Origin of the sequence: Flavobacterium gelatinilyticum (genome assembly GCF_027111295.1) — a bacterium.
Lineage (GTDB): Bacteria > Bacteroidota > Bacteroidia > Flavobacteriales > Flavobacteriaceae > Flavobacterium > Flavobacterium gelatinilyticum.
On record NZ_CP114287.1, the window covers coordinates 4727836 to 4785506 of the forward strand.

The window sequence follows — 57671 nt, forward strand, 5'->3', positions numbered from 1 at the left end:
CTGTATTTTTCGATTACAGCTTTTAATAAACCTGCTTCATCCGGAATTCCAGGTCCCGGAGAAAGTAATATTTTCTCGAAAGATGCAATTTCATCAATATCAAATTCGTCGTTTCTGTAAACAGTTACTTCGCAGTTTAAATCTTCTAAATAGTGCACTAAATTGTAAGTGAAACTATCGTAATTGTCTATAACTAAAATCTTTTTCATTTCTATTTTTGTTTCAAGTTTCAAGTTTTTTTGGTTTCACGTTCCAACAACTTGACCCGAGCGATAGCGAACTGGCGAAGCAAACCTGAAACGAAGAAAACCTGAAACTAAATTTTCTTATTTTTCTCGAACGTATTTCTCGATAATAACTCGATCTACGCCTAATTTTTCTATTTTTTCTACTCCTTTTTGAATTAATGTGTCGTTTTGCACTTTCACTACAAATTCAAATTTGTTGTTTTCCCAATCACGGTTGTTGAAGAATTCTAAGTTTTCTGTGTAAATACTGTCTTTTAAAGTATATTTTCCTCCTCCGGCGAAATACACCGCTGTTGTCGAATCTTTTCCGTTTTTTAAATCATGATTCAAAAAAGCAAAATGTGTATCATTAATAATCTTAATCATTTTTGTTTTTGAATTGAAAGTGGAAAAAGTGGAATCTTTTTCTATTGTTTCAGCTGATATAAGACGCCAGGTTCCTTCAATCGGGTTGTGCTTTTTTTCAGAATTGCAAGATGTCATCGTAATGATTAAAACTAAAATTGATACTGCTTTTTTCATGGGTTTATAGGTTGGTTGTTAATTGTTTTAGGTTTCAAGTTTCAAGTTTCAGGTTGTTTCACGTTTCAACCAACTTGACCCGAGCGATAGCGAACTGGCGAAGCAAACTTGAAACAAAACAAACTTGAAACTAAATTTGTTCTGCCATTTCCAGCGCGGTATTTAATGCTCTTAATTTGTTATAAACTTCCTGCATTTCACTTTCTTCATCAGAACTTGCTACGATTCCGGCTCCGGCCTGACAATGTAATTGATGATTTTTAGAAAGGAAAGTACGAATCATAATGGCGTGGTTAAAGTTTCCGTCAAAATCCATAACTCCAATGGCACCACCGTAGAAATTACGATTAGTTTTTTCATAGTCTTCGATCAATTGCATCGCTCTGTGTTTTGGAGCGCCGCTTAAAGTTCCGGCTGGGAAAGTATCAGCAACGACCTGCATTGTAGTTGCTTTGTCGTGTAGATGTCCTGTGACTTTTGAAACCAGGTGAATTACGTGAGAGAAAAACTGAACTTCTCTGTATTTTTCTACATTTACATCGTGTCCGTTGCGGCTTAAATCATTTCGGGCTAAATCGACAAGCATGACGTGTTCGCTGTTTTCTTTTTTATCTTCCGAAAGTTCTTTGGCTAAAAGTGCATCACGTTCGTCATTTCCGGTTCTTTTGAAAGTTCCGGCAATTGGGTGAATTTCGGCTTTTCTGTTTTTTACAATAATTTGTGCTTCGGGCGAAGAACCAAATATTTTGAAATCCCCGTAATCAAAAAAGAACAAATACGGAGAAGGATTAATGCTTCTTAAAGCTCTGTAAACATTAAATTCATCTCCTTTAAAGCCTTGTGTAAAACGTCGAGATAATACTAATTGAAATACATCTCCTCTAAAACAATGTTTTTTAGCCAAAGCTACATTGTGTTTGAATTCCTCATCGGTCAGGTTAGAGAAACCTTCGCCTTCTTTGGTGAATTTGTATAAAGCGATATTTCTTGACTGTAGTAATTGTTCAATTTCAGAGATATTGTTTCTTCCATCAACACTGTGGCAGAAAATATAGGCTTCGTTTTTGAAGTGGTTAATGGCAATGATGTTTTGGTAAACTGCATAAAACACATCCGGAATTGAAGTGGCATTGTCTTTTTTTGCAATAGATACCTTCTCGAAATAACGTACAGCATCATAAGAAATGTATCCGAATAGGCCGTTATTGATAAATTTAAAATCGTTTTTTTCCGATTTAAATTGATTTGAAAAATCCTGGATTACTTCTGGAATGTTTGTTGAAGCATCAATTTTAGTTTGTTCCGAAGTTCCGTCAGGAAAAGTTTTTGAGATTACTTCGTTTTCAATTTTAATTGTTGCGATAGGATTACAGCAGATATAAGAAAAACTGTTATCATTTCCGTGATAATCACTACTTTCAAGTAACAAACTATTTGGGAATTTATCTCTTATTTTAAAATAAATACTTACCGGCGTAATGGTGTCTGCCAGAATCTGCTTGTAATGTGTGTTGAGTATAAAAGGTTTCAAAGTGTGTTGTTTTTTAGTTTTTAATATATTTCTCTGCTAAAGTTTTGGCCAAAAAAAAGGGCTTGTCGTGATGACAAGCCCTTTATATTTATAGTTTAACAGTACCATAGGAAGCTTCGTTCACGACGTTTGACGTAAATTCTTCCACCACCAAGTATTGTTCATTAATGTTTTCATATCTGTTTTTGTTGAGACAAATATATAAATGTAATTTGAATTAGAATGCATAAATTTTCAAAAAAAACTTTTCTAAAACTTGAAATTTGTTACATTTTAATTTTAAATATTAGTTTAAAAGCTTAATTACCAATAGCTATAGTATTGTTTGAATTAGCTCTGAAATCTGGAGCTCCTTTAATGTTTGGAGTTACAAATAACTCTGAATTTTTCATTTTTGTGTATGAAATTCCTGAGTTCGGGTTGTAAAAATTCTGAATAGCTGTGTCTGAACTTGATGATTCGCTTGTAATTCCTCCGTTACAATTGTTAACTATAGTGTTTTTAAAACTCATTTTTGATAAGTTTTCATTTCCGCTTCCAATATTTCCTTCTAATAAAACAAAAGGCGAAAAACCAGCAACAATACTATTGCTTAAGTTGAAAAATGTATTTTCTCTTACATAAATAGATTCCCTAACCAATCCCTGATTGTTTTCTTCCAAATTTATTAAAGTGATATTTGAAGCATCAATTTTTGTCATTTTTTTGGTCATATCTGTATTTTGAATTTTATCATACGAATCTACTTCAAAACATCTTGATCCTGAGATATCTGACGAGAATGGATGACGAACAGCAATACTATTAGAAATGTTGATTTGTGCACCTTGTGTAAAATCAAAATCATCATCTGTTGTTCTGTATGATATTAAGTTACTCATATTTAAGTCGCCTCCATAACATTCAAAAGAATCATCATTTGAAAAACTGATTTGTATGTTGTTTAAAACTGTTTTTCTTCCTACTCCGGCTAAAGAAAGTCCATTTAACTCCTTAGAAGCACTTAATTTTCGTCCTGCATATTCAATTCTAACATATTTCAAAATTCCAGAATTGTCTTCAGGGTCTTGACCTCCATAATGATTTAAAGTTGGGTCTAAATCAAAAGGTAAAGTGTGAATGCCTCCTAAAGTATTTATAGGCGCTTTACCTAAAATAATAATGCCTCCCCAGTCGCCCGGCTTTCTATTGTTTTTTTCATTTTCTGATGTAAAAACAATTGGATCGGTTTCAAGACCTTCAGCCATAATTTTTGCTCCGTTTGTAATTACAAGAGTTCCGCAGGTTTTATCGTCACCTCGAATTACTGTTCCTGGTTCTATGGTTAAAGTGGCATTATTTGTAACATACACCACACCAACTAAATGATAAGTATTACGTTTTACTAATCGGGTATCTTTATCGATTGTTCCGGCAATTATGTTGGTTGCTTCATTATATTCATTTACGGCTGGTTTAAAATTGGTCCAGTTGTTCATCCAATTACTGGTGCCAATAATTCCTTTTACCTGTTGCTGGGCGTGTAAAAAAAATGTACTTAAAAGTGTAATAATTGTAACTTGTAATTTTGTTTTCATAACTATAATTTTAATTTCTAGTTTTTGATTTATATTTCCTTCAAAATTATAGGGCGAATGTTAATCAATACGAGGGTACTTGTTATGAAAGGGTTATATTAAAGTTAAGAATGTTATCTTTTTGAAAATTTTCTAAATAAAACAGCCCCGGCAGCAAGTGCTGTCGGGGCTGTTTTTGATGTAGGAATTAGTAAGCCTGAAATTAGAATTTAAGAGTTACAGCTAATTCGAAATCATCGCTGATAGTTTTGTCTCCTAAGTTTTCGAAGAAGTTACCAGAATTGTATTTAATATCGTATTTAGTTCTGTCAACTTTGAATGCAGTTGTAGCAGTGTTTCCGTTTACTGTGATATCAAAAGTTACCGGTTTAGTGATTCCTTTGATAGTTAAATCAGCAGTAACTGTGTAAACATCAGCAGATTTAGCACCAATTGTTTTGAAAACTAATTTAGAAGTTGGGTATTTGTCAGTTCCAAAGAAATCGTCAGCTTTTAAGTGACCGTTTAATTTACCTTGGTATTCTCCAGTTAAATCTGTAGCAGTTAATGAAGTCATATCAACTGTAAAGCTTCCTCCAGTTAATTTTTTTCCTTTGAAAACTACAGCACCTTCTTTAAAGTTTACAGTTCCTGAGTGCTCTCCTGTTACTTTTTTACCTACCCATTTAATAGTAGATGCTTTTACGTCGATTTTTTTAGTTTGTGCGTTTACTGTTAAACCAGCCGCTGCTACGAATAATGCTATTGCAATTGTTTTTAAATTTTTCATGTGTAAAAAAAATAATTTTGATTAATAATAATTATAGAGTGATAAATAATTCTTCTTGAGATTTTCTAACTTTTTTGTAATGCTGAGCGTCGTCCTCATCATGTCTGTATCCTACAGTTGCAATAACTGCAGCATTTAAGCCTAATTTATCGAAACCTAAGATTTCGTTGAAACTTGCTGCATTGAAACCTTCCATTGGTGTAGCATCGATTTTTAATTCAGCAGCAGCTCCTAATAAGTTTCCTAAAGCAATATAAGTTTGTTTTGCCGTCCATGTATTTTTTGCATCAGCCGCAAGACTTGCAATCTGACCTTTCATCATGTCGCTGAATCCGCCAAGAGCTTCTGCAGGAACGCCTCTTGTTTCACTGATATTAGCGATATATTTGTCTACAGAACCAGCGTCCAGATTTACATCATTTGCAAAAATGAACAGGTGAGAAGCATCTGTAATTTGAGTTTGTCCCCAGGCAACAGCTTTTAATTGCTCTCTTAATTCCGGATTTTCAACAATAACTACTTTGTAGGGTTGTAATCCGTAAGAAGAAGCACTTAATCTAACTGCTTCTTTTAAAGTGTTTAAATCTGCATCAGAGATTTTTTTTGTTGCATCAAATCTTTTTGTTGCATATCTCCAATTCTGACTTTCTAAAAATGTGCTCATAGCTTAATTTTTTTGAGTTCGGTATTTTTCTAATAATTTATTTAATAATTCTAATTCTTCCGGGCTTATATTCTCGGCAAATCTGCGTTCGTGCGCATCAATTTTCGGATCTAATTCTTTTAAAACATCCAGCCCTTTTTGTGTAATTAAAACTTCAATTTTTCGACGGTTGTCCGGACAGACATTTCTCGTTACGAATTCTTTCAATAATAATTTGTCTACTAATCGGGTAGTATTGCTCGTTTTAGCCAGCATACGTTCTTGTATGACACACATATTAGCAGGATTTCCTTTTTGTCCTCTTAATATACGCAGCACATTATATTGCTCTCCGGATAAATCATACGGTTTTATTAACTCGTTGAAATGATCCTGAATCACATTTTGTGTGTACATGATATTCAGAATAACTTTTTTCGCATTATCCATCTTAACTGTACTCTTAATAACTTCTTCAATTGTCATAGTCGTAAGTGTATAATTTGTATATACAAATGTATAACTTTTAATATTTGTATATACAAATGTTTTGTTAATTTTTTGTTAATACATGAATTGACATTTATAGCATTATAAAAGTATTGCTTTTACGAAGATTAAAATTAGCGTATTTTTGGTTTTAAATATCTGATATTTTGATATTTAACTTAAAGTTAATCTGGAAGGTTTTTATTTTGCGCTTTTAATTTGAAGTTGTGTTTTTGTAAGATAAATTTTTGAGCACGAATAGGATAGAACTTGATATTTATGCTGTTTTTGAGCTGATTAGGAGAATTTATCTGAATTCTGAAAGAAAAAATCCTTTAGAAATCGCTTTATAATCTGCAATTTCCTTAGTAATCCAATTTTCATCGTGTCCCAATTCTTTTGCAATTACTCTGGCTGTTTTTTCAGAAGCTTCAACTGCTGCTCTGGCATCCAAAAATAATAATCGGACGCGTCTTGCTAAAATATCATCGACAGTTCTGGCCATTTCATTACGAACCGCCCAAACTACTTCGGCCATTGTAAATTCATGATCAGGGTGCAGTTTTTCTTTTAATTCAGGTTCGTTTTCCTGCAATTCGAGTATTTTCGGAATATCAGAACCATATATATACAGGTGATTTTCTCTGTCAGTAGAAGTAGTTGGTTTATTTCCGTGAATAGCTAAATGTTCTGTAATACAAGGTTTATGAAGAAGTTTTCCTTTCGAGATGGCTTTGTCAATTATTTCTTCAGCCATTTTTCTGTACGTTGTCCATTTTCCTCCCGTGATTGTGATTAAGCCAGTTTCTGAAACAATAATTTTATGACTTCTTGAAACTTCTTTGGTACTTTTTCCTTCTTCTTTCGGCGCAGCTAAGGGACGCAATCCTGCAAAAACCGATAGGACATCGGCTCTTGTCGGCTTTTTTGCCAGGAATCGCTGTGCTGTTTCTAAAACGAATTGAATTTCGCTTTCTAATGCAATAGGTTCTAAACTTTGTTTTTTAATTAAAGTATCAGTAGTTCCTACAACAACGCGATTATGCCATGGAACGGCAAATAAAACTCTTCCGTCTTTTGTTTTCGGAATCATTAAAGCATGTTCGCCCGGAAGAAAGGATTTATCAAAAACCAAATGTATTCCCTGACTAGGAACGATATATTTTTTATAAACTTTATCGTTTAATTTCATAATGGCGTTTGTAAAAACTCCTGTTGCATTTATTACAACAGTACCTTTAATATCGTGAATCGTCCCAGTTTCCTGATCGATGGCATGAACGCCGATAATTTGATTTCTATCGTCTTTTAATAAATTGACAACCTTTACATAATTTAAAACACAGGCATCTTTTTCTACAGCAGTCTGAGCCAGATTTATAGCTAAACGAGAATCGTCAAATTGACCATCATGATAAATAACACCATTTACCAATCCGCTTTCTTCGACATTTGGAAGCATTTCGATCGTTTTCTTTTTTGAAAGATATTTAGAACTTCCCAAACTCAGAAAACCGGATAATAAATCGTAAACTTTTAATCCGATAGTATAAATAAAACTGCTGAACCAATTATAATTAGGAATAACAAAAGATTGATTTTTAACTAAGTGCCCGGCATTTTGAGCTAGTAATCCTCTTTCTTTTAAGGCTTCTCTTACCAAGTGTACATTTCCCTGCTCTAAATAACGTACGCCGCCATGAACTAATTTGGTACTTCTGCTTGAAGTTCCTTTGGCAAAATCTACGGCTTCAAATAAAACTGTTTTATAACCGCGGCTTGCAGCATCAACAGCTGTTCCGAGTCCGCTTGCTCCTCCGCCAATTATTATTACATCCCATTTTTCGGTATTTTGTAGTTTAGATAACTGTTCAGAGCGATTCATGCTGGCTTTTAGTATTTATTTTGCGGAAGTGCTGTTAAAAGCAAACTTAATGAAATGAAATTAAAAATTGGTGAAGAAAAGAAATGTGGTTTAATTTTGTTTCAAGTTTCAAGTTTCAGGTTGATTGACATTGAACATATTTAACCGCAAAGCACGCAAGGTTTTTTATAAATAAGACTTTTATAAAACGCAAAGTTCGCAAAGCTTTGTAATTAAAACTTTGCGAACTTTGCGTATGTCTTTGTGTGCTTTGCGGTTAAATCAACCAGAAACTTGAAACAAGCAAAACTTTGAAACAAATTCTTTTAATGAGGAAGTTTATCTTTAATCAAGCCATAAAACCAGGTTCCCGCAATCGCACTTACTAACGTCACAACAATTACAGTTGCTCCGGTACCAATCTGAGCGAAAAGCGGTCCCGGACATGCTCCGGTAATTGCCCATCCGAATCCGAATAATAACCCGCCATAGATTTGTCCTTTGTTGAAAGTCTTTGGCTGAATTTCGATTTTTTCGCCATCCAGAGTTTTAATGTTTAATTTTTTTATCAATTGCACTGATAGTAATCCAACAGCTACAGCGCATCCAATCACACCATACATGTGAAATGATTCAAGGTTGAACATTTCCTGAATACGGAACCAGCTGATAATTTCGGCTTTTACGAATACAATTCCGAAAAAGATACCCACGATTAAATATTTCAGTTTTCCAAATGCAGTTTCTTTTTTCTCGCTTGCGTTGATTCCTTCGCCGTCAATATTTTTATTTTCTAAACTCATTTTTAAAATTTTAAAGTGAAAGAATATAAGGTAAAATCAAAAGTGCCATGACAAAACCGCCAATCATAAAACAGATGGTAGCAACTAACGAAGGCCACTGTAAATTTGATAATCCCATAATCGCGTGCCCGCTCGTACAGCCTCCTGCATAACGGGTTCCAAAACCAACCAGAAAGCCGCCTATAACAATCATAATAAATCCGCGAAGCGTTAATAAACTTTCCCAGGAAAATAATTGTGCAGGAACTAAACCACTATGATCTGTGATTCCGTAAGTGGCTAATTTATCTGAGAGTTCAGGCGCAATTTCTACCGGATTTGGATTTGATAAGAAAGATGCAGCTATGAATCCGCCAAGAAATATTCCTAAAACGAAGAATAAATTCCAGCTTTCTTTTTTCCAGTCGTATTTAAAAAACGAAATATTCGCAGGAATACAAGCCGCACAAATATGACGCAACGAAGAACTAATCCCGAAAGATTTATTCCCAATAATTAATAAAATAGGAACAGTTAATCCAATTAACGGACCTGCAACGTACCAAGGCCAAGGTTCTTTAATGATTTCTAATATACTCATAATTAAAATTAAGTGTTTTGGGTTTTTACCATTAAGACATTAAGTTAATTAAGTTCGAAAGCTTAATTTTTCTTAACCTTCTTTGAAAAGTTTCATTAAGCACAAACACTTAATTAACTTAATGTCTTAATGGTGAAATTTATATTTATGCTTTCAGAACTTTACTTTGGCAAACAAAATCTGATTTTGGAATATTCGTTTTTGAAATCGCTCCAAAACCGCCTTCAACCTCAGAGAAATTTCTGAAACCTCTTGCCTGAAGGATAGAAGCGGCAATCATACTTCTGTAACCTCCTGCGCAATGTAAATAAAAATGTTCATTTGGGTTAATGTCTTTTACCCAGTCATTAATGTAAGCCAGAGGTTTACTGTAAGCATCTTCAATATGTTCTGCTTCGTATTCTGATTCTTTACGAATGTCGATTATTTTATCCTCTTTAATATTTACATCATTTGCAAATTGTTCAGCCGAAATTCGGTTAACAGAATCTGTTTCAAAACCAGCTTTTTCCCACGCTTCGAAACCACCTTCCAAATGTCCGATGATCGTGTCGAAACCTACACGGCTTAAACGCGTTACAGTTTCTTCTTCAAGACCAGCTTCAGTTACCAGTATGATAGGCTGTTTTACATCCCCGATTAAAGTCCCGACCCAAGGAGCGAAATCGCCGTTGATTCCAATATTAATCGACTGCGGAATAAAAGCTTTATAGAAATCACCGCTTTTTCTGGTGTCAAGAATCAAAGCTCCGGTTTCTTCGGCTACCGCTTCAAATTCTTCTGCTTTTATAGCTTTCATGCCGTTGTGCAAAACCGTTTCAAAACTTTCGTACCCTTGTTTGTTCATGGCAACGTTCATGCTGAAATAGGCTGGAGGAGGCAGTAAACCATCAGTAACTTCTTTGATGAATTCTTCTTCGGTCATATTGGCACGCAAAGCATAATTAGTAGCTTTTTGATTCCCAATAGTCGAAACGGTTTCTTTACTCATGTTTTTTCCGCAGGCACTTCCTGCCCCGTGAGCGGGATAAACGATTACGTCATCGGCAAGTGTCATGATCTTATCTCTTAAGGAATGAAATAAAATTCCCGCGAGTTGATCCTGAGTCATTCCGGAAGCTTTTTGAGCCAGATCCGGTCTTCCGACATCGCCAATAAATAAAGTATCTCCGGAGAAAATGGCGTGATCTTTTCCGTTTTCATCAATTAATAAAAAAGTGGCACTTTCCATAGTATGTCCCGGAGTGTGCAGTACTTTAATAGTTACTTTTCCAATTTTGAATTCCTGCCCGTCTTTTGCAGAAATGCAGTCAAATTCGCAGGAGGCATTGGGACCATAAATAATTGGTGCTCCGGTTTCTTTGCTTAAGTCAACATGGCCCGAAACGAAATCGGCATGGAAATGCGTTTCAAAAATATATTTCAGTTTTACCTGATCGCGTTCTAAACGATCCAGATAAGGCTGAATTTCTCTAAGCGGATCAATAATGGCCGCTTCGCCATTTGAAGTGATATAATATGCACCCTGAGCAAGGCATCCGGTGTAAATTTGTTCTATTTTCATGATAGGTATTGTAAAATAATGGGATACAAAGGTAACTTTGTTTTTTAAAAAAATAGGTGACTAATGTTACAGAAATTAGGTTTTTGTGTAAAAAAAATGGTAGTTTATCCATATAAGTAATATAAGTTCACTTAGATTCGGGTCTGCTTATATTTACTTTAATTTAGACAATATGAAGAACTTCTGCTGGTAATTACTTATATCATTTATATGGTAGAAAAAAATCTTTGTAATTTTGCATTTTCCTAAAAAACATCACCATGAATACAGAAGATTTATTGAATCAGATTGCTTTTATAAAAGAAATTGATAAAGTAAAATACATTCAGCGCAAAACCAAACTCTTTAACAGCGACAGATGCGAAAATGATGCCGAACACAGCTGGCATTTGGCTTTAATGGCCATTGTTCTGGCAGAACATTCGAATGAACCGATTGATGTTTTGAAAGTCGTAAAAATGGTTCTGATTCATGATATTGTAGAAATAGATGCAGGTGATGTTTTTATTTATGATACAGCAAAAAATCACTGCAATACCGATGAAGAAAGAATTGCCGCAAATCGAATCTTCGGTTTATTACCAAAAAAACAAGCAGAGGAAATGATTTCAATCTGGGAAGAATTTGAAGCCGGAGAAACCAGCGAAGCCAAATTTGCAAAATCAATGGACAGATTAGAACCTTTATTACAAAATACTTCGAACAACGGCGGTACCTGGAAAGAATTTGGGGTGAAATATGATAAAGTCTACGAAAAGAAAAGTGTCATAAAAGAAGGTTCAAAATCGATATGGAATTACGCTGAAGGTTTGATCAATGAAAGTGTAGAAAAAGGGATTTTAGAGAAATAGTTTTAAACCATATAAGTTATATAAGTAAATATAATTTTTTGTTTTTTTTAATCTTGTCAGATTTGCTCCCGCAAGGTTTTAGAAACCTTGTAGGAAGAATGAACTTATATAACTTATATGGTTTAAAATTTTAAAAAGAAACTTTTGTTTTAAGAGGCAATTCGGGTTGTAATGGTTAAATTTGTGGAACTTCATAAACAAATTACCACTTATGGAAGAAATGCTCTTTTATGACCGAATGCAGTTCGCATTCACCATTACTTTTCATTATCTTTTTCCACAGCTTACAATGGGTCTTTCGCTCATCATTGTGTACTTCAAGTGGAAATATCTCAAAACCAAAGACGAACAATACAACCACGCCACACATTTCTGGATGAAGATTTTTGCCCTCAATTTTGCAATGGGTGTGGTTACGGGAATCCCAATGGAATTTCAGTTTGGAACCAACTGGGCAAAATTCTCCGAATTAACCGGAGGAATCATCGGCCAGACACTCGCAATGGAAGGAATGTTTTCTTTCTTTCTCGAATCTTCTTTTCTTGGTTTATTTTTATTTGGAGAAAAACTTCTTGGACATAAATTACACTTTGTAACCGGATTATTAATCTGTATAGGTTCCTGGGCAAGTGGTTACCTAATTATCGCCACACATTCCTGGATGCAGAATCCTGTTGGTTACGAAATCTTAGAAAACGGAAAATTTGTACTGAATAATTTTCAGGCTCTATTCCTTAATCCGTGGCTTTGGCCTTCTTATCTTCATAATCAGGCTGCTTCTTTGGTAACCAGTTCGTTTGTTGTGGCGGGAATTGGCGCTTTCTATATTTTAAGTAATAAAAATGTTGGTTTTGGGAAATTGTTCCTAAAAACAGGCGTTATCTTCGGATTGATTTCGAGCGTTATTGTAGCTGTTCCAACGGGAGATTTACTGGCGAAAAATGTTGTAAAATACCAGCCCGTAACTTTTGCTGCGATGGAAGGAATTTTTCATACCGAAAAAAGAGGTTCTGAAATTGTCTTAATAGGCCAGCCCGATGTAAAAGACAAAAAACTGGACAATAAAATTGCCGTTCCCAACATCCTGAGTTTTCTTACTTACGGAAACTGGGATCAGGAAATTAAAGGTTTAGACCAGTTCGAAGAAGATCTTCACCCAACTAATATTTCCGGATTGTATTATGCGTATCATATTATGGTAGGACTCGGAACTGTTTTTATAGGTCTGATGGTGATTGCGCTTTTTCAGCTTATCAGAGGAAAATTGTTTCAAACCAAATGGATTTTATGGTCTTTGATGTTCATGATGCCGTTTCCTTACATTGCCAATACAACAGGCTGGTACACGGCCGAATTAGGAAGACAGCCCTGGTTAGTTTATAATTTATTACGAACTTCTGCAGGTGCTTCGCCAACGGTTTCATCAGGAAATACCTTGTTTACATTACTTGGTTTTATTGGTTTGTACCTTTTACTGGGAATGCTGTTTTTGCTTTTGGTTGGAAAAATTATCAATAAAGGACCGCATAATGTGGATCTTTCAACAGAAAAAATATAAGTATGGAATTTTTTTGGTACGTAGTTTTAATGGGAATCCTGGCTGTTTATCTGGTTTTAGACGGTTATGATTTTGGTGCAGGAATTATTCATTTATTTTTTGCCGATACAGAAAAAGATAAAAAAGCAATTACAAACTCAATTGGTCCGTTTTGGGATGCCAATGAAGTCTGGCTGATTGCGGCAGGAGGAGTTTTGTTTTTTGCTTTTCCAACTTTATATGCTTCCTCTTTCAGCGGTTTTTATCTGCCTCTGATTATGATTTTGTGGCTTTTGATTTTCCGCGCCATCGGACTCGAAATGCGTGGACAGATTCACAATCACATGTGGGAAAGTATCTGGGACAAAGCTTTCGGGATTGCGAGTCTGCTTTTGGCGCTTTTCTTCGGAATTGCTTTAGGAAATATTGTTCGCGGTGTCAATCTCGGAATGGTACAAAACGGCGTTTCTACACAGGAAGCGCATTATTTCTTCCTGCCTTTATGGAATCCCACTTTTAGTCCGCAGGCAGATGAACTGGGAATTATCGACTGGTTTACGCTTTTTCTTGGTATTGTGAGTGTTGTCGCGCTTACGATTCACGGAGCGAACTGGATTATTTATAAAACCAATTCGGCTTTAAACCCGAAATTGAAAAATGTAGTTTTTAAACTGAATTTTGTTTTGCTGATTTTGGTCTTTATTTCATTGGGAATTTGGCATTTTATCGAGCCGAAACCATTTCATAATTTTGTAGAAAATCCAATTCTTTGGTTTTTTCCTTTGTTGACTTTTGCTGGGATTGCCGGATTATTTAAAGTCCGTTCTTTCAAAAAAGACGGTCATGGATTTTTGTTTTCGACCTTGTTTCTGGTGGGTGGATTTGCTTCGACAGCCGTTTCTATTTTCCCGAATGTGCTGCCTTCAACCAATAAAGTAAACCCGTCGTTGACGATTTACAATACCGCCGCTCACGAATACGGATTAAATGCCGGCTTGAGCTGGTTTTTTATCGCTTTGTTTCTTGTGATAGTTTATTTTATTATTCAGTATCGCGTTTTTAGCGGAAAAATGGATGATATTGGGTATGGGGAACACTAAAGTTCTAAATTAAATAAATAGCAATGAATGTATTTTTGACGATTAATTTAGATGTAAACGATAAAGTTTTTGATGGTTTTTCCGGTTTTTACAAAGCTAATATTGACAAAATAATTGAAAAATATAATTATGATATGTTTGTGGATGAATATCAACTTAAACTCAAATATTTAGTTGAAGAAATAAAAGTCTTAAATAGAGACGTTCTAATTGGAAATGTTTGTCATAGTTTAGAAGATTTAAAATTGATTATTAGTTTGGCTGATGAAAATCGTTTTGAAATTGAAAAAGTTTTTATTCCTTCAGTCAGCAGGAGAATTCTAACTTTATTAGAAGGGCAAAGAATTTACAGTGAATTAAACAGATGGATTGATTTTTACCCCGGACAAATTGAAGAAGTACATCAAAAGAATGAGGATAATTATTTGGAAATAATAAAATATTTTGAAAATAATAAGACAAGAATAATTGAAATTTAGAATATCAAAAGTATAAAAATCAATTGCCTCCAGTTTTAACTGGAGGTTTTTTGTAGATATGAATTAGGGCTTTAGCTAAATTTTATAATTTTTGGCTAAAGCCTTTTTTTGTATAGATTTGTTTACCTCCAGCTAAAGCCGGAGGCAATTGAAAAAAAATAAAACTGCTTAAATATTTCTATCTATGTTTTTCAAAAAGAGATTGCTGACAGAAACAGAATTTGCTGTAAAATTTGCCAAGAAATTAATTAAAAAAGTAAACGATCTAAAAATCATTTCAATTGAAGAATTACATGTGAAAACTCAATTGAACGGTGTTGAGCATCAGTATTTTTTAAATAATGCTTATTCGGAATATTTGATGGATTCAAAGCTGATTAAAGAAACAATGGAGAAATATTTACAGTCTGCATCTGAAGCATTTAAACCCAAAGAGGCCGTTAATATTGAAAATGTTTTTCCAGTTGTTAAAGACATGAGATTCTTTAATAATTTAAAGGAATTAAAACCAGAATTTGAAACGAAACATATTTATGAGTTTTATAATGAGGAACTTGTGGTTTTTTACGCAGAAGATAAGGAATATTCAATTCAGTATATTTCAAAAGAAGATTTAGCAGCAGTAGATTTTCCTTTAGAAAGTTTAAGAGAAAAGGCTGTTGAAAATCTTCAAAATCATTTAAAACTAGAGCGTCACGGAGAAAATGGATTTTATATGATAACCGCCGGAGGGAATTATGAGTCAAGTTTGATATTGTTGAATATTTGGCATGAAGAAAATTTTCCTGTAAACGGTGATTTTGTTGTTGGAATTCCTGCCAGAGATTTACTGTATGTTACAGGAAGCAGGGATTCTAAAAACCTGCATCAGCTTTATGATTTGATTGAGAAAATGAATGAAACCGGAGATCATCTTGTTTCAGATAAGATTTTTGAAATGAGAAATGGCAAATTTGAAATTCTATGAAAAAAGTAATTTTTATACTATTTCAGATATTTCTAATTAATTTTTTTTTAGGACAAGACATATAAATCAATTGCCTCCAGTTTTAACTGGAGGTTTTTTGTTTGAATTTTAGCCAAAACTTAAAGTTTGGCTAAAACCTTTTTTTATATATATTTGGTTAACTTCAGTTTCAACAGAAGACAATTGATAAAGAGTAAACGGTTTTTAAAATTTCATGTATGTTTTTTAAAAAGAAAAAGAAAAATAAAGACGAAAGGCTGACACAAGAAGAGTTTCTTGAAATGATTAAGGAAAAATTGCCTAAACATGTGAAAGGTCTAAAAGTTTCTTACGCATCTAAATATAGCTTGTCTTTAGATTATGAAAATAATAACTATGTATTTAGTTATCCTAATGAGTATTCAAAGTATTTAGATAACCCTGATTCAACAGATGAAATACTTGAAATTATAAAATCTGATTTTTTTGAGCATATAAAATTTCTTAAAGTAGATATTGAAAAGATCTATCCAGTTATTGAAACTAAGGAATTTGTAAAAGAGAATATTATAGAAGATGTAGAACTTGAGAATGTCGTTTATCATCAGCTTAATGAAGAACTGTTTGTAATTTTTTTCGAAAAACGTGGAGATTCTAAATATCCTATTCAAAAAAGTCATTTGAAAAATTTAGGTTATACGCCTCTTGATTTATTTAACAAAGCATCAGAGAATCTTGCAAATTTACCTGATATCATAAGTCATAACACCAACGGGCTTGTTCAAATTAGTGCCGGTGGAGAATTTGAATCTAGTTTAATAATTTTGAATTTACTGCTTCGACAACAGTACTATTCTGTTCCAGGAGATATTGTTGTCGCACTTCCTACTCGAAATACATTTTTTCTTACAGGAAGTGAAGATTTGAGCAATCTACTAAAACTTCGTGAAATTATAAAAGATTTGAAAAATGAAGGTAATGTACTTATTACAGATAAGTTATTTAGATTAAATGACTACAACAATTTTGTAGTTTTTGATGAAAACAGCAGTAATACAGATGGATTTCTGTCGCAGGATGAATTTGCCGAAATAATTATTAAAAAGCTTATTCAAAAAATTGAGGGTGTAAAAATTGTTTACCATGACAGATTGCATATTGTCACGGAGTATAGAGGCCAAAAAATTAATTATAAGTATTATAAGTGTTATGATGATTATGTAAAACATCCTGAAAAGCTGGAGAGTATTATAAATTCATATTTTAATGTGACTTATGATGCACATATGCATGCAGGAGTTTCTATCGATCCTTCAAAAATATTTCCAATAATCAGAAATAAAGGATTTAGAGAAAAGCTTTCAGAATCTGAGCCAGAATCTGAAAAAATTATTTTTGATAGTTGCAACGAAGAATTATTTGTTTTTTATATAGTCGACAGAGATCACTCAATGTATTTTATAAGAGAAGCAGATATGCTTAATTTGAATTATTCAAAAGAGGAATTAAAAACTATATCCATACAAAATCTAACTGCTGATTGGGATGTAAGTCTCTCTAAGGGCGAAGGCCTTCATTCAATAACTTCGAATGTGAAATATGTTACCAGTTTGATTTTAGTAGATATGTGGGGAAGTGAACTTATAGAAGTAATGGGAGATCCTGTTGTAACAATCGTGAATCCAAAGATGATATATGTTACGGGAAGCAATGATCAGGCTAATTTGTTTAGGATTTATGATTATATACGCACAGTGAAACAAGAAGCATGGCAGCCTGTTATTTCGGATAAATTATTTGTTTATCGAAATCATGCTTTTCATGTTTTTGAATAAGTTCTGATTTTTTTAGTTTCATCCTTGTCAAAGTATAAACTTTGACAAAGATTACTCTACAAGTGAAACTAAATTCAAAATAATTAAAAACTCTACGCAGATTGCGTGAAACTATTCAGGCTAGAACAAAACTTCTTTTGTAATGATGTAAAATCCCATTACGAGAACAAACCAGCCAAAGAGCGGTTTTAGTTTTGTTCCGTCAATTTTTTTAGAAAGCCGGCTTCCTATTATCATTCCCAGGAGTGCCATTCCGGAAACGCCCAGTAAAAAGGTATAATTTATAGGTGTGCCAATGTATAAATCGCCTCCAAAACCTATAGAGGAATTTATGGTAATGATTAATAATGAGGTTCCAACGGCTTGTTTCATGGGCAGTTTTGCGAAAAACAAAAGTGCAGGGATTATTAAAAATCCGCCTCCCGCGCCCAGAAATCCCGTTACGATTCCAACCAGAAAACCTATTAATCCAAGTTGTACATAATTGGTTTGGAAGCCTGTAACTTCGGGCTGGTTTTTTCTGATCATTGATATAGCGGCCGTTATCATTAAGACCGAAAATACGATCATGATTAAAAAATCTTTTGAAACTTTGTAAGATGCCACAGAAAAAAGAGTTGCAGCAATCTGAGGGAAAATAACTTCGCGGATTATCAGAATCGAAACTACAGAAGGCACAGCAAAATACAATGCCGATTTTAATTTTAGATTCCCCATTTTATAATGGCTGTAACTGCCAAATAATGCGGTAAGCCCCACAATAAATAAGGAATAGGAAGTTGCCTGATCCGGATTTACTTTAAATAAATACACCAGAATTGGAATGGTCAATATAGAGCCGCCTCCGCCAATTAATCCCAGCGAAATCCCAATTATGATTGAAGCAAAATAGCCTAAATATTCCATTGCATTTATTTTGCTGCAAAGGTGCTTCAGAAATTAGAATCCCACAGTAACATTTATCACAGAGGAGTTTTTTTGTTTTTTTCGCCGCGACCCGAGTGACAGCGAACAGACGACGCAAGTCGCGAATAAGGATTAAGTATTTTATGCGTGGATTATTTTAACACATAGAAACATAGATATAGAAAAATGAATAAAAGACGTTTCACTTACATAAATGCACATAGCTATTGTAAATAATGAAATATTTATTCTCTCCTCTTTTTGAGAAAATTATAAATCTATGTTTCTATGTGTTTAAATTTATTTGCAAAGTAAAATTCGTAAATTTCTTCCCCTCTTTTGCTATCGCTTGGTTTGCGGCGAAAAAACCTCGCAGTAAAAAATCTGTATTAATTAGTGAAATTCTTGTTTAATAATTCTATCTGGTTTCGGTTGAGTTTTACCAGACCGCGCTGCTCCATTTTTTTGAGTAATCTCGAAACAACTTCTCTCGAAGTATTTAATTCTGTTGCGATTTCCTGATGCGAAAGTTTGACTTCAGAACAGCCGCAGGCATCAGAATGTCTTTTTAAATAAAACTCCAAACGTTCGTCCATAGAACGAAAAGCGATATTATCGACCACTTCCAGAACCTCTTCAAAACGGCTTCGGTAGGTTTCGATTACAAATTCGTACCACGATCTGTGTTCCATCATCCATTTGTCCATTAAATGCAGCGGAATCATCATAACCGAAACATCTTCGACCACCTTTGCCATTATCTGGCTTTTTTCGCTTTTGGCCGTGCAGATCATCGAAATGGCACAGGCTTGTCCCGGCTGCAGGTAATACATTAAAAATTCGCCTCCGTCTTCGCCTTCACGGTAAATCTTGATTTTTCCTCTGGTAATTAAAACCGTGTTTTTAATGTACTGTCCGGTGCGCATTAAGATGGTTCCGGCTTCGAAATCCTGATGCGTTCCGTTTTCTTCGATCGTGGCAATGAGTTCTGTAGAGAAACTCGGGAAGATGGCTTTTAATGAATTTTGCATGGGGGTATATTTAAAAAAAGATACTAAAGTTTTAACCATTAAGATTTTAAGTTTCATTAGTGGTAATGCCTCTTCTTTTTCTTAAATGGCCGGATTTGGTAAATCATGTTTTTTTTGATCTCTTTTTTTATTAAAAAGAAAGTAAAAAACGCAATTGATTGCAAAGATACTAGAATGAATCGGGATTAATTGTCAGAAAACAGGATTTAAGCATTATTTTATGCAAATGAAAAAATCCTATTTTCTATCGATTTTGCAGACTATAATTTTAAAAATAGTAACTAAATTTGTATTTCACTGATTATAATCCTTTCTCTAAAACGTTTTCTGAGAATAATAATCGAAATCGCATTTGGTACGTTTTTTATAAATAGAAACGTCGTAATTTTACAAAAACACATTTAACTATGAATTTATCACAAGAAGATTGGGTTGCTCAGTTACAGGCTGACGAAAATGCAGTTATACTTGATGTAAGAACTGAAGACGAATTTAATGACGGCTATATTGAAAATGCTTTAAACATTGATATCAATAAAGGTCAGGCTTTTATTTACGAAATCGAAGAATTAGATAAAAACAAAAATTATTACGTGTATTGCCGTTCTGGTGCCAGAAGTGCCAAAGCATGTCAGATTATGAATGAGTTAGGTATAGATAATGCCTACAATCTGCTTGGAGGTATACTAGACTGGGAAGGCGAAACCGTACAACCATAAAAATAGAAGAAGAGGCGAAAAAAAGCCTCTTTTTTCATTATAAATGCTATTAATAAACCAACAAATTACCAGATTATGAGTTTAATACCAGAAGAGTTTGAAATTAAAACCCTTATAAATCAAGATACCTACCTTGTAAATGGAGAATTAAAAGAATGGACAGGACAAACAACACCTGTTTTTTCGACTATTTCTTCGACAGAAAAATATACGCCGACATTGTTAGGTTCAATTCCTTTTATGGGAGAAAAAGAAGCGGCCGAAGTGGTAGAAGCGGCTAATGCTGCTTATGATAAAGGACAGGGACTATGGCCTACAATGAAAGTAGCTGACCGCATTAAATGCATGGAAAGTTTCGTTTCGCAAATGAAAGAAACCCGTGAAGAAGTAGTGAAATACTTAATGTGGGAAATTGGAAAAACGTTAGGCGATTCTCAAAAAGAATTTGACAGAACAGTTGAATACATTTACGATACAATTGCGAGTTATAAAGAATTAAACGGACGCAGTTCGCATTTTGAAAAAGTACAGGGAGTAAACGCCATGATTCGCCGCGGACCTCTTGGAGTTGTATTGTGTCTTGGACCTTACAACTATCCATTAAACGAAACTTTTTCATTGTTGATTCCGGCTTTGATTATGGGGAATACCGTAATCTTTAAACCGGCTAAACATGGTGTATTATGCATTTCGCCATTATTGGAAGCATTTAGAAACAGTTTCCCGAAAGGGGTTATCAATATCGTGTACGGAAGAGGACGCGAAGTGGCTTCTCCAATCATGAAATCAGGAAAAATCGATGTTCTGGCTTTAATTGGTAACAGTAAATCTGCGATTGCTTTACAGGATCAGCATCCAAACAAAAACAGATTACGTTTAATTTTAGGTCTTGAAGCTAAAAACCCGGCAATAATACTTCCGGATGCCGATTTGGATTTGGCTATTCAGGAATGCATCACCGGAACATTATCTTTTAACGGACAGCGTTGTACAGCCCTAAAAGTATTATACGTTCATGAATCTATTGCCGAAGAGTTTAATAAAAGATTCTCTGAAAAAGTAGATTCTCTTAAATTTGGAAACCCTTGGGAAGCAGGCGTGGCGTTAACACCGCTTCCTGAAACCGAAAAACCAAATTATATTCAGGGATTAATTGACGATGCCACAAGCAAAGGCGCTAAAATCCTGAACGAAAAAGGAGGCAAACATTCTGAAAATTATATTTTCCCTGCTGTATTATATCCTGTAAACAGCAAAATGCGTGTGTATCACGAAGAACAATTTGGTCCTGTAGTTCCGGTAATTTCTTTTAAAGATATTCAGGAACCACTAGAAGATATGGCAGAATCTAATTATGGACAACAGGTAAGTTTGTTTGGCAAAGATATTAAAACGCTTGCACCGCTTATCGATGCACTTGTAAATCTTGTGTGTCGTGTAAACCTGAACAGCTCTTGCCAGAGAGGACCTGATGCGTTCCCTTTTACAGGACGTAAAGATTCTGCTGTAGGAACATTAAGTATTCCGGATGCTTTACGTTCATTCTCAATCCGTACGTTTGTCGCTTCAAAAGATATTGCTTACAACAATGAAATACTGCAGGAATTGTTGAATAGCAAAGAGTCGAATTTTATCAATACCGACTATATTTTGTAGCATCAAGGTTATATATTAATTGTAGAGGCCGTCTTTTTCTTCTGAATCAGACGGTTTTTCTTTTTTTAAAGGTTCTGAGGCTCTAAGAGACTGAGGTTCTGAGGTTTTTTCTTTACTTTGAAAGGTTGTTAATTTTGCGTGGTGCTTTTCTCTTTTTGATTTTCTGTTAAAAAAATATAATTTTATAACGATTTGTAACATTGTTTTGTAAAGACAGTCTTATACTTATCAATTAAAATTACCAGAACCAAAAAACATCTTATGAAAAAACTTTCACTTCATTTCGCCTTAACTGCTTTTTTGTTTTTGGCCGAAACAAGCTTTGCGCAGGAACTTTATATGCCCAGAAATATTAAAGAGGCTTATGCCAAAGGAACCCGATCGGCAGACGGAAAACCGGGCAAAAACTATTGGCAGAATCATGGTAAATATACAATGGATATCACGGTAGATGCCAAAACCAAAATAGTAAGCGGAACCGAAACAATTATTTACGAAAACAACAGCGATAAAACACTGGAAAATCTGGTAATTCGTTTTGTAAACAATCTTCATAAACCATCTTCGCCAAGAAGCGGGGTAGTAAGTGATGATTTTTTAAGCAGCGGCTTAACCATTACGTCTCTTAAAATTAATGGTGAAACTTATAAAGAAGATGCCAGAAGCTGGGGAACGGTGGGAAATGTAAAGCTAAACAAGGCCATTGCACCCCATTCTAAAACTACAATCAATATCGACTGGAACTATCCTTTGTCTAAAGAAAGCGGCAGAGAAGGGCAGATAGACGAATCTACTTTTTTTGTAGCCTACAGCTATCCGCGTGTTTCGGTTTTGGATGATTATAACGGCTGGGACAGATTACCGCACACAGATCGTCAGGAGTTTTACAACGATTTTAATGATTATGTATATTCGGTTAAAGCACCCAAAAACTATGTAGTTTACGCAACAGGAGATTTCCTGAATCCGGATGAAGTATTACAGCCGGAATTTGCTGCGCGCCTTAAAAGATCTTATGTAACAGATGAAATTCTGCACATAGCAAACGAACAGGAAATGAAAAGCGGTGTTGTAACCAAACAAAACGAATGGAATACATGGAAATTTGAAGCCAAAAATATTCCGGATGTCTGCTTTGGTTTAAGCGATCATTATTTATGGGATGCAAGCAGTGTTTTGGTCGATAAAAAAACAAATCGTCGTGCAAGTGTTCAGGCTGCGTATGATATTAAAGGAACCGATTTTGTAAACTCGGTTAAAAATAATCAGTTTGCTTTGGATTGGTTTTCAAACAACTGGCCCGGAATTCCGTATCCGTATTCTAAAATGACAGCTTTTCAGGGTTTTGCCGATATGGAATATCCAATGATGTGCAACGACTCACAGATGGGCGATCCAAAATTTGCGCAATTGGTTCAGGATCATGAAGTAGCACATACCTATTTTCCGTTTTATATGGGAATAAACGAAACCCGTTATGCGTATATGGATGAAGGCTGGGCAACAACATTCGAATATTTAATTGGAATTGCCGAACACGGAAAAAAAGCCGCAGATGATTTCTACAAGGAATTCAGAGTTAAACATTACATAAACGATTTATCTACCGAAGAAGATCAGCCGATTATTTCAATGTCAACACAGGTTTCAGGACCCGGATACGGCAATAACTCCTACGGGAAAGCATCACTTTCATATCTGGCTTTAAAAGATATGCTGGGCGATGATTTGTTCAAAAAAACGCTTCATTATTATATGGATACCTGGAACGGAAAACACCCAATTCCGTGGGATTATTTCAATTCGATGAATACAGGTTCGGGGAAAAATCTGAACTGGTTTTTCAATAACTGGTTTTTTACAAACAATTACATTGATCTTGCAGTAAAAGAAGTTTCAAAAAACACGGTTTTAATTGAAAATAAAGGAGGTTTTGCCATTCCTTTTGATGTGATCGTGGTTTACGATGATAATTCGACTGACACGCTGCATAAAACGCCTGCGGTTTGGGAAAAAAATCAGAAGAGAACAACTGTTACGATTTCTTCTAAAAAAACAATCAAAAACGTCACGCTTGACGGAGGCATATTTATGGATGCCACACCGGAAAATAATGCGTGGGCAGCCAAATAAAAGTTTTTTTTTCAGGCGATTTCGAAAAATTTTATCAATCCATTTCTAAAATACACATCTATGGCAATCCGCTTACAGAAGATTATAAACAAAACGTTTTTCGTTTTTATTTTGATGATGCAGAGCAACTTTGGCTCTGCCCAGAATAAAAACAAAATAGAAATTGGAACGATTGACAGTATTTCTTCAAAAATACTGCATGAAGACCGCAAAATATGGATTCATCTTCCTAAAAGTGCACAATACAGCGGTTTTGCCAAACAAAAATATCCTGTAGTGTTTTTGCTTGACGGCGACAGTCATTTTAGTTCGGTTGTGGGAATGATTGAAGAACTTAGTGAAGTAAACGGAAATACGATTGTGCCGGAAATGATAGTAGTAGGAATTCCAAATACCAATCGCAATCGTGATTTAACGCCTTCACCTTCTGATGTTGATCTTCCGTTTGTGCCAAAAAATCTCAGTGAACAATCCGGCGGAGGCGAAAAATTTACAGCATTTTTAGAAAAAGAACTTATTCCGTATATCGACAGTAAATACCCCGCAGCGCCTTACAGAACCCTGATCGGGCATTCTTTTGGAGGGTTAACGGTAATGAATATTTTAACAAATCATACTTCGTTGTTTAATTCCTATGTGGCAATCGATCCTAGTATGTGGTGGGATCACGATCGATTTTTGAAAGAAACAACTAAAAAATTAGCGGCCAAAAAGTTTGAGAATGTTTCTTTGTTTTTAGCAGCAGCAAATACCATGGATGCAAATATGGATCTGGTGAATGTTAGAAAAGATACGACTGCTTTTAACAGACATATACGATCAATTTTGAATCTGAATGATTTTTTAAGCCAAAACAAAACGACCAATCTTAATTACGAATATAAATATTATAACGAAGACGATCACGGTTCTGTACCGTTTCCTGCCACGTATGATGCATTGCGATTTATCTTCAAATTCAATAAACTGAAACTTTCGATAACAGAGCAGATGAATTTTAATAAAGACGTTTTTGCAAAAATCGAAAAGCATTTTGACAACGTTTCGAAATATTTAGGCTATAAAGTACACGTGCCGGAAAATACAGTAAATGTTTATGCGTATCAGTCAATGTCTAAAAAAGATATGAATTTTGCCGGATATTTGTTCAAAATCAATGTCAGCAATTATCCGCAGAGTCCAAATGTGTATGATTCCCTGGGCGATTTTTATGAAGCAAGCGGTGATAAAAAAAATGCAATTGCCAATTATCAAAAAACATTAACATTAGATAAAAACTTTCCTGAGACAAAGGGAAAACTGGAAAAACTTTTAAAATAAAAGCACCTTAAAATACCAAGATAACCTGATTGCATTTTCGAATTAAAAAAAACAGCATTAAAAAGACAAAATTATTTTAATTGAATTATCTATAAACCGTCTAAAATAGGCGGTTTTTTTGATATTTTACGGGAAACCGTAAGGTTAATAATATAAAATTGTTAAGTTTGCATATAACACAAAAAAACGCCCCAAAATAATGAGAAATTGTTTAATTCTTATTTTCTTGCTTATATCAGTAAGAAATATTGCACAGGATGACCCTAAAGTCAAGTTTCAAAAAAACAAATACGATCTGGCGGTTTCCTATTTAAAAAAATCTGATTTTGTTAAAGCGCTGGACCAGTTTTCGATAGCGTCAAAAATTAAACCCGAAAATGAAATCGGGCAGGAATCTTTAAAGAAAGTAGATACTTTAAAAGAAATATTGAGAAAAGATATTTTGTCAAAAGTAAACGGAACATGGCTCTTTACTGGAGACAAACCAAGCTGGACCGTAAATGCCGATAACGAATTTAAAAACAAACAGGTTGATAAACTTGTAGAAGTATCAGATAAGCAGCTATTGTTTTATGAGCAGAATCGTAAAACCAAAGAGAAAAAACTCGTTAAGACAGAAGACATCGTGTATTTTAATGCCGACAGATCTGATGCCCTGTATTCGGCCATTATTTTATCAAATGGCATGATCTGGAACTGTACTCTGGATGAAAACGCCAAAACACTCCGAGCCATTAATATTGCTAAACAAAACGAAAACGGAATCGAAAAAATAAGCCAAAGCAACGAGGAAGTTTTTTACACAAGAGCATTATAAGTTAAAAAAAGAAGGAATCTGGATTTGGGTTCCTTTTTTTATGGATAAGGTTTTGGGATAAAGTTTTTCAAAACCTATAATTTTGCATTTCAGATAAGATAAATAAAATGGAAATAAAAGAAATTCAGGCATCCGATACCTGGCAGATCAGACATGATGTAATGTGGCCCGATCAGCCTTTTGAATTTGTACAGCTGGCAGAAGATAATTCCGGACAGCATTACGGCGTTTTTGAAGATGGAAAACTGGTTTCGATTGTTTCCTGTTTTATCAAAGGCAAAGAAATGCAGTTTAGAAAACTCGCGACTTTAGAAACGCATCAGGGCAGAGGAATTGCTTCTTTTCTTTTAGAATATATCTTACACTCTGCCAAAGAAAAAAACCTGGAAAAAGTCTGGTGCAATGCCAGAAGCAGTAAGAAATCTTTCTATGAAAAATTTGGAATGAAAGATACTTTTAAAACCTTTGTAAAAGAGAATCAGGAGTTTACAATTATGGAAATAATTCTCTAGAACTTCAATTTTTTATATAATATTTTGTTCTATAAGTATTTATATTCTTAATTTGATTAAAATAATGATTGTTTTAACACTGAGTTTAATATAATAAAACCCTGAAAACGTTTTCGTTTTATATAACTGTTAAACCTTGTTAAAAATTCTTTTTTTGTTTTGATAGTTTTACTACTTTCGCACCGAAATGAGAAAAATAATCGTATTTCTGGTATTCATGAATTTGCTTCTGCTGGGCGGAGGCCAATATTTAAATGCCAATACTTTAGATTCTCATCATCATAATCTTGCACAGAAACACAGAGTAAAATTCACCAATCAGGACAAAGGAACTTCAATTATTGAAGATGCCGATCTTGATATCGAAGAAGATCTTCTGGGCAGTGATGATATTGATACACTTACGAACAAATTTTTTGCAGCTTCGTACAGTTTGGTAGACACTTTGTATCTGGCACTTTCAGATCAGTCTGCAGCGAATGATTCCACTCGTCTAAAAATTTCTACGCCTTTCTTTGGGCATTCAAATCCTATCTATATTACGCAGCGCGTTTTAAGAATTTGATTTACAAGTATACATCGGTTACCTGAGTTGCGTTCTGCATATTCTGCTGTTGTATATCTTACTGCTTCCGCATATATGAAAATTAAGATCTGACCAAGGCTTACCGGTGCATTTAACATCCAAAGGAATTTTTATTCCAAAGCATTCAATCGCTTAATTTCCAAACTAAATCAATGAAAAAAATCATGTTCGCAGGCTTTATTGCCTTGGTGTGCTTAACGAGCTGTACATCTAAAAAAGAAGAAAAAGAAGAAGTAGAAAAATTTACGGTTACCAATCCCGTTAGAATCGACACTTCATTCACAAAAGAATATGTTTCACAAATAAAATCGGTTCGAAATATCGAACTGCGAGCTCAGGAAAAAGGTTTCCTGCAGAATATTTATGTTGATGAAGGCCAGTTTGTAAAAGCGGGTCAGCTGTTGTTTAAAATTATGCCGAATATGTATCAGGCAGAATTGCTGAAAGCGCAGGCGGAGCAAAAATCAGCAGAAATCGAATTGCAGAATGCCAAATTACTGGCAGATAAAAATATCGTTTCAAAAAACGAATTAAGCGTGGCGCAGGCAAAACTGCAGTCAGCAAAAGCCGAAGTATCACTGGCAAAACTTCATTTATCATTTACAGAAATCCGAGCTCCGTTTGACGGAACTATCGACCGTATTCCACTAAAACTGGGAAGTTTAATCGACGAAGGCGAATTACTGACCAGTCTTTCAGACAACAGCCAGATGTTTGCTTACTTCAACGTTTCGGAACCTGAATATCTTCAGTATGAAACGAATGTAAAAGACCGTGCCGATAATAAAGTGGCATTGGTTTTAGCCGATGGACAAACTTTTAAAGAAAAAGGAAATGTTGAGGTTATCGAAAGTGAATTTAACAACGAAACCGGAAACATCGCCTTCAGAGCCCGATTCCCAAATTCAGGAAAATTATTAAGAAACGGTGAAACAGGACAGGTTCAAATGCTTGTGCCTCTTAAAAATGCAGTGGTAATTCCGCAGAAAGCGACTTACGAAATACAGGACAAAAAATATGTTTTTGTGGTTGGTAAGGACAACAAAGTAAGTTCAAGAGAAATTACAATTACTGGTGAAATTCCTGATTTATATGTGATTAAAAGCGGTGTTTCAGAAAACGACCGAATTTTACTTGAAGGAGTTCAGAAAGTAAAAGAAAACGACAAAATTCAATTCGAATTTGAATCTCCTAAAGAAGTTATGAATCATTTACGCTTAAAGGCAGAATAGTTTTTTTAGTTTCAAGTTTCAAGTTTCACGTTGAGCTGAACCTGAAACACTTTCTAACTTCAATTAATCATTAAAAAATATACAAATGTTTAATAAATTTATACAAAGACCTGTTCTGTCGATTGTTATATCGCTGATAATTGTCTTTTTAGGAGTTTTGTCGGTACTTAATTTACCAATTACACAATTTCCTACCATTTCGCCTCCAATGGTGAATGTAACAGCAGATTATCCTGGTTCTAACGGTGAATTAATGGTTAAGGCGGTTGTAATTCCTTTGGAAAGAGCCTTAAACGGAGTTCCGGGAATGAAATATATGGCTTCTGATGCTGGAAACGATGGAGAAGCAACAATAAAAGTGGTTTTTAATTTGGGGACAGATCCTAATCAGGCCGCCATTAACGTACAGAACCGTGTGGCTTCGGTTACTAATAAACTTCCTCCTTTGGTAATTCGTGAAGGAATTAAAATTACACGAGAAGTACCAAGTATGTTAATGTATGTAAACCTTTACAGTACAGACAAAAATACCGACATGAAGTTTTTATACAACTATGCCGATATAAACGTACTTTCTGAATTAAAAAGGGTAAACGGAATTGGTTCCGGAGATATTCTGGGAACACGTGAATATGCTATGCGTATCTGGCTGAAACCAGATCGTATGCTGGCATATAAAATTTCTGCCGATGAGGTAATGGAAGCATTATCAAGCCAGAGTTTAGAAGCTTCTCCCGGTAAAACAGGAGAAAGTTCTGGTAAACGTTCGCAGGCATTTGAATATGTATTGAAATATTCCGGACGTTTTACAACAAAAGAACAATATGAAAACATCGTTGTAAAATCAAATTCTAACGGAGAACTTTTACGATTAAAAGATATTGCCAAAGTTGAATTTGGAAGTTCGATGTATGATATCTATTCGAATTTGAACGGAAGACCATCAGCTGCAATTGTATTGAAACAATCTTTTGGAAGTAACGCGAATCAGGTAATTGAAGAAGTAAAAGCGAAACTGGAAAAAATCAAACAAAAATTTCCAAAAGGAATGGATTATGAGATTTCGTATGACGTTTCTAAATTCCTTGATGCTTCTATCGAAAAAGTAATTCACACACTGGTTGAAGCCTTTATTCTGGTAGGTCTGGTAGTTTTCCTTTTCCTTGGAGACTGGCGTTCTACGGTTATTCCGGCTATTGCAGTTCCGGTTTCGTTAGTTGGAACCTTTGTATTTATGCAGTTTTTTGATATTTCATTAAACTTAATCACCTTATTTGCTCTTGTATTGGCTATTGGGGTCGTGGTCGATGACGCGATTGTGGTTATCGAAGCCGTCCATGCCAAGATGGAAGAGGAACATCTGTCGCCATTTAAAGCAACTAAAAAAGCAATGCACGAGATTGCGGGGGCAATTATTGCTATTACGTTCCTTATGGCGGCAGTATTTATTCCGGTGGCATTTATGTCAGGTCCTGTTGGGGTTTTCTACAGACAGTTCTCTGTAACTATGGCAACGGCAATTATACTTTCGGGTATTGTGGCATTGACCTTAACACCTGCACTTTGTGCCATGATGCTGAAAAACAATCACGGTCAGCCTAAAAGGAAAACACCTGCAAACCGATTTATTGATGCTTTTAATGATAAGTTCAATTTAGCACAAGGAAAATATCAGAACCTGTTAGGGAAAATTGTTAACAGAAGAGTTGTAACCATAGCGGCGCTTCTTGTATTTTGTGCGGGAACATGGTTGATAAGCAGTAACGTACCATCTGGATTTATCCCGAATGAGGATCAGGGAATGTTCTATGCGGTTATTCAGACGCCGCCTGGATCATCATTAGAAAGAACCAATAATATTGCTGAAAGACTGCAGAAAATTGCAGAAAAAATCGACGGCGTAAAATCAGTTTCTTCACTGGCGGGTTACGAAATTTTGTCTGAAGGTACAGGAGCCAACTCAGGAACCTGTCTGGTTAACCTTAAAGACTGGAGCGACAGAAAACATTCGGTTCTTGAAATTATGAAAGAACTGGAAGAAAAATCCAAAGATATTGCAGGTGCTAATATCGAATTTTTCCAGCCGCCTGCGGTACCGGGATATGGAGCTGCCGGAGGATTTGAGCTTCGATTGTTAGATAAAACAGGTTCAGGAGATTATAAGAGAATGGAACAGGTAAACAACGATTTTGTTGCCGAGCTGAATAAACAGCCTGAATTATCAAATGTATTCAGTTTTTACAGTTCCAGTTTCCCTCAGTACATGATGAAAGTAGATAATGATCTGGCGCAGCAAAAAGGCGTTTCTATCGAAAATGCCATGAATACGCTTTCGACTCTTGTGGGAAGTAACTACGAAATCAGTTTTATTAAATACGGAATCAACTATAAAGTAATCGTTCAGGCTTCTCCCGAATATCGTGCCCAGCCGGATGATATTTTAAAATTGTATGTAAAAAATGACCGCGACGAAATGGTACCGTATTCTGCTTTTATGCGATTAGAAAAAGTGTACGGACTTTCGGAAATTACACGTCATAATATGTACACTTCAACACAAATCAGCGGTTCTCCTGCAGCGGGTTACAGTTCAGGTACAGCGATTAAAGTAATTCAGGAAATAGCGGCAAAAAAACTGCCGAGAGGCTATGATATTGACTGGGCCGGTATTTCTGCCGATGAGGTGGCGCAGGGCAATCAGGCAATCTGGGTATTCCTGATTTGTTTAGGATTTGTTTATCTGGTTTTAGCAGCACAATACGAAAGTTTTATTTTGCCTTTGTCAGTAATTTTCTCTTTGCCGGCAGGTATTTTTGGAGCATTCCTTTTATTGAAAATAGCAGGATTAGAAAACAATATTTATGCTCAGGTTGCCATGGTAATGCTTATTGGACTATTGGGTAAAAATGCCGTGCTGATTGTAGAGTTTGCTATTCAAAGACACGCAGCAGGATTATCTGTTTTACAGGCAGCAATGGAAGGGGCAAAAGCAAGGTTTCGTCCTATTTTGATGACTTCATTTGCCTTTATTGCAGGGTTAATTCCGCTTGTATTTGCAACTGGTCCGGGTAAAATTGGTAACAGAACCATTGGAACCGCGGCGGCCGGAGGTATGCTTATAGGAACCATTTGTGGTGTATTTGTAATTCCGGGCTTGTATTTCATATTTGCTAAAATTGCCGAGAAACACAAACTGGTAAAACATGAAGAAGAGAATCCATTAACAGAAGAAATTGACAACAATCATGTATAAATTCAAACCTTATCAATACAGTATTGCAGCAGCGTTATGTCTTGCCGCGACCGCATGTAAAGCGCCTGTGGCCGAGACAGCAAGCACAAGCGCTCCGGTTCCTGAAGCATTTGGAAATGTAAAATCTCAGGATACGACAAATATATCGGCTTTAAAATGGAAAGACTTTTTTAAAGACCAAAATCTGGTTGAACTGATCGATATTGCCCTGAAAAACAATCAGGAACTAAATATGACTTTGCAGGAAATTGAAATTGCAAAAAATGATATTCGCATTCGTAAGGGAGCTTTACTGCCGTCTGTAGGCGTTCGTGCAGGAGCGGGAGTAGAGAAAGTAGGCCGTTATACAAGTCAGGGTGCCGGTGATGCCACAACCGATATTAAACCGGGAATAAAGACACCGGATCCTTTACCAGATTATACTATTGCTGCTTATGCAAACTGGGAAGTAGATATTTGGAAAAAACTGCGTAATTCTAAAAAAGCAGCCGTAAACCGTTATTTAGCAACAGTTGAAGGTAAAAATTTTGTAATTACAAATTTAATTGCCGAAATCGCTGATTCGTATTATGAATTATTGGCTCTAGATAGTCAGCTTGATATTGTAAAGCAGACTATTGAATTACAAAGTAATGCATTAGAAATTGTAAAAGTTCAAAAACAGGCTGCAAGAGCAACAGAATTAGGAGTTCAGAAATTTCAGGCTGAGGTTTTAACTTCAAAAAGTTTAGAGTTTGATATTCTTCAGAAAATAAAAGAGAACGAAAACAAAATCAACTTTTTGTTAGGGCGTTATCCGCAGGAAATCAAAAGAGGGAAAACCAATTTTACAGACTTGCTTCCGGCAGCTGTAAACTCAGGAATTCCGTCTCAATTGTTAACGAACCGTCCGGATGTAAAACAAGCCGAACTGGAATTGGTTGTAGCAAAACTGGATGTAAAAGTGGCTCGCGCTGAATTTTATCCTTCACTGGATATTTCGGCTGCGTTAGGAGTTCAGGCTTTCAAACCATCGTATTTGTTTACTTTTCCTGAATCGCTTTTGTATTCATTAGCCGGAGATATTGCCGCACCGCTTATTAACAGAAACGCTATTAAAGCTGAGTTTTCGAGTGCCAATGCAAGACAGCTTCAGGCTTTGTACAATTATGATAAAACGATTCTTAATGCCTATTTAGAAGTTTCAACACAGCTTTCTAAAATCGAAAACCTTCAAAAAGGCTACGATTTAAAATCACAGCAGGTTGATGCTTTAAATAAATCTATTGATGTATCGAATGATTTGTTTAAATCGGCAAGAGTAGATTATTTCGAAGTTTTAATGACGCAGAGAGATGCATTAGAAGCAAAACTGGAATTAATCGATACCAAAAAAGAGCAATTAAATGCTGCTGTTCATGTTTACAGAGACCTGGGCGGCGGATGGAAATAATTTTGCCAATTAATTTGTAGAGGGAAAGCCTTTCGGGAGTAAAATTCTGAAAGGCTTTTTATTTTTTTAACCGCTGTGTTCGCAAAGTGTTTTTAAGCTGGACTTTTTATAAACGCAAAGTTCACAAAGCTGTCTGTTGAACAGGCTTTGCGGACTTTATGTAATTCTTTGTAAAATTTGCGGTTAAATCATTAAGATAAAAAATCCTTAAACCACAACCCGGAATTTTTGATGGTTCGTTTCTGGGTTTCAAAATCAACATGAATCAGACCAAATCGGGCGTTGTAACCTTCGGCCCATTCGAAGTTATCGGTAAGGCTCCAGACGAAATATCCTTCGACATTTAAACCGTCTTTTTTCGCTTTTAAGATTTGTTCTAAATGATCCTGAATGTAATGTGTTCGTTTTATATCGTACACTTTTCCGTTTGTAACCGTATCTGGAAAAGCGGCTCCGTTTTCTGTAATAATGATTTTTCTGATTCCCTCATATTCATTGAATTTTTTTAGAACATGATACAGGGCAGGCGGGTAGACTTCCCAGCCCATTTCGGTAGAAATAACATTTCTTTTTACGGCACTTACCAATTCGGCGCCAATGTAGGGAGTCAGAAGAGAATATTTTACAACTTCGCGTGTGTAACACTGCAGACCTATAAAGTCAAAATCGAAGTCGAGATTATTTAAATCATCTTCTAAAATATAGTTGTTTAGTTTTTTAAGAACCGGAAGATCTTTCTGCGGATAACCCAATCCTAAAATAGGTTCGATAAACGTTCGGTTGAGTAAAGTATCGACACGTTTTGCAGCTTCAACATCTTTTGTACTCTCGGTTGCGGGTTCGATATGAGTGCAGGAAAATGTAGTTCCAATATGAGCCTGCGGAATATGTTTACGAATTATTTTGGCTCCTGCAGCAGTTGCAAGCGTAACGTGGTGCATCGCTTTCAAATAATTGGTAATCCCTTTTTTGCCAGGTGCGTGAATGCCTAAAAAATATCCGGCCCCCGTAAATACCGAAGGTTCGTTAATTACCATCCAGTTCTTGACACGATTGCCAAAATGCTGTACGCAGACTTCGACATATTCTTTAAACCAGGAAACCGATTCACGGTTTGTCCAGCCTCCTTTTACTTCCAGTTCATGCGGCAGATCCCAATGATACAAAGTAATCCAGGGTTCGATTCCCGAAGCTAGCAGTGCGTCTATAATTTTATTGTAATAATCGATTCCGGTCTGATTTACAGGATGAACTCCGGTTGGCATAATACGCGGCCAGCTGATAGAAAATCTGAAATTGGGAATGTTTAATTCTCGGATTAGATTAATATCGTCCTGATAACAGTTGTAGAAATCGCAGGCTGTCAGGGCATGATGTCCGTTTTTTATTTTTCCTTTTTGAGATGTAAAAACATCCCAGATAGAAGAACCTTTTCCGTCAGAATCATGAGCACCTTCAATTTGGAAAGCGGCGGTTGATACACCCCACAAGAAATCGTCACCAAATTGGTTTTTGTTTAAAAATGAGCTTTCAATTTTATTCATTCAATAGTACTTTCCTTTATTTTAAACGGTTTATTAGTGTAGGAAAGAAGATTGCATTGCTCTTAAAAAAAGCCATTCTTTGAATGATACCAAAAATTTTAGATTGAAGAATTTCATAACGATTAGTTTTTATTCAAATTAAGAAAACTAATGTGAAATTATTGTAAACTCATTATTATCAAATGATTAAATGTAAAAAATGGGAAGATGTTAATCTTCCCATCTGCAAAGTGTAAGGCCGTAGCCTCTGGCTTGTTTAAGTGATGTTTTTACGACTTCGCTTCGGCAGGAACTAAGTCCGCGGCAGGTTTCTTTAAGATGGTATTTTTTTGATCCTGTCGAACCGCACATATAGACTTTGGTATCCTGCGGTCGAAATGAGGTTAGAAAAACCATAATCAGTACGAGTAAAGTATATTTCATTGCTGTATTTTTTTATTTAACAACCAGATTGTATTGATTTCCTTTTTTATCAAGAGCCTTGAGTTTTCCGTGCGAAACCCATTCGGTATTGATTTCAATTTCGGCAACCGTGTCACCAATTAAAATTCCGGCGCCGTATTTTCCTTCAGTATTAATATTTCCAAAAACCGAATCGCCGCTGCTATTTATTCCTTTTACATCATAATTGTACTTATACTTTCCCGGATTTCCGGTTCTGTATTGGTATTTATAGGTTGTATTTACATGATAGGTCTTGGCTTCTTCGGGTGTAATCGTCTTGCGGTCATCTGCCGTAATTACCGGTTTATAAAGCGAATTGATCTGCGGAACCGGAGGCGGTGCTTCGATATTTCGGCAGGAAATTATAAATAGTAATAAGACTAGAATGGAGTAGTTTTTTGGCATAGACGTTAGATTAATATTTTTAATTAGATAGAAGCGATAAATCTAACCAGAAAAAGGAAGTTTTGACTGAGTAGTTATACTGGATTTTATTTTCTTAATGGATTAATCTTTCGGCAATTTCTTCCTTCTCAATTATTATCTGGGAAGGAAGAATCATTTGAATATTATGAGTTATTGGATTTTTAAAGATTTGAAAACCGCCCCTGCAATTTTTGTATCGAAAATAAAATGCTTTTAATCCATTCATAAAACCTTCTTTTTGAGTGATTTCAAAAACGTATTTCGAGCAGGATTTTTAAAAATGCATTTTCTTCTGTTTGAAGCAGGAATAAATCTCCAATAAATCTGAATAGCAAATAGTATTAGATGTTTCATTTTTTCTGAAAAACAACCATTTGATTATTTGTTGTATAACCCGGACGTGCGCCAAATCCAAAACATCCTGTATCGGGATGAACAAATGTTGAAACGCTTTCTAAACGAACATATTCCCATCCTTGATTTGTGAAGTTTTTAATTAAGCTTTCAAGTTGTTCCGCAACATGATTTGTATTTCCTTTTTTAGGATCAATCGAAGCGATAAAGGGTACTACTTTGTATTCCATAATTTTTAGTTTTTAGTTATTATTTGAATTTTTAGTGACCCAAAAGTAAAACCAATCCAAAACAATATTTTATGGAAATCCGTATTCTCAAAGGTTTTTTGATAGAATTTTATAAAAAACAAAAAAGAGGAAATGCAAAATTCCTCTTTAATATTACAGTTGTAATTTTTAGTCGTGATCCAGAATAAAATCTTTAATAATTTTATCCATGTTTGAGGGCAGGTCGGCATTTTTAATTTCAAAATGTTTAATTTTCATTTCGGAAAGCCATTTTGTCCAGTACGTTTTAATAATCTTTTCTTCAAACGGATTATTTTTAGAAGGATTAATTCCTAAGACTAAAACTTCAAGATTAGATAAGTCTTTATCAATTTTTATAAATCCAAAGTTTTCTTTTTCCATTTTTTTCTGCCAGTCGTTTGTATTTAAGCCGCTTTTTTTGATTAGCTGAGGAGTTAAATAACTGGATAAATTACCGTCTTTGATCTGCGTACCTTGATAAAACATATAACCGTCAGTGAGAATAATTAAAATGTTTCGGTACCCGGCATCAATACACTGATCATTTACTTTATTGTCAAAAAAGTTCCATATATCAGATCCAATGTATTTATCATCTTTAATAGCCGATTCGTAAATGGCTGTTGTTTTTGATGCATAGGTATTGCTTATTGAATTTAATAATTCTTTTGAAGCGTTATCTTTATCAACGGTAATCCTTAAATCTTTTGAAATAGAATTAATTTCAGGGTTTTCGGGTTCAGGATTAAAGAATAACTGCATTTTATCATCAATCTGTCTCATCCTTTTTGATTTTAAATGCTGGCTGAAAGCTTCAGCAGCAGATTTTATGTATCCTAAATCTCTTTGGTAAAATTCCATGGTAGGATTTGGATTTTTTTTAGTGCTTATTCTGTCTGATAAGTCAACAAGAATACTGATGTTGTAATTTTCTGAAACGCTACTTTTTGCAACAGTTTCTTTTTCTTCGTTTTTGTTTTCTTCTTTACATGAAAAAAACAAAATAAGGCACAGTATTACAAGAGATTTGTGTAATGTGTTTTTCATAATTGTTAGTTTTTAGAATAGACCAAATGTTGAAAATCGGGATCTACCAGATTTAATCGTCCTAAATGTTCTTCAGACAAACTTTCGCAGTTTTCAAGCAGTTCGACTTTTTCTTTATGAGGCAGTGCAATTTCTGTATTGATAGCCTGAAACCATCCTTCTTTGTATTGGTGATGATAATGCAGATATTCCTTTACCGGGAAAACAAAACCGTCAATTTTTGACTGGAGTTCTGAAATTTTACCGTTTATAGTAACAATCTGCTGTTTAAAATCATTGATTTTATTGTTGTAATCTGCTTTTAGTTTTTCCAAGTTGATCAGGTTTTCTTTTTTGCCTCTAATAAAAGCTCTGATTTTATCGATGTTTTCAAATTCTTTCATCACAAAATCAAATACAAGTCCCCAGATTATGTAGACAACAAATCCGGCAAAAATGATCATCCAGAATTCAGGTTCTCCCAGAGCGATATTTAAATTGTAAGGAGAAGATTCTGTTGTTTTATTAAACTCATAAATCTTTTTTTCGATGATGTAAGCTAAAAGCGAATCAAATAAAAAGGTAATCAGAAAAAGTGCCGCGAGTCTGAGAATGTTTTTTATGCCTTTTCCTTTTTGAACCATGTGAATTACATAGCCTAATCCCATAAATACAAACGGAATAGTGACAACCAAAACTCCTTCCAGCCAGCTTGCTTTAAAAGCATTGGTAAAAGCATCTGCATCAAAAATGGCTGCTGTTAGACTGTCATTTGAAAATTCTTTGAAAAAAGCCGAGTAAGAAGCTGAAATATAGAAAACCAAAACATATAAGGTTATAGGAAGCAAAAGAATCAGACCAATATAAAATTGCGCTTTTAAGCCTTTTCCTTCTTCAATTCCGTATTTATCCGGATTGCGTTTTACCTCGATAATTTCGTTTTTGATCTGGTCGATAGTATCATTAACATCCTGTTCTTTTTTTTCGAAAATGCCAATTGCAGCTTCAGATTTTTTAAGTTCTGTTCTGTTTTTTTCCTGCTCTTCGCGATACGGCTGTTTCAACCTGTCCTGTTCCATTTTTTGTTTTCGGCACTGATCTTCAAAACTCATATATAAATTTTGCAGACATGCTTTTAAAACAATTGGTTTTCCGGTTGCTTTTACCGAAGCTGCAAAACCGCTTTGGTAATAGGTGATTCTAATTTGTTCTCTTTCTTCCTCGTTTTCTTCATGAGGTTTAAATGAGGAATCTTCGGATTTTTTTAAACTAAATAATTGTGAAAGTGGTTTCATAATTTAAGCGTTTAGTTGACTAATAATTTCTTCTTTACCAATGTTTTTCTGCACACAGTCAATGAGATAATCAGATAAGTCGTTGATGTTCTCGTCAAGGAAATCAAATTTTCGGCAGTATTTGCGCAGCATATTTAATTCATCGTCGGTTACTTTTCCGTCGGCCCAGATAAGCCGTGTCAGATCATACAGATATTCAATTTTTGTATTTAAACTTTCCGGAACTATAAACTCGGTAGTAACCGGGTTGAGGAAAAGTTTATCGAGTTCTTCTCTTGGAATTCCTCTTTCGTCTGCAAAATGATACAGCATTTGAAGTTCTAATACATCAAAATGATCATCTGCCAATGCCATTTGGTATAATCGTAAAAAATGGCTTTTAAGTTCTAGTGTTATCATGTTTTTTAGGATTGTTTATTTTAAAGATTCGCAGGCTCTGCCGTCGCCGTCCGCATCAAGATTTTTGTAACACTTTCTGTTACTGTCGTAAACAGCTTGTGCTTCTGCCCGTGTTTTAAAACTGGCACAGGTTTTTGTTGGACAATCTGAATTTGAACCTGAGCTTGAATTTGAATTTGAACCTGAGTTAGAAATATCATCAGCTGAATCTGAGCAGGAAATGATTGAAGTAAGCATAATGAAAACCAGAATTAGTAATACACAGCCGTTATTTTTTCCTGAAAAAGATCTGGATCTGTTATTTGTAAAGTGTCCCTGAACATACGTTCCGTTTTTTCTGTAATATCCTTTTCGATATCCCATAATTAGTATATTAAAATTTAAGTGTATAGATTAAAAATGTAAGAAGTCCTGTGAAGACAAAGAAAACAAGGCAACCGCTGTTTTGGTAACGTACGCCGGGAATGCCTGTTTTTGTAGAATAGCCTCTTTTGCTAAATGTGCCCATTTTGGTTCTTAAACTTGGAGAGATTCCGGATTTACTAATGTTAAGTCCAAGTCCGCCTCCAAGTTTAATTCTTTTTTGAAATCGAAAGCCCATGGCACATTAGCTTGTATGGCATGCATTGCAGCAGGTTTTGCAGCCATTAGATTTTGAGTACGTTTTTTTAGCTTCAACAACAGCTGGTTTACAATCAGAAAACTGACCTAGATATTTTCTGTTTAGTGATGAAGGCAAATATGTGCAGTCTTCGGTATGAACTTCATGATCGCCATTTAGCTGCGCATTCTCATTTACATAGTATTTTTTCATGGTTTTAAAGTTTTAATTAGTATTTATTTTTTTTGATAATCCAAAAGTAAAACCAATCAAAATCAGTATTTTACGGAAATCCATAATTCGTAAGATTTAAGCAGAAGAAATAAAAAAAGCTCCCGAAGGAGCTTTTACGCAGTTAAAAAAATAGAAGTTAAATGATTCCCATATCTTTTGTGATGGAAACCAAATGAACTGTATTGTTCGCTTTAAAAAAGTCTTTGAGCTTCGAAAGTCTTTTTTCTATGGCACTTTTGCTGTTGGGTTTTACGTCTGAATTTTTAAAAATCTCTATGATTTCATCTTGTGAAGTTCCGTTTGCCAGATATTTTAAAATTCGAATATCCAGATCGTCTATTTCGAAATTGTTTTTCTCCTGCAAAGCAGAAGCAACCTCCGGTGAAATAAATTTTTGATCAGAAGTCGAAATGAGTCTAATTGCTTTTTTCAGCTCTTCAATACTGTGAAGACCTTTTAATACAAAGGCATCAATGTCTGCATTTTCAAAAAGTGATTTGATGCGGAAACTTTTATCTTCGACAGAATAGGCTGCAATTTTAATATCCGGCTGTAATTCGCGAACCTTTTTTACCAATTCATCTCCGCTTTCGATTTTTGCTTCGCGGTCTGTTTTAAACGAAAGATCACTGATTAGTAAATCATAAGGATCATTGTCCTGAATCGCTTTTCGTATTTTTAAAAAGGCTTCATCGCAATATTTTGAGTGCTGGAAATTAGTAATGTCCAAATCTTTCAGAACTTGTATAATTCCTAAATTCATTGCGTCAAGATCCTCGGCTATTATTACTTTTTTAAACATGGGCTTTTATTTAGGCATTGTTATTTTTACTTTGAAACCATTATTGGGTTCAGTGTCAAAAGTAATAGTTCCTTTATTAGACAAAATACGGTTTTCCATATTTTGCATGCCATTTTTAATAATTTTTTCTTTTTCGCAGCCTTTTCCGTTATCACTGTAATTTATAAATAAGGTATTGGAATTACTCTCAAACTTTAAAGCAACTACCGACGCCTCGCTGTGTTTTTTCATATTTACCATTAATTCATGTAAAACGCGCTGCACAGCCACTTTTTTTAGATCATCCATAACTTCCCAATTTACTTTTTCGATACCATTGATAATAACATTTGTAGTATTGTTGTTATAAGTCGAAAGCATATCTTTTAAAATTTTTGGAAAGTTTGGTCCCGTATCAATATCATTGTTTTCTCTGGAAATACCTCTAACACGAATATAAATATCATCTAGTTTTTTCAATAAGCTTTCTTTATCTTTTTGAGTAACTAAAGGTTGTGTCTGGGTAAAGGTAATGGCATGAAAAACATCATTTGCCAATCCGTCGTGAATGTCTTTTGCAATTCGGGTTTCAGTTTTATAAGAAGTTTTGATTTCAGTAATTCTATTTTTATTTCTGAAGTAAATCACCAATATTATAATTAAAATTACTAAAGAAGTTATGCCGATTCCTAAAAATATCCTTTGATATTTTGCTTCCTGAAGCGATAATTCATTCTCTATTTTTTCCAGTCGAAGTTTCTGATTTTCGTCTTTTTCTTTTTTTGAATCGTATTTTATTTTGGCAAATTTGTTTTTAAAGTTGTTTCTGATTTTAATGATGCTGTCGTTCAGAGTAATGTATTGCTGTCCGTATTTGGTTCCGGCATCATTAGAAATTAAAAAAGATAAAGCTTTTAATCTTTCATCTACGCTGTTGGTCTCAGTTGCTATTCTGTACGCAATGAGTGCAGATTCATTTGATTTCTTTCTATTAGTGTGAGAGTAATATTCGGCTAAATGCAGGTAACTTTCGATACTTCCGTATGAATCATTTATTTGTTTTCGTAAGGCAAGACTTTCAGTCATTAATTGTATACCTTTCTCATTTAAATCTTTTTTAAAATACGCATATCCAAGATTATCGATTACTCTAGATTTACTTTTCCAATGTTCCTTGTCATCAAATATTTTTTTATTTAAGATAGCTTCTAAAATTTCAATTGCTTCGTTATATTTTTTTTGTTTGATATAAACAACGGCTATATTATTTAACGGCGATTGTTTTGATATGGAGTCATTAGAATCCTTAATTGCTTCATTATAATAGAAAATAGCATCATCATAAACGGCTAGTTCTTTGTCTGCAATTCCAAAGAAATTATTAATGGCGGCTTTATAATTATTATCATTTTTTCCGTAAGGCAAGGCTTCTGTAAGGGTTTCCTTGCTTCCGTAATAATCACCATTTATTTGCTGTATGTAAGCCATCTGTATTAGATTGTAAACAACATTGCTGCTGTCTTTAATGCTCTCAAATCTTATTTTTGATTTATTAAAATAGTAAAAGGCACTATTATAATTGCTTTTCTTAAAATGATCAATGGCTTTTTTCTGCAGCATTACAGCTGTTTTTTTATTCAGACCAGGTTTGATTTGAACAGTTGCTTTCTCTTCACAAGAAAGGAAAAACAGAAAGATTAATAAAATAAAAAACGGGGATCGTACCATAACTGTTACTTTCCCCGAATTTAATAATTTATTAAAAATTATAAGATTTTATTACTAATTTTTTGGTGGCTGCACCGTTATTGGATCATCACCGGGACCCTGTGGCGCATTTGCATGTGTTTCATCCTTTTTTATTTCGGTTTTTTGCTCCGCAGTTTCTAATTCATCAGCAGAACAAGAGAATAAACTCATTGACAAAAGCGCGCACGCTCCCAATACATATAATGTTTTCATTTTTTTTAATTTTAAAAATTTGACAAAAGGCGCTGCTGTCCGGAATCTTTTTCCGGGTTTTTGGTTAGGGTGCAGCACCACATTTTTTTTGGGAAGTGAAGTGTGTAGAACAGTAAGATTTTCATCTATACTTCCCGGATAAAATCCGTCTTACGGTTTTCCACACTTTTTGAATAAACTAGTTTTGTACATTTGTTCTGATCGCGATGCAGAACAGTAACTGATTCATTTACAAGGCAAAGTAACGGTGCTAATTCGAGGATGATAATATGGAATTCCCGGAATTCCTAAGATGTTTAATAATTACTAGGAATTCCTAAGAATTCCTGAAAAAAAGATTAGCCTATGCCTAACTTTACTATTGAAGATTATAAAAAAGCTATTCATGCTAAATATGAAAAAGAGCTTAGAGAGGAAAAATTTCCAAACCCTTCCCAAGCAAATCTTAGAAATGTATGCTGGGATCTGTTTGAAAAAAATGAGAATTCAGACGACTTAATGGTTTTTCAAACTTTTTTTGGATTTGAGTTTGATCTAACAAAAAGAAATCAATTTAAAGTACATACGGATAGATTTAGACCTATTGGGAATTTTTTTAAAGGTAAAAGTGATTTAGCTGATAAAGATGCTGCAAATCTTGCGGCTGTATTGGTTGACTTTAAACCAAGGCCTTTTAGGAATTTTAGAGAGAAAGGAGTCGGTGTCAATTATGAAACTCAGCCAAATCCAGGGAACTCAAGTCCTCCTCAGCCATTTATTATTATTGACAAGGAGAAATCAAATTTCAAAATAGAAAAGGAAGAGCCCAAAAAGCCACTGCCTTTTATTTGTAAAAGTGAAGGAGAAGAATCTGATTTTGAATTTATTGAGGAATCAGAAAATATTATGGATAATAATCAAAGTATGATTTTGCCTCAAATACAAAATCCAAAAGAAATAGAAAGAATTAAAAATACTAAAGAAAAAGTTACAAAGTATTTCAAAGGAATTTTTATTACTTTTTTAATTTTCTCTGTTGTTGGGACAATGGGGTATTTCGCTTTCTTCCAAAAACAATGCATGCAATGGTCCGGTGATCATTACGAAAAAGTAAGCTGCGATTTAAAAGTGCAGGGGATAGGATTGGCTAATATCATAGAACCGCTGGATGAAACTATTTTTAATCTGAAGAAAGTAAAAGTCTGCGATACCACGCCTTGTTTCGATAAAAATGGAGAAGCGGTAATATGGTACGGAAAGACGGCAAACGGCATTGATTTCTTTGATGGGCACGGAAGGCATCCTGAGAATAATAAGCCTTTGAGGCCTGTTACGCAGTATATTTTGAATAAATATGTAAGGAAGTAGTCATTTGCTGCTAAAAATGAAATTTATGTAAATCAAAACAAAAATCATGGAAATTATTATAGGATTATACATCTAATTTAGCAGTATAATTTTTAAACAGAAAAACACCATGAAAATTAAAGCAATATTATTAGGAATGTTATCAATCGGATTTTTAGCTACATCTTGCAGCAGCGATGATAATGAAGGGGAAACAATCGTTCCATTACAAGGGAAATACAATTTGAGCCAAACGGGATCAATTGTTGATGGAAAAGAAGTATTAATTGATGCAGTTCAAAATGAAGAAGGATGCAGCAGAGACTACTTAGAACTTCGATTAAGTAATGCGGCCGTTATTGGGGATTACAGCGGCGATAATTGTGCCTTAGTAGAAACAACCGGAACTTACGTAAGATCTCACAATGATTTAACGATTACTATAGGTGCTATCAGTACTACAAGTGATATTATGAATCTTACGAACAAAGAGTTAAAACTGAAAGATAAAGCAACAGGTTTTATCACAGTTTATACGAGATAAGAAAAAATTGTTTTTGAGATAATTTCAATTCGATCCGAACTGAAATGGAAAACGGAAATAACTCTAATGTTATTTCCGTTTTTTTATGCTGTTTTATATTTCTTTTTTGATTAATCTAAAGGAATATAAATATCAAAAGCGGCGCCTTTGTTTTGTTCACCTTTTGCGGTTATGATTCCGTTATGGTTTTCGACTATTTTTTTTACGATTGCCAGGCCAATTCCGGTTCCGTTATAATGATCCCTTCCGTGCAGACGCTGAAAAACATCAAATATTTTTTTGCTGTAATGCGGTTCAAAACCAATTCCGTTGTCAGAAACGGTAATATGACAGTATAAGGTTTCTTTTGCCAAACCTTCGTTTTTAAAATCAGAGCCTTTTGAAATTTCGCTGTTGATTTTTATGACAGGCGGTACATCCGGTTTTGAAAATTTAAGTGAATTGCTCACCAGATTATAAAGCAGCTGTCTGAACTGAAACGGAATAATATTGATTTCCTGAGTTTCGTTGTTTTCAATATGGGCATTTTTGTGTTCGAGTTCTTCTTTTAAATCTTCTCTTACTTCATTAATAATTTTGGAAAGTTTGGTTTTTTCAAATTTTCTTTCCTGAATATTCGTTCTCGAATAGGAGAGCAGGTCGTTGATTAAAGTCTGCATGCGCTGCGCGGCATTTTGCATTCTTTGAAATTTATCTTTCCCGTATTCGGATAAATTTTGAGATTCCTTGTCGATAATCTGCGAGGCAAAAGTCTGGATTTTTCGTAAAGGTTCCTGTAAATCGTGACTCGAAATATAAGCAAAAGACTGAAGCTCTTTATTCATGTGTTCCAGTTCAATATTCTTCTGTTCCAGTTCGAGTGCATTGCGTTTTATTTTGTCATCGGCTTTTTTCTTTTCGGTCAGATCGTGTGTTACTTTCGAAAAACCAATGACTTCGTTGTTTTTATTATGAACGGCAGTAATAACAACACTTGCCCAGAATAGACTTTTGTTTTTACGAATACGCCATCCTTCCTGAACGGCGCGACCGGTTTGTCTGGCCCTTTCGAGCAGCGTATTCGGAAGATCGTTTTTTTGATCTTCGGGAGTGTAAAAAACAGAAAAATATTTCCCTACTATTTCTTCGGCTTTATAACCTTTTATTTTTTCGGCACCTACATTCCAGTTTTCGATAATACCGTCGTGGTTGAGATATAAAATAGAGTAATCCTGAACTTCTTCGACCATTAAATGATACCGTTCCTCGCTTTTTTTGAGCGATTCGTACATCTGGCTTAACTCTCTGGTTCTGGCCGTTACCTGTTGTTCTAATTCGTGTGTAAAAGCTTTTTCGGTATGCACATCGGTAAATGCACCCACCCATTTGATAATTTTATTCTCGGTATCCAGAACAGGTTCACCAATTACGACATGCCATCTATAACTGCCGTCTTTTCTAAGAACCCGTACATCATATCTAAAAACCTGTCCGGTAACAAGGCTGTGTTTCCATATTTTCATGCCTTCCTGCAGATCTTCGGGATGAATCATCGCTTTCCAGTCGGTATCGGCAACGGGTTTTACTCCGGTATATTCCAGCCATTTTCCGGATGCAAACAGGCCGTTTCCTTTTTCATCGGTTTCCCAGATTAACTGCGGAATACTTTCGGTTAAGGATCTGAAACGTTTACTGCTTTCTTCTATTTTTTTTCGGGCTTCAACTTTTTCAGTCACATCGATCATGGTCGCTCGTATTCCTGAAATATTATTTTCTGAATCATAAAGCGGTGCGTATTCGAAATCAATATAAAATTGTCTTTCGCTTTCATCATTTTTGATGATGATCTGCGATTCAATTTCAGAATATACCTTACCGGTTTTATACACTTCTTCTAATAATTCACTGTATTTTTGTTCCGTCAGCTCAGGAAAAATTTCAAATAGCTTTTTGCCCTCAACATCTTTTTCTTCTTTTCTCCAGATATTTTGCAATAAAGCTACATTGGCCATTTCAACCACCATTTCGGGGCCTTTTAAAATAGCTTTTGGAACGGGAGACTGCATAATGAGGTTTCGGAATCTTTTTTCGCTTTGTTCAAGTTCTTCCTGATGATTTTTTTCGGATGTTATATCTCGTACTGTACCAATTAATTTATCAGGACTGCCGTTTTCATCATAAAAAACTTTTCCTTTTCCTTCCATCCAGTGAATCGTGTTGTCTGTCCAGATGGTTCGGGCTTCGTAATGAAGATTTCCGGATGTCAGCGCATCTTTAAACGACTGATTACGGATAAACATATCATCAGGATGTAAATGCTGGAGTAATTGTTCGTGCGTCAGTTTTACATTTTCTTTGTAACCGCCCACAATTTCAAGGTATCTTTGGGAATAGAACGGTTCACGGGTTTTGGCATTTAGTTCCCAGGTGCCCAGTTCACTTGCTTCTACTATTATTTTTAAACGGTCTTCGTTTTGTTCGATTTTTTTTCTTACTTCGACTTTTTCGCTTACTTCGGTTACGGTAACAATAATGCCGGATATTTCTCCATTTTCTTCACGCAAAGGCGAATAAAGAAAATCAAAGTACGAAACTTCAAATTTTCCATGTCTTTTTAAAGGAACAGGCATTTCGTTTCCATAATACGGAATTCCGGTATTTAGAACATTTTCTAAAAGATCGTTTACCGTTTCTTCGACTTCGGGTATGGATTCAAACAAGGGACGTCCGATGAAACCGGATTCTTCTCGGTCTACGATTTTTAAGTAGGCTTCGTTTGCAGATTCTACAATATATTGAGGGCCTCGCAGAATGGTAATTCCAAGCGGCGCCTGTTTTACGGTATCTCGGAAACGTTTATCGGCAATTTCAATTTTTTTAGAAGCCATGTGCAGGTCCGTAACATCTGCCGCAGTGTTCATAACGCCGTATACATTACCGTTTGTATCGTACAAAGGGGTAAAACTGTAATGAAAATAAAAGGATTCTAATTTATTATTTATGTTGATGTTAATTTGAGCATTTTTGTTGTGGAAGGATTTTCCGGTTTTATAAACACCTTCAATCTGCTCAAAAACCGACTGGTTTTCTAATTCCGGCAGAATTTCTTTGTATGATTTGCCAATTACATCAGGACCTTTTCCCCAGACTTCTATAATTGATTCATTGGCCAGTTCGATCCGCATTTCTTCACCCACATAAACCCCAATAGGGAAAGGAGCATTTTCAACCAGCTGCCTTATTTTCTGTTCGCTTTCTTCAAGCTTTGTTCTGGCTACAACCTGATCGGTAACTTCTATGGCAAGCGCTACTACGCCGGAAATACTGCCGTCTGCTTCTGTTAGCGCTTCGTATACAAAATTAACATACGTATTTTCGGTTTTTCCATTTCGAGAAAGCTGCACGAACCGTTCGTTGGCCACAAACTTTTTACCCGTTGCATATACATTCTGAATGAGTTCTTCTAATCCCTGATCTTTTATTTCCGGAAGTACATCAAAAATCGATTTATTAATAACCTTTTCAGATTCGGTTTCCCAAAGGTCAATCATTTTTTTATTGGCAATTTCTACCACATGATCTTTTCCTCTAAAAACGCACATGGCAAGCGGCGCCTGCATGATGTTGTTTTTAAAGCGCGTATTTTTTTCTTCCAGAAGATCGGCGGCTTTTTTCTTGGCTGTTGTTTCGATAACCGTTACAAGAACACCGCCTACTTCGCCGTCTTCTTTTTTTATGGGCGAATAGGAAAAATCAAAATAACAGGTTTCGATGATTCCGTTTTTGTTTAAAGGCACCATGAAATCAGTAAAACTTACAGGTTTTCCGTGTTTTACATCATTGAAGATTTCATGTGTAAGATTCCATATTTCCGGAAAAGTTTCTTTTGGATTATTGCCAAGAGCTTCCGGATGTTTTTCTGAACCAATAATATTGCAGAAAGCGTCGTTGTATAGCTGAGTCAGTTCAAGTCCCCAGGCGATATACATGCCAAATGGGTTATTAAGCATAACCGAAACCATTGTACGCAGACTTTGAGGCCATATATCAGGACTGCCTAAAGGGGTTTTGCTCCAGTCTTTCGATCGGATTAATTCGCCCATTTCTCCGCCGTCGGCTAGAAAATAATGTTCCTCATTTGCATGGCTCATTTAGAAACTGGTTTAAGGTTGAATGACAAAGCTGCCCCTTGCAGGCTGTTTGAAATTATTTTCGGATGCAGCTATGAGGGCGTTTTCAATAACCGATTTCAGTTTTGAAAAATCACCGGGTTTGCGAATATAAAATGTAGCGCCTTTTTCAAACATCACATCGACAATTTCGCCATCGAGCGAGGTAGAAAAAATAATGATAGGAAAATCTTTCAGCTTCTCAATCTGTCTTATTTCTGTTAGACATTCAGAACCGTTTTTCTTTGGCATGTTGAGGTCAAGAAACAGCAGATCAGGTAAATTGTCTACTGGTTTTGATGTTAGATATTCCATTAATTGAACTCCGTCATTAACAGTTACAAGAGTAGTTTTGAGTGATAATTCGTCAAGAGCTTCTTTAAAAAATGAGCAGTCATCTTCGTCATCATCAGCAAGTAAAATGTTGTAAATCTGTTGCTTCATGTGGTATTAAAAATTTATTACAGGCAATTATTTTATTTTTCTCTGCAGGTATATGATTAAGTTTGGAGGGAAAAATTTTAAAAAAAATATCCATAAAATTAACTTATTTAATTGAGAATTTCCAAAGTATTTGTCTTAATAATTTTATGAATCGTTTTTTTATCACAAATATGATGCATCAAAATACAAATTTAAAATGCCTGCAGGAACAATTTAAATCAAAAATATGCGTTATAATTTTACGACTGTATTTCTTCATAGTCTCAAACTCCCTTATTTTACTGCCCTTTACACAGTTTAGACTGTATAAACATTCTACAAAGTGTGAAAATATTATACACATTGATTGTGTGTAATAAAACGTAATTGCTTCAATTTCAGTTTGAAACCGAAATGGCACACCGCTTGCAAATTGGGTTAATGTCTTTTTGTAACAACAAATGAAAACAACAAAAAGAGCCAATTATTTAAAAGCCATTTTAGTAGAATTAATACAACAGGAACATGGAAAGCGAAACAATTATCTCGAAACAATTTTATTCAAGCGGCACAATAAGCAGCGATGCCCAATTACGAACTCCAATTTTTAACATCAATACTAAATCTGAAAAAGCACAGCCTGAAAAGGTACATGTTGAAAGACCGGCAAGCAAAAGAGGTCTTGCTATAATCATAGCAACATTACTTTTACTTTTTGCAGGAGTTTTTATGGTTTTTCAGTTTCAGCCGGATTTTGACCAGCTGCATTTAGAAAGATTAAACTCAACGGGCGGTATGATATTTTTAGCCATTACCATTTCGTTATTTGTTTTTAAAGGAAGTATGTTTTTATACAACTTGTACCTTTATTTAAGATATAAACCAATCGAATCAGTATCTGACGAATTACTGCCGACTGTTACGGTAATCGTACCGGCTTATAATGAAGGTAAACTGGTTTACGAAACCTTAATGAGTCTTGCAGAAAGCGATTTCCCGGAGCACAAATTAGAGCTTTTGGCTATCGACGATGGAAGTAAAGATGATACCTGGTACTGGATTCAGCAGGCAAAAGTAAAATTAGGAGATCGTGTTTCGATTTTTCAGCAGCCAAAGAACAAAGGAAAACGTCACGCACTTTACCGTGGATTCAACCTTGGAAAAGGAGAAATCTTTGTAACGGTTGACAGTGATTCTATCGTGAAAAAAGATACTTTGAGAAACTTGGTAAGTCCGTTTGTTGTAGACGAAAAATGTGGTGCCGTTGCCGGAAATGTTCAGGTTTTGAACAACGAAAAAGCAATTTTACCAAAAATGCTTAACGTAAGTTTTGTAATGAGTTTTGAGTTTATGCGTTCTGCTGAAAGTATGCTGGGATCTGTACTTTGTACACCGGGAGCTTTGGCCGCTTACAGAAGTACAGCTGTATTTGCCTGCCTTCCGGAATGGATCGAACAGACATTTATGGGACAGCCATCGGATATTGGCGAAGATAGAGCCATGACCAACATGATCCTAAAACAAGGACATCACGTATTGTTTCAGCGTAATTCGTATGTGTTAACAAACGTTCCTGAAAGCTACAAAGGTTTATATAAAATGTTTATAAGATGGGGAAGAAGTAATGTTCGTGAAAACATTATGATGGCAAAATATGTTTGGAAAGACTTTAGAAAAGAATCCAAATTTGGAGCAAGATTATTGTTTACAGAACAATTTTTGAGAATTTTAATGACAATGCCATTCTTTATTTTCATGTTCTATTTTATTGCAACACACCCATTATTATTTATCAGCTCTGCGCTGCTGGGTATTTTGATCGTGTCTAGTTTTTCAGCATTCTTTTATGCTAAAAAATATTCACTAGGAGAATCATTCTGGGCATATTCGTATAGTGTTTTCTACACATTCGCATTATTCTGGATCGCTCCGTATTCAATCCTTACAGCTCACAAAAGAGGCTGGTTGACCAGAGGTTAAGAAATTTCCGCAACTACTATTATATTAATCCCCGAAAAGCTCCTGTCCCACAAAACAGGAGCTTTTTATTTATTATATGTTAAAGCTGTTTTTTTATTTTGTCCGGTATTGATTCCTTTTCCAGAGGTAAACCGAAATAGCATTGACGAAAGCCAGAATCCATAAAACGGGACTCGTAAAAAAGCTTTCATAACTTCTTCCGTTTGGGATTTCTACAAAAGGAACTGTGATAATAACATCCAGAACCAAAGCCGTAACCGACATTATAATTCCCAATTTCAAGCCGTTCATTTCATTTTTGCGATAAAATAATTTGGCAGAGCCGATGGCAAAAAAGATAATCAGGAAAGCGGTAATAGCAGACTGTACGTAAAATGAATCTTTTACAACGGGAACTTTCTCTAATATATAGAAAGATAAACTCACGCCAATCCAAACTAAAATTCCAGAAGATAAGGCGCTAAGATATTTCATGATCTTTGTTTTCAGGATTCCAGATTCCGGTTTGGGCTGTTTCTTCTGCGTAAGCGGTAAATTCTCTGGCTTTTCGGGCCAAAACTTTTTCAATATCGTGAGTAACAGATGCATTTCTACCGTCCAAAACTTCTTCAAACAAATAATTCACCAGCCAGATATGATCTTCAGGAACCTGATAATCTCGTAACATCTGTTTGTAATCTTCTAATGATAAAGGCTGAAAAGTGATATTTCTGCCGCTTGCGAGAGCAATTTCGTTTACACAATCTTTAAAAGTCAATAATCTCGGACCTGTTAATTCGTAGGTTTTGCCGTTATGATTATCGTCTAAAAGTACTTTAGTTACAACATCGGCAATATCATCGGCATCTGTAAAAGGTTCAAGCGCTTCGGCTCTTGGAAGTGCGACAATTCCGTGAAGAATAGGATCCAGGAAAAAGCTTTCGCTAAAATTCTGATTGAACCAGCTGGCACGAACGATAGTCCAGTTTTTGGCATTTTTCTTTACGATTTCTTCGCAGACCTGCGCTTCTTTTTCGCCTCTTCCGGAAAGTAATACCATTTTTTCAACTCCCGATTCTGTGGCAAGACGACTGAAATTTTCTATGGCATCAGCAGCAAAAGGCACAGCCAGATCAGGCTGAAAAGTAATGTAAACGCTGTCGATTCCGTTTAGAATTTTGGACCATGTTTGCGGATTTTCCCAGTCAAACGGGATTTCTTCAGATCTTGAACCCAGACGAAGTTCTACATCAGGATTGTTTTTTAATCTTTCAGCCACTCTGCGTCCTGTTTTTCCGGTGGAACCCAGAACTAAAATTTTCTTTTTCATATCAGTTTCTTTTTTTTGATTGATTACTGATACAAAGCTGCTGTGATTAAGGCACAATCATTTGTCGCAAAAGAATTATGATTTGTTTGAAAAGAATTGTTGTTTGACATCATTCGGGCGCATGCCGAATTTTTTATGAAAGGCATTCGAAAAAGAGCTTAAACTTTCGTACCCTACTTCCCAAGCCGATTCCTGAACTGTTTTTTCGCTTTCGCGGAGGAGTTCATACGCTTTATTGAGCCGTTCTTCCTGAATGTATTTGAAAACCGGAATTCCGAATAATTCCTTGAAATTCCTTTTCAGCTTATTGCTGTTGAGCCCCACCATCTGCGATAATTGACTGATCGACGGCGGTGTGCAATAATTGGTCGTTACGATTTCTTTGGCCTGAAAGAGTTTGTTTTTATCGATTTCGGATAAATCTGTTTTTTTGTCTGAAGTTAAAAGCGCAAAGAAATGGGCGAGGAGCTCATTAACCTGACTTTTTAAAAACAACAGTCTGGTGTTTCCGGTATACGGAGTCGAAAAGATCTTTTGAACCGCCAATTGCATTTCGAGTGTCATATAAAAGGAAGGGCCTTTTACAAAATGCTCCTCGGGATTTAATAATTGAGGCAGATAATTTTCGAAAATTTCCCTTTCGGCCTGCGAAAGTGTGTTGAGGTTTTTCAGTTTTGTAAAAATACTGATGGACTGTAAAGGTTTATCGGGTTCGATCTTATGCGAGAACTCCACTTTTTGATTTCCGAAAAAACAAATCGCCAGTCCGGTTGTATTCACCAGATATTTAGTCTGCTGATTGTGTTTGATTTCCAGCTCAACATTTCCCGAACCATAAAAAGCAAAACCCACTGCATCGCCGTCGATTTCGCATTTCTGCACAATCGTTTTATTGGTATTCGACTGTTCGATTAAAACTATAAAGTCGTTAAGTTCAATGATATCGGTTGTCATGGGGTTGGTTGAGGTTTGAATAAAATGCCTGAAAAGTTAAGGTTTATTTTTTAATTTAAACTTGTTAGAAGAATTGTGTTTTTTGTTTTACACTAAATAAATCATCTAATAGAGAATAGTTTGCAGTTAAAAATGGCTCTCACAATCCCAGATTAAAACTAATTTTGGATAGATTCCGTATATAATATAAAATACGAATCATGACTGCAAATTCCTACCTTCTGCCATCTGCGATATATAAATATCTTTCCATCAACGACGACCGTTCCGTACCTTTTGAGGAACTGTGCCTCTTTCTGTACACTTTAGGAAGCGAAGACGCTTTTTCTTTTGAAGTTTTTTCTGCTGAAAAAAGCTATAAGACCCGCGTAATGGATATATTGATTTTTCTTTCGGATATTAATCTCATCACTTTGGATCAAGTTACAGACGAAAGTGTTATTAATAAGCTGTGCAGGAATTAATTTTTGTCTTTTCTTTAGTGCAGTTTGTGCGAAAAAATAATATGTAAAAGGTATAATTACTGTTTTGGTCTGGGCTCAGGAAAAATTAGTTTTTTAAATTTGCAACTGTCGGAAAAGTTGTGTTTTTGTCAATATCACAAATCTATTTCTAAAAAATGTACTGAAACTGTATAATACAGTAATGAAGATGTTTTTTACGGATTGTGTTATTTTTTTAATGCTAATTATTACCTTTGAATTATGAGCACGTTATCAAGACCACAGCATATAGGGATTTCAAAATCTCATGTCACTAACTTTGAAACACTACCTCTATTTTGAAAACATCCGTATTAAAAAAGAGATTAGTCCTATAGCTATACCAAATATAACCACTCCTAAAAATACTTTAAACATAATTTCGAAATCAAAATAAACAAAACCTGCAATTATAAAAAATATTACTCCAAAAAATGTATTTATTGCGTCAGGGTTATTATTAATATATTTTTTTATTTTTTTTCATCATTTCTCCTCTACTTTTTCTTTTATTTGCAACTGTCGATGCAGTGCCAGATGAAACGGCAGCTCTTTTTCTAACATAACTTTCCAATTTCTTTAATTGCTGCGCTAACATTTGCTTTCGCTTTAGAAGCCACATTAGATTTTCCTCGAGCTATATTCTTTTCAGTGTTAACTGCAGTTGTTATTTTTTTTACCTGTTGGAGAGTTTAGCGCTCTTTTTTCTACTTTACTTGCAATACCAGATGCTATTCTTCCAGAACCAACGTCAATAAGTGTACTTCCTACTAAAACTTTACCTTCTTTAATCGCTTAGACTTGCGACGCTAACTCCTGTATTAGTAGTAACATCAAAAGCTAATTTTGCTGCTCTAGATGCATTTTTATATTGATTTAAAGATGAGGTATCTCCACTTATACCGCCGGCAACAGCTGAAACAAAAATAGAAGTTTTATCAACCTCGTCAATGCATCTCCCAAATCTTTACCTTGAGCCAGCAACTTGAAGACCATAATCAACACCAGCACCTATTACAAAAAAAACAACAAGCTGGGCATCTGCCATCAGGGTTCTGAGCGTCAATTTTTCTGTTCAATATGATTTGTGCCAAATCTTTTTACAGAATGTAATTCCTCATTAATCAAATATCTGTAGTTTTTTAATCTGTACGTATATATCTTTTTAGCTTCGGATAATTTTAAAGTATCCAGAACACGATTCAGCTTTTTATTGGTTCGTTTTCCAAAGTTAAAACCCACTACATTTTTAGAATTCTTGTCCAATGCATATACCAGCCAGATAAAACTTCGCTTATTTCCTATGTAAGTATGTATTATCAACTTCATAAGTTTTTCCTTCGCATATAATTGACTGATTAAATTTTCTGGCAATTGACACAATTCTTTTCAACAATGTTGTCGTTGAAATTTTTAATAATCTTGCAGTACTTCGTATCCCTAAACCTTCTTAGGTAAACAAAATTATATTTTGATTGATATTACTTTTGTATGCATTATAACAATAGTCAAACTGTTGTCGCTTTTGACAGACACAGCATTATATCTTTGATTTCTGTTAGATTGAAATCCATTTTTTATGCATTTACTATTGCTAAAACTACATTTTATTTCATGACCTAATTTGATACACTTAGGTACAACAAAAGCTTTTTTAAAATATTAAAAACAGAAGAGACGACCTGTTGATCGTCTCTTTTACTATTCAAAAATTACAAATTTATATTCTCTTTCAGGTAGTTAAATTGTTAAGATGTAAAAACACCTAATCTGAAACACTACCGGATTTCTCTATATGGAACATTTTAAAAATATATGATATTACAAATAAAATCACAAAAATATTCATCAAATTAAAATAATTTGATAGACAAAAAATCTGTCCAACTAAAACTAAAATATCTATAGTTAGATTTAAAAAAGCGGGGGTCTTGTAAATCAGATTTCTATTAAAAAAATCATATGACAAAACTAAAATAAATAATATCGTAATTATCATGAAAAATAATTTAGTTATTCCTTCATTAAAAAAAAGAAATGTCACAAATAATATTGCCAAACCTATATATAAATAAAAATATTTTGAGATTTTCATACTATTAAAATTGTTTTCTTATATATAAATTTTCAGAATTCTCTTTATGGGCAAGATTGCAAATCTGCGCTATCGGGTGCTCACGCCAGCTGGGGAACACTTTGGAAGAGCTTGGAACTGGTTTTTTCTTATATATTTGGAAATTTTTAAATAATTTAATTGATGTTAAATAATTTAAACAAAACGTTTTTCTTTGTCGTATTTATTAATTAATTCTTCGATTGACTCCAAATTAAATTTCATATCTGTTGTAATAAAAGTCTTTTTTGAAATCTGTATTTCTTTTAGTGCTTTTTCTTTGCCATCAAAAAAATTAGTTAGTGCAATTTTATACATGATATTGTTTTTTGTGATTTCTTTTTCGTTATTGTATTGATTATAACATTTTTGTAATAAATCAATGGATTCCGGTGCATTAATTTTTAATTTTATGACAGCGTGAAGCATGTTAATCGATGTATCATCTGATTTATAGTTTTCAATTAAATCGATAGCACTTTTATATTCATTTAATTCTATTAGAAGTCGTAATTTGGCAGATGTAAAACCTTTATTGTTAGGATCACATCTAATGGCTTCATTGATAGCATTCAACGCAGTGTCTTTCTGTTTTTTAGTTATAGCGTTCTTAAATTCGTCGTAAAACATGATACAATCCTTTTGTTGGATTAATTTAGGACTGTCTGACTTGTTGCGACATCCTGCGGCACTTATTATAATCGCTAATAAATAAAGAAATTTCATGTAATTATACTTTTTATTTAGATGTATCAAACATTTCATTTGGACCTATACTAGATCTGTCAGAAGTATCAACACCAGTATCAAAACTCAAATTTAATCCTGAAGAAGGAGGATTTGTATTTGTTAGTTTTGAATATGTTGTTAAGGACATAGTCATACTTGCATCACTTGTTGCATGAAAAGGGCTATTGCTTAACATCGAACCTTTGTGATCTTGAAAAGCAGAGCTTTTAAAAGTAAATTTCTTCCCGCAGGAGTCCATTCCTTTATTCCAAAGTAACCGCTAACGCCCTGAATTTCTCTACCTGGAGCTGAGCCATTCCATCGGGTTACATCTTCAACATATTCATTATTTCATTTATTCCATCAACTTTTTGTCTTTCAAAATTTTTTAATTCTGACATTTCATAAGTAGTTGAGTAATATAAAAACTTTAGATCGCTTTTCTTTTTAACCCAAAAGGCTTGAAATTCATTGACATCATAAATTACATAATTTTCAGGACATGACATTTTTAGAACTTTATTCATGCTGGAATAATCTTCAACTAATTTTAATATTTTATTATTTGTAACAGTATATTTTTTTTCATTATTTTCAACTTTCCAATTTGTGCCATCATAGGTTGCAATCATAATATTATTATCAATTATGGATAAAATACAAAACTCAAAATTACTGTTTTAAAAATTTTCTATTATATCTCTTCGTAATGTGGAAGTTTTTAAAAATTTTCTGAGAGCAGTGTTTTCAAATGTTTCTTCTTCTAAATAACATGGTGAAACTTGAATTTGAGTTACGGCATTTGTCCCTAGCTGTGCTTTACATCCTACAGCAAGCAAACAAAATATAGATAGTAAATAATAAGTATTTTTCATAATTATTCTTCTTTAATTATTGGTATAGGAAGTGCGATTGTTTTACTTATTAATGCTCCTTCTTCATCTTCTTTTTTAAACCCTAATGTATAAGTAGTTCTTTGTTTACTATCTTTACCTAATTCTACAGTAATTTGATTAACAACCGTATTAGTTTCAATTTCTTCATTTCCAATGCCATGAGTTCCTGCTCCACTTTTAAATCCTTCCCCAGCATTGGTTTTAGAATCTCCCAAAGCACCCTCTCCCATAACAGCTCTAGAGGCATGAATGACTTCTTCGATAAGACTTCTTCCCTGGAATGTCTCTTTTGTTCCATCAAGCATTGTATCATTTTTTAATTTTGGCTCTTTTGATAAATTTACAGTTAGTTTTCCTCCTGTTCCCTTTCCTTGTGTCGCTCCATCACCTTGATTATTTGCTGCAAAAGAATTTTGTCTAGTTTTACTCATAGATACTTCGACTACATTCTTGACATTTCCTTGTAATTCCTTTAAGTATTGTTTAAAAGTAGGGGATTCTTTACTGATTTTCCT

56 protein-coding genes and 1 pseudogene (2 of these 57 only partly in view) are annotated in these 57671 nt (G+C 34.7%); 20 read left to right on the plus strand and 37 right to left on the minus strand.

What is annotated here, in order from left to right:
* From OZP11_RS20465 to OZP11_RS20515, 11 genes are all read right to left on the minus strand, one after another.
* Nucleotides 1-209, minus strand: partial view of an anthranilate synthase component II gene (locus tag OZP11_RS20465; protein WP_281232345.1) — the beginning only. 358 nt of this gene lie to the left of the window's left edge; only the first 209 of its 567 coding nucleotides appear in the window; it begins with the start codon at nt 207-209; its stop codon lies off the left edge, out of view.
* Nucleotides 210-326: 117 nt separating this feature from the next.
* Nucleotides 327-770, minus strand: coding sequence for a hypothetical protein (locus tag OZP11_RS20470; protein ID WP_281232346.1), 444 nt, complete (start codon nt 768-770; stop codon nt 327-329).
* Nucleotides 771-900: 130 nt separating this feature from the next.
* Nucleotides 901-2301 (minus strand): anthranilate synthase component I family protein, encoded by a 1401-nt coding sequence (locus tag OZP11_RS20475; RefSeq protein ID WP_281232347.1) that lies wholly within the window; start codon nt 2299-2301, stop codon nt 901-903.
* Nucleotides 2302-2600: 299 nt separating this feature from the next.
* A complete protein-coding gene (locus OZP11_RS20480; protein ID WP_281232348.1) occupies nt 2601-3878 on the minus strand; it encodes a hypothetical protein in 1278 nt (425 codons plus the stop codon).
* Nucleotides 3879-4080: 202 nt separating this feature from the next.
* Nucleotides 4081-4647 carry a YceI family protein gene (locus tag OZP11_RS20485; RefSeq protein WP_281232349.1) on the minus strand — a complete coding sequence of 189 codons (567 nt, stop codon included), beginning with the start codon at nt 4645-4647 and terminating at the stop codon, nt 4081-4083.
* A gap of 31 nt (nt 4648-4678) precedes the next feature.
* On the minus strand, nt 4679-5311 hold the full coding sequence (locus tag OZP11_RS20490; protein WP_281232350.1) for an NAD(P)H-dependent oxidoreductase: 633 nt from the start codon (nt 5309-5311) through the stop codon (nt 4679-4681).
* Between the two features lie 3 nt (nt 5312-5314).
* Nucleotides 5315-5776, minus strand: coding sequence for a MarR family winged helix-turn-helix transcriptional regulator (locus OZP11_RS20495; protein WP_281232351.1), 462 nt, complete (start codon nt 5774-5776; stop codon nt 5315-5317).
* Between the two features lie 310 nt (nt 5777-6086).
* Entirely contained in the window at nt 6087-7664 is a 1578-nt protein-coding gene (locus OZP11_RS20500; protein ID WP_281232352.1) for a glycerol-3-phosphate dehydrogenase/oxidase, read from the minus strand.
* Nucleotides 7665-7969: 305 nt separating this feature from the next.
* The gene (locus tag OZP11_RS20505; protein ID WP_281232353.1) at nt 7970-8446 is read right to left on the minus strand and encodes a DUF6691 family protein; all 477 of its coding nucleotides are present in this window, start codon (nt 8444-8446) and stop codon (nt 7970-7972) included.
* Between the two features lie 10 nt (nt 8447-8456).
* Nucleotides 8457-9020, minus strand: coding sequence for a YeeE/YedE family protein (locus OZP11_RS20510; RefSeq protein ID WP_281235552.1), 564 nt, complete (start codon nt 9018-9020; stop codon nt 8457-8459).
* A 151-nt stretch (nt 9021-9171) separates the two neighbouring features.
* Nucleotides 9172-10590 (minus strand): MBL fold metallo-hydrolase, encoded by a 1419-nt coding sequence (locus OZP11_RS20515; RefSeq protein ID WP_281232354.1) that lies wholly within the window; start codon nt 10588-10590, stop codon nt 9172-9174.
* Nucleotides 10591-10850: 260 nt separating this feature from the next.
* Between OZP11_RS20515 and OZP11_RS20520 the strand changes: the two genes are divergently transcribed.
* The 6 genes from OZP11_RS20520 to OZP11_RS20545 all read left to right on the plus strand — a co-directional run bounded on the left by OZP11_RS20520 (nt 10851) and on the right by OZP11_RS20545 (nt 17338).
* Nucleotides 10851-11441, plus strand: a complete 591-nt coding sequence (locus tag OZP11_RS20520) for an HD domain-containing protein (protein WP_281232355.1) — start codon at nt 10851-10853, stop codon at nt 11439-11441.
* Between the two features lie 211 nt (nt 11442-11652).
* Nucleotides 11653-12999: a cytochrome ubiquinol oxidase subunit I gene (locus OZP11_RS20525; RefSeq protein ID WP_281232356.1), complete on the plus strand. Its 1347-nt coding sequence runs from the start codon at nt 11653-11655 to the stop codon at nt 12997-12999.
* Nucleotides 13000-13001: 2 nt separating this feature from the next.
* On the plus strand, nt 13002-14078 hold the full coding sequence (cydB, locus tag OZP11_RS20530; protein WP_281232357.1) for a cytochrome d ubiquinol oxidase subunit II: 1077 nt from the start codon (nt 13002-13004) through the stop codon (nt 14076-14078).
* Nucleotides 14079-14101: 23 nt separating this feature from the next.
* A complete protein-coding gene (locus OZP11_RS20535; protein WP_281232358.1) occupies nt 14102-14557 on the plus strand; it encodes a hypothetical protein in 456 nt (151 codons plus the stop codon).
* Nucleotides 14558-14741: 184 nt separating this feature from the next.
* On the plus strand, nt 14742-15524 hold the full coding sequence (locus tag OZP11_RS20540) for a DUF1444 family protein (protein WP_281232359.1): 783 nt from the start codon (nt 14742-14744) through the stop codon (nt 15522-15524).
* A gap of 218 nt (nt 15525-15742) precedes the next feature.
* Complete coding sequence (locus tag OZP11_RS20545) at nt 15743-17338, plus strand: DUF1444 family protein (protein ID WP_281232360.1); 1596 nt, start codon at nt 15743-15745, stop codon at nt 17336-17338.
* A gap of 120 nt (nt 17339-17458) precedes the next feature.
* Here OZP11_RS20545 and OZP11_RS20550 read toward each other — a convergent pair whose 3' ends face one another.
* Both OZP11_RS20550 and OZP11_RS20555 read right to left on the minus strand, forming a co-directional pair.
* Entirely contained in the window at nt 17459-18244 is a 786-nt protein-coding gene (locus OZP11_RS20550) for a sulfite exporter TauE/SafE family protein (RefSeq protein WP_281232361.1), read from the minus strand.
* A 389-nt stretch (nt 18245-18633) separates the two neighbouring features.
* Entirely contained in the window at nt 18634-19275 is a 642-nt protein-coding gene (locus OZP11_RS20555) for a Crp/Fnr family transcriptional regulator (protein WP_281232362.1), read from the minus strand.
* A gap of 407 nt (nt 19276-19682) precedes the next feature.
* Here OZP11_RS20555 and OZP11_RS20560 point away from each other — a divergent pair, with 407 nt between their 5' ends.
* From OZP11_RS20560 to OZP11_RS20605, 10 genes are all read left to right on the plus strand, one after another.
* The gene (locus tag OZP11_RS20560) at nt 19683-19994 is read left to right on the plus strand and encodes a rhodanese-like domain-containing protein (protein ID WP_281232363.1); all 312 of its coding nucleotides are present in this window, start codon (nt 19683-19685) and stop codon (nt 19992-19994) included.
* A 75-nt stretch (nt 19995-20069) separates the two neighbouring features.
* On the plus strand, nt 20070-21650 hold the full coding sequence (locus OZP11_RS20565) for an NADP-dependent glyceraldehyde-3-phosphate dehydrogenase (RefSeq protein WP_281232364.1): 1581 nt from the start codon (nt 20070-20072) through the stop codon (nt 21648-21650).
* A 261-nt stretch (nt 21651-21911) separates the two neighbouring features.
* Entirely contained in the window at nt 21912-23783 is a 1872-nt protein-coding gene (locus OZP11_RS20570; RefSeq protein WP_281232365.1) for a M1 family metallopeptidase, read from the plus strand.
* 60 nt (nt 23784-23843) lie between these two features.
* Nucleotides 23844-25103, plus strand: a complete 1260-nt coding sequence (locus tag OZP11_RS20575; protein WP_281232366.1) for an alpha/beta hydrolase-fold protein — start codon at nt 23844-23846, stop codon at nt 25101-25103.
* A gap of 199 nt (nt 25104-25302) precedes the next feature.
* Nucleotides 25303-25920, plus strand: coding sequence for a hypothetical protein (locus OZP11_RS20580; protein WP_281232367.1), 618 nt, complete (start codon nt 25303-25305; stop codon nt 25918-25920).
* A gap of 107 nt (nt 25921-26027) precedes the next feature.
* Nucleotides 26028-26432 (plus strand): GNAT family N-acetyltransferase, encoded by a 405-nt coding sequence (locus OZP11_RS20585; RefSeq protein WP_281232368.1) that lies wholly within the window; start codon nt 26028-26030, stop codon nt 26430-26432.
* A 187-nt stretch (nt 26433-26619) separates the two neighbouring features.
* Nucleotides 26620-26997: a hypothetical protein gene (locus OZP11_RS20590; RefSeq protein WP_281232369.1), complete on the plus strand. Its 378-nt coding sequence runs from the start codon at nt 26620-26622 to the stop codon at nt 26995-26997.
* Nucleotides 26998-27170: 173 nt separating this feature from the next.
* The gene (locus tag OZP11_RS20595) at nt 27171-28250 is read left to right on the plus strand and encodes an efflux RND transporter periplasmic adaptor subunit (RefSeq protein WP_281232370.1); all 1080 of its coding nucleotides are present in this window, start codon (nt 27171-27173) and stop codon (nt 28248-28250) included.
* An 85-nt stretch (nt 28251-28335) separates the two neighbouring features.
* Nucleotides 28336-31503 (plus strand): efflux RND transporter permease subunit, encoded by a 3168-nt coding sequence (locus OZP11_RS20600; protein ID WP_281232371.1) that lies wholly within the window; start codon nt 28336-28338, stop codon nt 31501-31503.
* Nucleotides 31496-32935 carry a TolC family protein gene (locus OZP11_RS20605; RefSeq protein WP_281232372.1) on the plus strand — a complete coding sequence of 480 codons (1440 nt, stop codon included), beginning with the start codon at nt 31496-31498 and terminating at the stop codon, nt 32933-32935. Before OZP11_RS20600 ends, OZP11_RS20605 begins: the two co-directional genes overlap by 8 nt.
* Nucleotides 32936-33126: 191 nt before the next feature.
* On the opposite strand, the gene OZP11_RS20610 is transcribed toward OZP11_RS20605, so the two are convergent.
* From OZP11_RS20610 to OZP11_RS20665, 13 genes are all read right to left on the minus strand, one after another.
* Nucleotides 33127-34479, minus strand: a complete 1353-nt coding sequence (locus OZP11_RS20610; RefSeq protein ID WP_281232373.1) for a GH1 family beta-glucosidase — start codon at nt 34477-34479, stop codon at nt 33127-33129.
* A gap of 210 nt (nt 34480-34689) precedes the next feature.
* On the minus strand, nt 34690-34902 hold the full coding sequence (locus OZP11_RS20615; RefSeq protein ID WP_281232374.1) for a hypothetical protein: 213 nt from the start codon (nt 34900-34902) through the stop codon (nt 34690-34692).
* 12 nt (nt 34903-34914) lie between these two features.
* Nucleotides 34915-35328: a hypothetical protein gene (locus OZP11_RS20620; RefSeq protein ID WP_281232375.1), complete on the minus strand. Its 414-nt coding sequence runs from the start codon at nt 35326-35328 to the stop codon at nt 34915-34917.
* 371 nt (nt 35329-35699) lie between these two features.
* Nucleotides 35700-35933: a hypothetical protein gene (locus OZP11_RS20625; protein ID WP_281232376.1), complete on the minus strand. Its 234-nt coding sequence runs from the start codon at nt 35931-35933 to the stop codon at nt 35700-35702.
* Between the two features lie 168 nt (nt 35934-36101).
* Nucleotides 36102-37001: a hypothetical protein gene (locus tag OZP11_RS20630; RefSeq protein WP_281232377.1), complete on the minus strand. Its 900-nt coding sequence runs from the start codon at nt 36999-37001 to the stop codon at nt 36102-36104.
* A 5-nt stretch (nt 37002-37006) separates the two neighbouring features.
* The gene (locus OZP11_RS20635) at nt 37007-38275 is read right to left on the minus strand and encodes an ABC transporter permease (RefSeq protein WP_281232378.1); all 1269 of its coding nucleotides are present in this window, start codon (nt 38273-38275) and stop codon (nt 37007-37009) included.
* 3 nt (nt 38276-38278) lie between these two features.
* Complete coding sequence (locus OZP11_RS20640) at nt 38279-38674, minus strand: tellurite resistance TerB family protein (protein ID WP_281232379.1); 396 nt, start codon at nt 38672-38674, stop codon at nt 38279-38281.
* 15 nt (nt 38675-38689) lie between these two features.
* Nucleotides 38690-39037 (minus strand): excalibur calcium-binding domain-containing protein, encoded by a 348-nt coding sequence (locus OZP11_RS20645; protein WP_281232380.1) that lies wholly within the window; start codon nt 39035-39037, stop codon nt 38690-38692.
* Nucleotides 39038-39047: 10 nt separating this feature from the next.
* Nucleotides 39048-39275 carry a DUF4236 domain-containing protein gene (locus OZP11_RS24940; RefSeq protein ID WP_432419643.1) on the minus strand — a complete coding sequence of 76 codons (228 nt, stop codon included), beginning with the start codon at nt 39273-39275 and terminating at the stop codon, nt 39048-39050.
* Between the two features lie 6 nt (nt 39276-39281).
* The gene (locus OZP11_RS20650) at nt 39282-39488 is read right to left on the minus strand and encodes a hypothetical protein (protein ID WP_281232381.1); all 207 of its coding nucleotides are present in this window, start codon (nt 39486-39488) and stop codon (nt 39282-39284) included.
* Nucleotides 39489-39645: 157 nt separating this feature from the next.
* Entirely contained in the window at nt 39646-40311 is a 666-nt protein-coding gene (locus OZP11_RS20655; protein ID WP_281232382.1) for a response regulator, read from the minus strand.
* A 6-nt stretch (nt 40312-40317) separates the two neighbouring features.
* Nucleotides 40318-42018: a tetratricopeptide repeat-containing sensor histidine kinase gene (locus OZP11_RS20660; protein WP_281232383.1), complete on the minus strand. Its 1701-nt coding sequence runs from the start codon at nt 42016-42018 to the stop codon at nt 40318-40320.
* Between the two features lie 54 nt (nt 42019-42072).
* The gene (locus OZP11_RS20665; RefSeq protein ID WP_281232384.1) at nt 42073-42252 is read right to left on the minus strand and encodes a hypothetical protein; all 180 of its coding nucleotides are present in this window, start codon (nt 42250-42252) and stop codon (nt 42073-42075) included.
* Between the two features lie 345 nt (nt 42253-42597).
* On the opposite strand from OZP11_RS20665, the gene OZP11_RS20670 reads away from it, so the two are divergent.
* Both OZP11_RS20670 and OZP11_RS20675 read left to right on the plus strand, forming a co-directional pair.
* Entirely contained in the window at nt 42598-43599 is a 1002-nt protein-coding gene (locus OZP11_RS20670; protein WP_281232385.1) for a hypothetical protein, read from the plus strand.
* 109 nt (nt 43600-43708) lie between these two features.
* Nucleotides 43709-44122 carry a lipocalin family protein gene (locus OZP11_RS20675; RefSeq protein WP_281232386.1) on the plus strand — a complete coding sequence of 138 codons (414 nt, stop codon included), beginning with the start codon at nt 43709-43711 and terminating at the stop codon, nt 44120-44122.
* A gap of 110 nt (nt 44123-44232) precedes the next feature.
* Here the strand turns inward: OZP11_RS20675 and OZP11_RS20680 are convergent, their stop codons facing one another.
* Both OZP11_RS20680 and OZP11_RS20685 read right to left on the minus strand, forming a co-directional pair.
* A complete protein-coding gene (locus OZP11_RS20680) occupies nt 44233-48252 on the minus strand; it encodes a PAS domain S-box protein (RefSeq protein ID WP_281232387.1) in 4020 nt (1339 codons plus the stop codon).
* Between the two features lie 12 nt (nt 48253-48264).
* Complete coding sequence (locus OZP11_RS20685; RefSeq protein WP_281232388.1) at nt 48265-48714, minus strand: response regulator; 450 nt, start codon at nt 48712-48714, stop codon at nt 48265-48267.
* A gap of 504 nt (nt 48715-49218) precedes the next feature.
* Between OZP11_RS20685 and OZP11_RS20690 the strand changes: the two genes are divergently transcribed.
* A complete protein-coding gene (locus OZP11_RS20690; RefSeq protein ID WP_281232389.1) occupies nt 49219-50673 on the plus strand; it encodes a glycosyltransferase family 2 protein in 1455 nt (484 codons plus the stop codon).
* A gap of 93 nt (nt 50674-50766) precedes the next feature.
* Here the strand turns inward: OZP11_RS20690 and OZP11_RS20695 are convergent, their stop codons facing one another.
* The 3 genes from OZP11_RS20695 to OZP11_RS20705 all read right to left on the minus strand — a co-directional run bounded on the left by OZP11_RS20695 (nt 50767) and on the right by OZP11_RS20705 (nt 52936).
* Nucleotides 50767-51147, minus strand: coding sequence for a DUF5367 family protein (locus tag OZP11_RS20695; protein WP_281232390.1), 381 nt, complete (start codon nt 51145-51147; stop codon nt 50767-50769).
* Complete coding sequence (locus tag OZP11_RS20700; RefSeq protein ID WP_281232391.1) at nt 51134-51982, minus strand: NmrA family NAD(P)-binding protein; 849 nt, start codon at nt 51980-51982, stop codon at nt 51134-51136. Before OZP11_RS20700 ends, OZP11_RS20695 begins: the two co-directional genes overlap by 14 nt.
* A 75-nt stretch (nt 51983-52057) precedes the next feature.
* Nucleotides 52058-52936: a helix-turn-helix domain-containing protein gene (locus tag OZP11_RS20705; protein WP_281232392.1), complete on the minus strand. Its 879-nt coding sequence runs from the start codon at nt 52934-52936 to the stop codon at nt 52058-52060.
* 200 nt (nt 52937-53136) lie between these two features.
* On the opposite strand from OZP11_RS20705, the gene OZP11_RS20710 reads away from it, so the two are divergent.
* The gene (locus OZP11_RS20710) at nt 53137-53400 is read left to right on the plus strand and encodes a hypothetical protein (protein WP_281232393.1); all 264 of its coding nucleotides are present in this window, start codon (nt 53137-53139) and stop codon (nt 53398-53400) included.
* Between the two features lie 478 nt (nt 53401-53878).
* On the opposite strand, the gene OZP11_RS20715 is transcribed toward OZP11_RS20710, so the two are convergent.
* The 6 genes and pseudogenes from OZP11_RS20715 to OZP11_RS20740 all read right to left on the minus strand — a co-directional run.
* Complete coding sequence (locus OZP11_RS20715) at nt 53879-54016, minus strand: hypothetical protein (RefSeq protein ID WP_281232394.1); 138 nt, start codon at nt 54014-54016, stop codon at nt 53879-53881.
* 467 nt (nt 54017-54483) lie between these two features.
* Nucleotides 54484-55047: pseudogene (locus tag OZP11_RS24945) on the minus strand (IS1 family transposase); the annotation flags it as partial.
* A gap of 640 nt (nt 55048-55687) precedes the next feature.
* A complete protein-coding gene (locus tag OZP11_RS20725) occupies nt 55688-56257 on the minus strand; it encodes a hypothetical protein (RefSeq protein ID WP_281232396.1) in 570 nt (189 codons plus the stop codon).
* A 329-nt stretch (nt 56258-56586) separates the two neighbouring features.
* The gene (locus OZP11_RS20730; protein ID WP_281232397.1) at nt 56587-56892 is read right to left on the minus strand and encodes a hypothetical protein; all 306 of its coding nucleotides are present in this window, start codon (nt 56890-56892) and stop codon (nt 56587-56589) included.
* A 48-nt stretch (nt 56893-56940) separates the two neighbouring features.
* Complete coding sequence (locus OZP11_RS20735) at nt 56941-57135, minus strand: hypothetical protein (RefSeq protein ID WP_281232398.1); 195 nt, start codon at nt 57133-57135, stop codon at nt 56941-56943.
* Between the two features lie 2 nt (nt 57136-57137).
* A protein-coding gene (locus OZP11_RS20740) for an RHS repeat domain-containing protein (protein ID WP_281232399.1) crosses the window boundary here: on the minus strand, nt 57138-57671 show its final stretch. Its footprint extends 693 nt past the window's final position; only the last 534 of its 1227 coding nucleotides appear in the window; its start codon lies off the right edge, out of view; its stop codon occupies nt 57138-57140.

What these genes read in the sequence shown, in the direction of transcription:
- OZP11_RS20470 (WP_281232346.1), bottom strand. Translation starts at nt 770, where the DNA reads ATGAAAAAAGCAGTATCAATTTTAGTTTTAATCATTACGATGACATCT.
- OZP11_RS20480 (WP_281232348.1), bottom strand. Translation starts at nt 3,878, where the DNA reads ATGAAAACAAAATTACAAGTTACAATTATTACACTTTTAAGTACATTT.
- OZP11_RS20485 (WP_281232349.1), bottom strand. Translation starts at nt 4,647, where the DNA reads ATGAAAAATTTAAAAACAATTGCAATAGCATTATTCGTAGCAGCGGCT.
- OZP11_RS20490 (WP_281232350.1), bottom strand. Translation starts at nt 5,311, where the DNA reads ATGAGCACATTTTTAGAAAGTCAGAATTGGAGATATGCAACAAAAAGA.
- OZP11_RS20495 (WP_281232351.1), bottom strand. Translation starts at nt 5,776, where the DNA reads ATGACAATTGAAGAAGTTATTAAGAGTACAGTTAAGATGGATAATGCG.
- OZP11_RS20500 (WP_281232352.1), bottom strand. Translation starts at nt 7,664, where the DNA reads ATGAATCGCTCTGAACAGTTATCTAAACTACAAAATACCGAAAAATGG.
- OZP11_RS20505 (WP_281232353.1), bottom strand. Translation starts at nt 8,446, where the DNA reads ATGAGTTTAGAAAATAAAAATATTGACGGCGAAGGAATCAACGCAAGC.
- OZP11_RS20515 (WP_281232354.1), bottom strand. Translation starts at nt 10,590, where the DNA reads ATGAAAATAGAACAAATTTACACCGGATGCCTTGCTCAGGGTGCATAT.
- OZP11_RS20520 (WP_281232355.1), top strand. Translation starts at nt 10,851, where the DNA reads ATGAATACAGAAGATTTATTGAATCAGATTGCTTTTATAAAAGAAATT.
- OZP11_RS20525 (WP_281232356.1), top strand. Translation starts at nt 11,653, where the DNA reads ATGGAAGAAATGCTCTTTTATGACCGAATGCAGTTCGCATTCACCATT.
- cydB (WP_281232357.1), top strand. Translation starts at nt 13,002, where the DNA reads ATGGAATTTTTTTGGTACGTAGTTTTAATGGGAATCCTGGCTGTTTAT.
- OZP11_RS20535 (WP_281232358.1), top strand. Translation starts at nt 14,102, where the DNA reads ATGAATGTATTTTTGACGATTAATTTAGATGTAAACGATAAAGTTTTT.
- OZP11_RS20540 (WP_281232359.1), top strand. Translation starts at nt 14,742, where the DNA reads ATGTTTTTCAAAAAGAGATTGCTGACAGAAACAGAATTTGCTGTAAAA.
- OZP11_RS20545 (WP_281232360.1), top strand. Translation starts at nt 15,743, where the DNA reads ATGTTTTTTAAAAAGAAAAAGAAAAATAAAGACGAAAGGCTGACACAA.
- OZP11_RS20550 (WP_281232361.1), bottom strand. Translation starts at nt 18,244, where the DNA reads ATGGAATATTTAGGCTATTTTGCTTCAATCATAATTGGGATTTCGCTG.
- OZP11_RS20555 (WP_281232362.1), bottom strand. Translation starts at nt 19,275, where the DNA reads ATGCAAAATTCATTAAAAGCCATCTTCCCGAGTTTCTCTACAGAACTC.
- OZP11_RS20560 (WP_281232363.1), top strand. Translation starts at nt 19,683, where the DNA reads ATGAATTTATCACAAGAAGATTGGGTTGCTCAGTTACAGGCTGACGAA.
- OZP11_RS20565 (WP_281232364.1), top strand. Translation starts at nt 20,070, where the DNA reads ATGAGTTTAATACCAGAAGAGTTTGAAATTAAAACCCTTATAAATCAA.
- OZP11_RS20570 (WP_281232365.1), top strand. Translation starts at nt 21,912, where the DNA reads ATGAAAAAACTTTCACTTCATTTCGCCTTAACTGCTTTTTTGTTTTTG.
- OZP11_RS20575 (WP_281232366.1), top strand. Translation starts at nt 23,844, where the DNA reads ATGGCAATCCGCTTACAGAAGATTATAAACAAAACGTTTTTCGTTTTT.
- OZP11_RS20580 (WP_281232367.1), top strand. Translation starts at nt 25,303, where the DNA reads ATGAGAAATTGTTTAATTCTTATTTTCTTGCTTATATCAGTAAGAAAT.
- OZP11_RS20585 (WP_281232368.1), top strand. Translation starts at nt 26,028, where the DNA reads ATGGAAATAAAAGAAATTCAGGCATCCGATACCTGGCAGATCAGACAT.
- OZP11_RS20590 (WP_281232369.1), top strand. Translation starts at nt 26,620, where the DNA reads ATGAGAAAAATAATCGTATTTCTGGTATTCATGAATTTGCTTCTGCTG.
- OZP11_RS20595 (WP_281232370.1), top strand. Translation starts at nt 27,171, where the DNA reads ATGAAAAAAATCATGTTCGCAGGCTTTATTGCCTTGGTGTGCTTAACG.
- OZP11_RS20600 (WP_281232371.1), top strand. Translation starts at nt 28,336, where the DNA reads ATGTTTAATAAATTTATACAAAGACCTGTTCTGTCGATTGTTATATCG.
- OZP11_RS20605 (WP_281232372.1), top strand. Translation starts at nt 31,496, where the DNA reads ATGTATAAATTCAAACCTTATCAATACAGTATTGCAGCAGCGTTATGT.
- OZP11_RS20610 (WP_281232373.1), bottom strand. Translation starts at nt 34,479, where the DNA reads ATGAATAAAATTGAAAGCTCATTTTTAAACAAAAACCAATTTGGTGAC.
- OZP11_RS20615 (WP_281232374.1), bottom strand. Translation starts at nt 34,902, where the DNA reads ATGAAATATACTTTACTCGTACTGATTATGGTTTTTCTAACCTCATTT.
- OZP11_RS20620 (WP_281232375.1), bottom strand. Translation starts at nt 35,328, where the DNA reads ATGCCAAAAAACTACTCCATTCTAGTCTTATTACTATTTATAATTTCC.
- OZP11_RS20625 (WP_281232376.1), bottom strand. Translation starts at nt 35,933, where the DNA reads ATGGAATACAAAGTAGTACCCTTTATCGCTTCGATTGATCCTAAAAAA.
- OZP11_RS20630 (WP_281232377.1), bottom strand. Translation starts at nt 37,001, where the DNA reads ATGAAAAACACATTACACAAATCTCTTGTAATACTGTGCCTTATTTTG.
- OZP11_RS20635 (WP_281232378.1), bottom strand. Translation starts at nt 38,275, where the DNA reads ATGAAACCACTTTCACAATTATTTAGTTTAAAAAAATCCGAAGATTCC.
- OZP11_RS20640 (WP_281232379.1), bottom strand. Translation starts at nt 38,674, where the DNA reads ATGATAACACTAGAACTTAAAAGCCATTTTTTACGATTATACCAAATG.
- OZP11_RS20645 (WP_281232380.1), bottom strand. Translation starts at nt 39,037, where the DNA reads ATGGGATATCGAAAAGGATATTACAGAAAAAACGGAACGTATGTTCAG.
- OZP11_RS24940 (WP_432419643.1), bottom strand. Translation starts at nt 39,275, where the DNA reads ATGGGCTTTCGATTTCAAAAAAGAATTAAACTTGGAGGCGGACTTGGA.
- OZP11_RS20650 (WP_281232381.1), bottom strand. Translation starts at nt 39,488, where the DNA reads ATGAAAAAATACTATGTAAATGAGAATGCGCAGCTAAATGGCGATCAT.
- OZP11_RS20655 (WP_281232382.1), bottom strand. Translation starts at nt 40,311, where the DNA reads ATGTTTAAAAAAGTAATAATAGCCGAGGATCTTGACGCAATGAATTTA.
- OZP11_RS20660 (WP_281232383.1), bottom strand. Translation starts at nt 42,018, where the DNA reads ATGGTACGATCCCCGTTTTTTATTTTATTAATCTTTCTGTTTTTCCTT.
- OZP11_RS20665 (WP_281232384.1), bottom strand. Translation starts at nt 42,252, where the DNA reads ATGAAAACATTATATGTATTGGGAGCGTGCGCGCTTTTGTCAATGAGT.
- OZP11_RS20670 (WP_281232385.1), top strand. Translation starts at nt 42,598, where the DNA reads ATGCCTAACTTTACTATTGAAGATTATAAAAAAGCTATTCATGCTAAA.
- OZP11_RS20675 (WP_281232386.1), top strand. Translation starts at nt 43,709, where the DNA reads ATGAAAATTAAAGCAATATTATTAGGAATGTTATCAATCGGATTTTTA.
- OZP11_RS20680 (WP_281232387.1), bottom strand. Translation starts at nt 48,252, where the DNA reads ATGAGCCATGCAAATGAGGAACATTATTTTCTAGCCGACGGCGGAGAA.
- OZP11_RS20685 (WP_281232388.1), bottom strand. Translation starts at nt 48,714, where the DNA reads ATGAAGCAACAGATTTACAACATTTTACTTGCTGATGATGACGAAGAT.
- OZP11_RS20690 (WP_281232389.1), top strand. Translation starts at nt 49,219, where the DNA reads ATGGAAAGCGAAACAATTATCTCGAAACAATTTTATTCAAGCGGCACA.
- OZP11_RS20695 (WP_281232390.1), bottom strand. Translation starts at nt 51,147, where the DNA reads ATGAAATATCTTAGCGCCTTATCTTCTGGAATTTTAGTTTGGATTGGC.
- OZP11_RS20700 (WP_281232391.1), bottom strand. Translation starts at nt 51,982, where the DNA reads ATGAAAAAGAAAATTTTAGTTCTGGGTTCCACCGGAAAAACAGGACGC.
- OZP11_RS20705 (WP_281232392.1), bottom strand. Translation starts at nt 52,936, where the DNA reads ATGACAACCGATATCATTGAACTTAACGACTTTATAGTTTTAATCGAA.
- OZP11_RS20710 (WP_281232393.1), top strand. Translation starts at nt 53,137, where the DNA reads ATGACTGCAAATTCCTACCTTCTGCCATCTGCGATATATAAATATCTT.
- OZP11_RS20715 (WP_281232394.1), bottom strand. Translation starts at nt 54,016, where the DNA reads ATGTTAGCGCAGCAATTAAAGAAATTGGAAAGTTATGTTAGAAAAAGA.
- OZP11_RS20725 (WP_281232396.1), bottom strand. Translation starts at nt 56,257, where the DNA reads ATGAAATTTCTTTATTTATTAGCGATTATAATAAGTGCCGCAGGATGT.
- OZP11_RS20730 (WP_281232397.1), bottom strand. Translation starts at nt 56,892, where the DNA reads ATGATTGCAACCTATGATGGCACAAATTGGAAAGTTGAAAATAATGAA.
- OZP11_RS20735 (WP_281232398.1), bottom strand. Translation starts at nt 57,135, where the DNA reads ATGAAAAATACTTATTATTTACTATCTATATTTTGTTTGCTTGCTGTA.